Here is a 56385-nt window from a genome sequence, read left to right on the forward strand (position 1 = left end):
GCGCATGCGCTGCTGGTGTTTACCTGCCCCCTCACGAACCGGCGGCGGCGACCTCGCTGATCACGGCATCCGTAGCCAGGTCGGGTGGTTCGGGGCGACGCCGGTCGGTCCGGCGCCGCCCCGAACCGAGGCGGAACTGTTTTCCCGTCTAGCGGCTGGCGAGGAACTCGTTGATGGCGATGGTGACTTCCTGGCCGGTGGTGTGGCTGCGCACGATGGACATCACGCGGTCGTGCAGGTCGGTGGTGCCGGTCTGGTCGTAGGTGTCGGAGATGACCAGGTCGAGCCAGGGTCGTTTGATCGGTTCCGGTTTGCCTGGGACGGGTTTGGCGAAGAAGTCGGCGAGGGCGTCGGCGATGCGGCGTTTCGCGGTGGCGAGCTGCTGCGGCAGGTCGCCCTGCCGGTCGGTGGGCACCTTTGCCAGGGTCGCGGTGGCGTCGGTGAGATCGGTGACGGCGGCGTCGAGTTGTGCGGGGGTGGTCAGTTCGGTTGCGGCGATGCGGTTGAGCAGGTCGCGGGTCTGGACGAGGTGTTTCACGACGGTCAGTCGCTGGTTCAGCGCGGTGACCTGGGTGGCTTCGGTGACCTTGGCGATGGCCGTCTCGGCGGTCGTGATCGTGTCCGTCGACGGGTTGGCCTCGGCGGCGGCGACCGCGTCCTGCGCCGCCTTCAGCAACTGCGCCTGCTGGTCGGCGAGTTGCACGCTCATCGCGCCGACGATGAGGGGCAGGTTGTTCGCGCCCACGATCCGCATGTCGGCGTTGCCGTTCTGCCGGTTCCGGAACATCACCTGACGCAGGTCGAGGGTCACGGTCTGCCAGGTGTTGACCATGGCGGCGGTGATGCTCACGCGGGTGGAGCTCTGGTACGCCGACCCGGTGGTCGCGGAGTCGTACTGGAGGACGAACGAGCCGGTGACCGGGGAGCGGTACTCGATGGTCGCGGTGGCGTCGTACGGGCCGCCGGTGAGGTAGCGGTCGTCGACGGCGAGGTAGAGGTTGTTGCCGGAGTTGAACGTGTTCCGGTCGATCTGCAGGGCGCGCCGACCGTAGACGACGATCTCGTGTGCGGGGCCGCTCTCGTACGGGATCCAGGTCAGCCCGTCGGGCTCACCGGAGAAGTCCATCGAGACCCGGGTCGCCGGTGGGGCGGGTGGGACCACGTCGAGGCGTACCGCCGAGACGGCGAGCGGAAGGTTGGCCAGCGCGTTCAGCCGCAGGTCCGCGCCGCCGTTCTGCCGGTTGGTGAACCGGACGTCGGGAAGGTCGATCGTCGTCGTCTGCCACTGGTTCACCTGGCCGGCGCCGATCGTCACCGCCGTCGAACGCTGGTAGGCCGAGCCGCTCTGCTGCGAGTCGTACTGGATGGCGAACGAGCCCGGGACCGGGGAGCGGTAGCTGATCGTGGCCTTCACCTGGTACGGCCCGCCGAAGATCGCCGCGTCGTCGACGAACATGTACAACTGGTTGGCGCCGCCGAAGGGATTCCTCTGCAGCTCCAGTGCCCGGCGGCCGTCGACCTCGGTGGTCAGGAACGGGCCGTCCTCGTAGTTCCGGTAGGTCAGGCCGTCGGCCTTGTCCGTCGCGGCGTCGAATGAGACCGTGTACCTGTTCGGGATCGGGTTTCCGCCCGGGTCCGGGTTCGGGTCGACCCAGTCCGACCGCTCGGCCAGGTACGCCCGGCCCTGCGCGTCCTTCTTGAGCAGGAAGTAGTAGTCGACGGCGCCCGGCAGGGACAGGTACTCCGCCTTCAGCGAGTCCGGGGTCACGGTCAGCCGCATCGCCCCGAAATGCGCGGCATCCCGGAACTTGCTGCCCGGCGCGACGCTGAACAGCGGCGTCAGGCCGGCGCCGCCGTTGCCGGAGATGGCGATGTGGTAGCCGTCGGCCGTCTCGATGTGCTCCGCGTGGTGATCGTGGCCGGCGAGGATCAGGTCCACGCCCGGCGTCATCAGCCAGGCGCGGTCCAGGTTGTTGCCGGCCTTGCCGGAGGAGTAGATCGGCTGATGGCCGCCGACCACCTTCCAGGCGGCCGAGCTGTTCGTGAGCGTGTTGCGGTACGTGTCGTAGATCGGCGGCTTCGCGCTGCCCGTCGCCGTCTGGCAGTTGGCGTCGGGGTTGACGAAGTCGAGCAGCCCGTTGCCGAAGCCAGCGACGAAGGCGGCGGGCACCTTGAAGTAGTCCAGGCTCGGCTGGACGCTCTCCGGCGAGCAACCGTTGCCGTAGTCGTGGTTCCCCATGATCGGGAACATTCGGCCGGCGTCGATGTCCGCCTTGTACGGCGCCTGGGCCTTGACCACCTCCTCGGGCAGGCCCTGCTGGTAGGTGTTGTCGCCGGTGGTGAGGATGGCCGCCGGGTTCCAGGAGTGGACCATGTCCGCGACCTGGTACTCCTCCGCGCAGGTGCGGTCAACGCCGCAGCCGCCGTAGTCCCCGATCACGGCGAGCACCAGGCGGTCCTGGGGCGGCTGTTGGGTGTCGACCGGCGGGGTGATCCGTTGCAGCTCGCCAGCGGTCGCGCCCGCCGTGCTGGCGAGCCCCGCCGACAGGGTCAACGCAGCGACCGAGGCCAGTGTGACGGCGAGTTTTCGTTTGGCTAGCACGTCCAGCTCCTTGCGGGTGTCGCGATCAACGACGCCGGACGCTAGGCGGTTGCGGTGATAGCCCGATGAACCCGAGACCAACCGGACCGGGCCGGCCCCTGACCAGGCGGTCGGAGGGCCAGCGAGGGCGGCGCAGCCCCGTGTGCCAGCCGGACGCGCTGCCCCGCACGGGCCGGGGGGTCCGCGGCGGGGCGTTGACCCGAGTACGGATGCTCATCCGCCCGGCCGCCGGTACCGGCAGGATCGGGCCGTGACCACAACGATGCGTACTCTGCTCGGCGGGCTGCTGCTGGCGGCGGCGACGGTCGGCGCCTGGTGGGCCTGGTTGGGCTGGGGGACCGGCTACACGGTCGACCCGGAGACCGGCGCCACCAGCGGCCCCTACGCGGTGTGGCAGGTGGCCGGCTGCGTGCTGACCCTGGCCCTGATCGCCGCGGTCGGCGGCTGGTGGCGCGGCCCGTGGCTGGTGGCCCCGGTGATGACGGTGGCCTTCACGGCCGCCTGGGCGCGGCACGCCGCGTCGACCGACGCCACCGGGCTCTGGGCGGTCGGGGCGGCGCTGGTCGCCATCGGCACCGCGATCGGGTCCACCCTGGTGAGCGCCGGTGCCGGGTGGCTGCGGCGCCGCCGGCGGCCGGCCCGGTGAGAAGTGACCCGGGCCCCTGACCCGGGGGCCCGCCGGCAACGCGGCGGGCCCCCGGTCACGGGACGGGTCAGGCGAGCGCCTTCAGGTAGTCGGGGTTGGCCTTCAGCCACTCCTCGACGGCCTTCTTCTCGTCACCCTTGTGGGTGTTGAACATCAGGTCCTCCAGGGACCCGAGCTGCTGGTTGTCCATGGTGAACTTCGCCAGCATCTTCGTGACCTCGGGGAAGTCCTTGCCGAAGCCCTTGCGGCCGAAGGTGTTGATCTGCTCGGCCTGGCCCAGGGTGCCCTTCGGGTCGGCCAGGTCCTTCAGCTCGTACTTCGCGTAGGCCCAGTGGGGGTGCCAGAGGGTGACCACGATCGGCTTCTGGTCGGCGATCGCGGCGTCGAGCGCGGCCAGCATGGCCGGGGTGGAGGAGGTCTTCAGCTTCATGGCGTCGGCCAGGCCGTAGCCCGGCAGCACCTTCTCCTGGGTGGCCTTGGTGAGGCCGGCGCCCGGCTCGATACCGATCAGCTGCCCGCCGAAGGTGCCGGCCTTGCCGGCCAGATCCTCGAGCGAGTCGACGCCGTCGACGTACTTCGGCACCGCGATGCTGAGGCTGGCGTCGTCGTACCAGACGCCGATCTTCTCCAGCTTGTCGCCGTACTTCTCGAGGTAGGAGGCGTGGGTCTGGGGCAGCCAGCCGTCCAGGAACAGGTCGATGTCGCCGCCGGCGAGCCCGCCGTAGACCAGCCCGGCCTCCAGGTTCTTGAGCTGGACCCGGTAGCCCTTCTCCTCCAGGATGTGCTGCCACAGGTGGGAGGCGGCGATCGCCTCGTCCCAGGCCATGTAGCCGATGGTGATCTTCTTGCCGTTGCCGGACCCGCCGTCCGACTTCGCGCTGCAGGCGGCACCGCCCAGCGCCAGGGTGGCGGTCACGGCGAGCGCCAGCACGCGCCTCAGGGTCGTGAACACGGATTGTCCTTCCTTCTCTGAACAGCCGGCGGACCCGCGTACGCGGGCCCAGGGGTGCCGGCGGAGGGCGACGGTCAGGCGGCCCGCCGCGCCAGGCGCTGCGCCCGCGCGGAGGGGAACCGGTCGCCCACGGAGTCGGTGAGCCGGTCGAGCACCACGGCGAGGACCACGACGGCGATGCCGCCCTCGAAGCCGCTGCCCACCTCGACCTGGGAGAGCGCGAACATGATCACGTCGCCGAGGCCGCCGGCGCCGACCATGCCGGCGATGACCACCATGGACAGGGCCAGCATGATGACCTGGTTGACCCCGGTCATGATCGTCGGCAGGGCCAGCGGCAGCTTGGTCCGCAGCAGCACCATCCACGGTGGCGCGCCGAACGACTCGGCGGCCTGGACGATCTCCTTGTCGACCTGCCGCAGGCCGAGCTCGGTCAGGCGTACGCCGGGCGGCATGCTGAACACCAGCGTGGCCAGCACGCCGGGCACGGTGCCGATGCCGAAGAAGAAGATCGCCGGGATCAGGTAGACGAACGCCGGCATGGTCTGCATGAGGTCCAGCACCGGCCGGGCCACGGTGGACGCCCGCCGGTTCTCCGCGATGAAGATGCCCAGCGGGATCGCCAGCAGCAGGGCGAGCACGCTCGCCACGAGCACCTGGGCGAGGGTGCTCATGGTCTCCTCCCAGTACGGCATCCCGGCCACCACGCCGAGGCCGACCGCCGTCCCGAGGCCGAACTTCCAGCCGCGCAGCCACCAGCCGAGCCCGGCCAGGACCAGCACGACCGCCACCGGCGGTACGCCGGTGAGCAGCTCGTCGAGCGGGCGGACCAGGGCGTCGACCACGGCCGCGACCGCGTCGAAGACCGGGCCGAGGGCGCCGGTGGCCCAGTCGACGGCGGATTCGGTCCAGGCGCCCAGCGGCACCCGGGGCAGCTCGACGTCGAGCGGGGACCAGGTGTGACTCATGTCGGCTCTCCCTTCGTGCCCACCAGCTCGACCTCGGCCGGGTCGGGTGCCGGCTCGTCCACCGCGGCCACCTCGTCCGGGGTGGCGCTGGCCAGGGCGCTGAGCAGGGTGATCCGGGGGATCACCCCGGCCAGCCGGCCCCGGTCGTCGAGGACGGCCACCGGATGCTGGCTCTCCGCGCAGTCGGCGAACAGGTCGGCCACCGCGGTGTCCTCGGTGACCGTGCGGACCCGCTCGGTCGAGACGTATCCGTCGAGGCTCGGCCGGCCCTCGCGCAGCGCCCGCAGCACATCGTCCTCGGTGACCGTGCCGAGGAACTTCTTCATCGGCCCGGTCACGTAGACCGCCGAGGTCTGGCTCTCCCGCAGCGCCTTCGCGGCCACCCGGGGGCCGGCGTTGACGTCCAGGACGTGGTGCGGCTTCTCCATCACCGACGCGGCGGTCAGGATCCGGGTCCGGTCGACGTCGGCGACGAACTGCGCCACATACCCGTTGGCCGGGTCGGTGAGGATCTCCTCGGCGGTGCCGATCTGGACGATCCGGCCGTCCCGCATCACCGCGATCCGGTCGCCGAGCCGCATGGCCTCGTTCAGGTCGTGGGTGATGAAGATGATGGTCTTGCCCAGTTCGGCCTGGAGTTCCAGCAGCTGGTCCTGGATCTCCCGGCGGATGAGCGGGTCCAGCGCCGAGAACGCCTCGTCCATCAGCAGGATGTCGGTGCCGGCCGCGAGCGCGCGGGCCAGCCCGACCCGCTGCCGCATACCGCCGGAGAGGTCGTGCGGGAGCTTGTCCGCCCACTCCTCCAGGCCCACCATGCGCAGCGCGTCCAGGGCGCGCTCGCGCCGCTCGGCCTTGGGCAGGCCGGCGACCTCCAAGGCGTAGCCCGCGTTCTCCAGCACCGTCCGGTGCGGCATCAGCGCGAAGTGCTGGAAGACCATGCTGATCTTCTCGCGCCGCAGCTTGCGCAGCGCGGCGGGCTTGAGCGTGGTCAGTTCGACCCCGTCGACCTGCACACTGCCCCGGGTGGGCCGGAGCAGACCGTTGAGCATCCGGATGAGGGTGGACTTGCCGGAGCCGGAGAGGCCCATCACCACGAAGATCTCGCCGGGGCGTACCTCGAAGTTCGCGTCGATCACGGCGGCCGTGGCCGGCAGGCCCGCCAGCGCCTCGGCGCGCGGGGCGCCGGTCGCGAGGCGCCTCATCGCCTCGTCAGCTCGATTGCCGAATATTTTGTAGAGCGACTTCACTGCGAGTGCGGGCACGATCCCCTCTCCGATGGAACCGGTGGCGGATCACGCCATCGGTGGCCATCTTCGCGTCTCGTCCGTCGATATCAACATCGGTCACATTCCGGGGGCCGCAGGGGCCGGCCCGGAAACTTACCGACGTCATCGGCGAGAATCCAGTCGTAACCGGGGGGACTGTGGAATTAACCACAAAAACTGCACGCTTTTCGGCGTCGAATTCGGTCGCCGGTACGTACGGCGGACGTGCCGCACCGGGGTGTGCGCCGGGTGGTTGGACCCGCTCTGGGCTCTTTGTTCCGTCCGGTGCGGGTGCCGGTGCCGAGCGGTCCGCTGCCGCCGTTCGTCCCCGAATATGACGACGGCGATAGAGAACAGTCATGAGCTCGTGATTTTCCGTCACGCGATTGTCATATTCGGACGGCGATCCCGACCCGTCGGGCGGCGCGGTTCCGCAATCGAGTCGGTTGCCTTCCGGAAATCGCCGAATATGGATCGCCCGCGTCCGAAGAAGCCGAATCCAGCGCGCTCGTGGGCGCGGCACCGCATGCTCGCCGGATGCCAGGCGTGTCCTCCCACGACCAGCCGGCCGATCGGATCGCCTGGTCTCGCCGGCCGACCGCCGCGACGATCCGACCGTGCCGAGGCACGGCTCCGCCAGGGTTGCCGCCGCGGCGGCAAGCTGATCGAGGACAGACCGGCCGACGGATTGCCGACAGGACGTCCGACCCCCGCCCGGCGCATTGTTGGTGCAGTGGAGGCTTTGGATGGCGGGCCACATCCCATCCCTCCGGCCCCGGCGGCGACTCCGTGTCGTCGCCGGACGCCGCCAGCGCCGAGCGCGGCCGTGACGCCGCCGGCGGGCCCGGCCACCGCCCGGTCCACCGCGCGCCGCCCGGCCGAGGCCCGGCCCGGTGCCGTCCTGACCGGACGGTGCCAGCCGTCAGGACACCGACGTCACCACTTCCGACCGGCCTCGCCGGGATCGTCGTCGTGAACCGCGGCGCCCCGCCTGACCGGCCGGGCGTACCGGCGGACGCCGGGCGCAGAGCAAGGAAGGAGGGGGCGGAGATGGCCGCTCCCACCGTGACCGCCAGCCTCAACCGCTCGACCTACTCCCCAGGCGACCAGATGACCCTCACGGTCACCTACGCCGACCCCGACACCCGGCCCGTCACGGTCACCATCGTGGTGACCGACTCCCAGGGCAACAGCAGCGCCCCGGTCAAGGCCACGGCGGTCATCGACCCGCTCACCGTGAACGTGACCGACGATTCCGGCCGGACCTGGACGAAAGTCTCCGACACCGGGTCGGTGGCCGTGTACCGGGCGGTGGCGTGATGCCGCAGGTCACGGTCACCGTGCGGGACAACGGCGGGCACACCGCCACCGCCACCGCCAGCTACACCGTCGCCCCGCCGGTGCTGGGCGGCTACTACCTCGCCGGGAACGCCGACCCGACGGCCGACCTGGCCGGCGGCAACTTCCGCTCCCTCACCCAGTACCGCAGCTTCGCCGACGGCTACACCTTCCCCGGATACAACCAGTCGTGGCTGACCACCCTCGGCCGCAAGGGGATCGCGGTCAACATGGTGCTCGAACTGAAGTACTACGGCGCAACCAGCATCGGACCGCAGACCTTCACCGTGGACGGGGCCAGCTACACCGTCCCGGCCCCGGCGATGACCATCCAGCAGCGCCCGGGGACCACCTGGCCGAAGGCGTACGGGTACGGGCAGGTGCTCGCCGGCCTCTGCGACGGGCTCTTCGCGAGGGCGCTGTCGCAGTACCGGACCCTGGGCTTCCCGGTCAACATCCAACTCGCCTCCGAGCTGGACACCGACCACGAGTTCGGCACCACCGAGTCGGGGGTGGCGTACGACTGGGCCAACTCGGATGCCCGGGCCGTGCAGGCGATGACCTACATCGTGAACTGGTTCAAGGCCCGCCCGCTGCCCGCCGGCACCACCTTCTCGGTCGGCTCGGGCGGCTTCGACCGGGCCGCCTACCGGCGTACCCACCCGGAGTCGCTGATGGCGAAGCTGGACTTCCTGCATTGGAACGTCTACGCCACCGACCCGAGCGACACCGCCCTGGGCCGGTTCCGGCGCACGAAGGACTGGGCGGTGACCGACCTCGGCCCGGTGGCGCTCTCCCGTCCGGTGCTCATCGCGGAGTGGGGGGTACGGGTTGCCGAGTTCCCCAATCAGGCCGCCTGGATCGCCACGGTGCCGGCGGCCATCGCCCAGCTCAACGCCGAGCGGAGCCCGCGGATCGTGCGCACCAACTACTTCAACTCAGGCTGGGGCACCCTCACCCCGAAGGACGCCGGGCTGGCCGCGCTGCGGGCGGCATACGCCACCCGGCCGTACGTCTGACGAGCCGGCCCAGCGTTTCGGCCTACGCGCCGAAACTCGGCTGACGCGTCGGCCCCGCGCGGGCCGGCGGACCCCTCTGCACGCCGGCCTCTGGGCCGGGGGACCCCTCCACCCCCCGGCCCCAGGTCGATACGCCAGCGGGGCCTGTCCGACGTGGACCGATCGCTGTCCAACGTGCTCGCCAAGCTCCAGGTGGCCGACCGCGGCCAGGCCATCGTCCGGGCCCGGGAGGCCGGCCTCGGTCAGCCCTGACCGGCGCGGAACTCGTCGGCGACGATCCGCAGCGCCCGGGTCAGCTCCGCCGCCGACGGCGCCGCCTCCGGGTCGACCAGGTACTGGGCGGCCAGGCCGCCGAGCAGCGCCTGGTGGAAGGCGCCGAGCGCGAGCGCGGTCGGCTCGTCGGCGGCCGGGTCGACCCGGTGGAAGACCTCGGCGAGGCCGATCCGGGCCTGGTGGTTGGCGGTGGCGAACGCCGCCCGCAGTTCCGGTAGGCGGTCCATCTGCGCGATCAGCTCGAACTGGATGGCCCAGAGCGGGCGCAGCCGGGCGAAGGACTCGATGATCCGCTCCCAGGTCGCCTCGAATCGCTGCTCGGGCGTGGCCGTCGCGTCGGCGTCCTCGGCGAGGGCGCGGCCCAACTCCTCACCCCATTCCGCCATCGCCTCGATCAGGGCCTCGTTGAGCAGGGCCTTCGTGGTGCGGAAGTGGTAGCCGATGGCGGCCAGGCTGGTGCCGGCCGCGGTGGCGACGTCCCGGGCCGTGGTGCCCGTGTATCCCTTCTCGATCAGGCAGCGCTTGGCGCCGGCGAGCAGGTCCTCCCGATTTCCCATGCCGACAGGGTAGCGGATTTCTTGAACAAGCGTCTTGCACAACTGTCTAACACGCTTGTACAGTCATCGCCATGACCGATGTGTTGATCTCCGGCGCCGGTGTCGCCGGCCCCGCTCTGGCCTGGTGGCTGCGCCGTCACGGCTTCCGTCCAACCGTCGTCGAGCGCGCCCCGGCGCTCCGCGCCGGGGGCTACAAGGTGGACATCCGGGGCGCGGCCCTGGCGGTCGTCGACCGGATGGGCCTGGGGGACGAGGTGCGGCGGCACGACACCGGCATGCGGCTGGCCCGCTTCGTGGACTCGTCGGGCCGACAGCTCGCCACCATGGACGCCGCGCTCTTCGGCGGCCGGGAGGGGGACGACGTCGAGGTCATGCGCGGCGACCTGGCCCGCATCCTGGTCGACGCCACCCGCGACGTGGACTACCTCTTCGACGACTCGATCGTCGCGCTGGACCAGCGGGCCGACGGGGTGGAGGTCGCCTTCGAGCGGGCGCCGAGCCGCCGCTTCGACCTGGTGATCGGCGCCGACGGGCTGCACTCGACGGTGCGGCGGCTGGCCTTCGGCCCCGGCTCGGCATACCTGCGCCCGCTCGGGCACCACATCGCGATCTTCACGGTGCCGGCCGAGTACGGCGAGGAGCGGGTCGAGCTGATGCACCCCGCCCCGGGACGCACGGTCGGCGTCTACCGGACCGCCGGCGCGCCGGACGCGCGGGCCCTCTTCCTCTTCCCCTCGCCGGCCGAGGAGCCCGACCGCCGGGACGTCGCCGGGCAGCAGGCGGCACTGGCCCGGGCGTACGCCGGGGCCGGCTGGCGGGTGCCGGAGTTGCTCGCCGCGATGCCGGACGCGCCGGACTTCTACTTCGACGCGATGAGCCAGGTGCGGATGGACGGCTGGTCGACCGGGCGGGTCGGGCTGCTCGGCGACGCCGCCTACGGTGCCTCGCCGGCCTCCGGACAGGGCACCAGCCTGAGCCTGGTCGGGGCGTACGTGCTGGCCGCGTCGCTGGCCGAGGCGGCCGGCGACCCGGCCGCCGGGTTCGCCGCGTACGAGCGGCGGATGCGCCCGTTCGTGGCGGCGAACCAGCAGCTCGCCGAGCGCAACCTGAAGGGCATGGTGCTCGGCTCGGCCGCGCAGATCCGGTTCCAGACGCTGATGCTGCGGCTCATGCCGCACCTGCCGGGCCGGGAGGGGATGATCCGCCGGGTCACCGAGCCGATCCGCAAGGCGGCCACCGCGATCACCCTGCCGGACGTCCCGGCCACCGCGCGCTGAATCAGGCGGCCGTGGGGGTGGCGCTCCGCCGCCCCCACGGCGTCCGCGTCAGGAGTCCAGCCGCTCGGCGTACGCGTCGCGCAACCGTGCCCAGCCGAAGTCCAGCGCCTCGCCACCGCGGATCGGGCCGACCGGGTCGCCGTCGAGCAGGTGGCCGGCCACGTCCAGGCAGAGGTGCCAGCCGGCGGCCATGATCGGGGCCTGGTCGGCCTTCTCGATCCGGTGCCGCAGGGTCAACCGGGTGCCCGGGCCCGCCGGGGCCAGCTCCCAGCGCAGCAGGTCGTCGCCCCAGGTGTACTCCAGCAGCGACGGGCGCTCGGCGCGGACCACGGTGGCCGGCGCCTCGAAGGTCCGATCGCCGTCGACCATGCTGAGCGTGGCCCCGCCGGGCGTGCCGAGGTCACGGCTGGCGAGGAAGGGCGCCCACTGGGCCAGCTGGTCCGGCTCGGTCAGCGCGGCCCACACCTTCTCCGGCGGGTGCCGCAGGTCCCGGACGAACACCAGGTCCCACCGGTCACCGGCCGGTACGCGGGCGACCTCGGCGAGCGGGCCGGGCCGGAAGTTGTCGCGCTCCATGGTCACTCCTGACTGTCGAGGTGCCGCTCCAGGGCGTCGAGGTGGTCCGCCCACATCCGCCGGTACGGCCCGAGCCAGTCGTCCACCGCGCGCAGCGGGCCCGGGTCGATCCGGTAGATCCGCTGCTGGGCCGCGGTGCGGCAGGTGACGAAGCCGGCCTCGCGGAGCACCTTGAGGTGCTTGGAGACGGCCGGCTGACTCATCCCCAGCGCGTCCACCAGGTCACCGACGCTGCTCTCGGTGCGGCGCAGCCGGTCGAGGATGCGGCGTCGGGTGGGTTCGGCCAGGACGGCGAAGGCGTCGACGGACACCGTCCCAATATGCCTCATCGGTTATATGCCTGTCAAGGAATGCAGGGAGCTCGACCGCCCGGGCAGGTCCCCTCCTTCCCCCTCGGCCGGGCCCGGCGGCTCAATATGCTCGGGCCATGGAACTGCGGATCTTCACCGAACCCCAGCAGGGCGCCAGCTACGACCAGCTGCTCGCCGTGGCCCGCTGCGCCGAGGAGACGGGCTTCGGCGCGTTCTTCCGCTCCGACCACTACCTGAAGATGGGCTCGGTGACCGGCGAGCCGGGCCCGACCGACGCCTGGACCACCCTCGCCGGCCTGGCCCGGGACACCACCCGGATCCGGCTCGGCACGCTGATGACCGCGGCCACCTTCCGGCTCCCCGGCCCGCTCGCCATCACCGTGGCGCAGGTCGACCAGATGAGCGGTGGCCGAGTCGAGCTGGGCATCGGCACCGGCTGGTACGCCGACGAGCACACCGCGTACGGCATCCCGTTCCCGCCGGTCGGGGAGCGCTTCGACCGGCTGGAGGAGCAGCTCGCCGTCATCACCGGGCTCTGGGAGACCCCGGCCGGTCGGACCTTCGACCACCCCGGCAAGTACTACCCGGTGAGCGACTCGCCGGCGCTGCCCAAGCCGGTGCAGCAGCCCCGGCCGCCCATCCTGCTCGGCGGGAAGGGGCCGAAGCGCACGCCCCGCCTCGCCGCCCGGTACGCCGACGAGTTCAACCTGCCGTTCGCCTCGCTCACGGACTCGGCGGCCCAGTTCCAGCGGGTGCGGGACGCCTGCGCCGAGGTCGACCGGGACCCGTCCACCATGGTCTGGTCCAACGCCCTGGTGCTCTGCTGCGGGCGGGACGAGGCGGAGGTGGCCCGCCGGGCCGCGGCGATCGGCCGGGAGCCCGCCGAGCTGCGCGAGAACGGCCTCGCCGGCACGCCCGCCGAGATCGTCGACAAGCTCGGCCGGTACGCCGGGATCGGCAGCCAGCGGGTCTACCTCCAGGTGCTCGACCTGACCGACCTGGACCACCTGGAGCTGGTCGCCGCCGAGGTCATGCCGCAGCTCTGACGATCGACCACGCCCGCCCGGCGGCCGTTCGAGGCGCCGGGCCGGGCCCCGGCGGCTCCGGCTCGGGCTCCGGGATCGGCGCCGGCACCGGATGCCCGGTCGGTGCGGCGCCGACCGGGCCGGGGCCCACGCCGGTCGGGTCGAGCTCCTCCGCGGCCGGGCGCACCACGGGGCGGCGGGTGGGGGCGGGGTCGCGGTGGCTGGTCATCGGCACCGGGTTCCCCGTCCGGGCCGAATCAACCGTGCCTTGACAGGTGGGCGGAAAATGCACCCGGACGACGGCGTCGGATCGGGGGTACGACATGGAACTGCACCGCAGCCGGGGGACACTGCCGCTGGCCATCGTCTGCGTGTTCGGCGGGGTGATGGTGCTCGTCGCCGGTGAGGGCTGGCTGCTGCGGATGCTGGCGGCACTCGGGGTCGTCGTGGTCGGCGGCGCGGCGCTGGTCGGCGCGGTGCGGCCGTTCCGCTTCGTCATCGGGCCGGACGGGCTGGACGTGCGCCGCCCGGGCCTGCGCGGGACGTACCGCTGGGAGTACTTCGACGCGCTCGCCCTCGACGACCGGGGGAGGCTGGTCGCGGTGCCCGCCGTCGGCCTGGGCCTGCGGACCACCGCGCGGCACCCGCGCGACGGCCGGCCCGCCGTCGAGCTCCTCCACCTCACCCAGGTACGCGAGAGCCCGGACGAGATCGCGGCGGCGCTGACCCGATACTCCGGTGGCCGGTTCACCGACGCCCGCACCCCGGTGGCCACCCAGCTCCCCGGGACGGAGATCGCGTTCACCGTCGCCCTGCGCGGCTACGGAACGGCGCCGGTCGACGAGCTGGTGGGCCGCGCCCAGGACGCGCTGGCCCGGGGCGGCCCGGCCGAGCGGCGGGCCGTCCGCGCGGAGATCGAGCAGGCCCGGGCCGCCGGCATCCCGGTCGGGCTGCGCGGGTACGACATGGGCCAGGTCGACGCCGCGCTCGGCGCGCTCCACGCCGCCCTCGCCGAGGAACCCACCACCGACCGGGAGACCACCGCGTGACCGACGCCGGCCGCAACTGGGCGGGCAACGTGCGGTACGCCGCCCGGGCCCGCCACCGGCCGTCCAGCCTGGACGAACTGCGCCGGCTGGTGGCCGGCGCCGACCGGGTGCGGGCGGTGGGCACCGGGCACACGTTCAACCGGCTCGGTGACACCACGGGCGAGCTGGTCTCGCTGGCCGGGCTGCCGCCCACCGTCGTGCTGGACCGCGACCGCGGCACGGTCACCGTCCCCGCCGGCCTGCGCTACGGCGACCTCGCCACCCGCCTGCACGCCGAGGGGTACGCGCTGGCCAACCTCGCCTCGCTGCCGCACATCTCGGTGGCCGGCGCGGTCGCCACCGCCACCCACGGCTCGGGTGCCGCCCACGGCAACCTCGCCACCGCCGTGGCCGCCCTGGAACTGGTCACCGCCGACGGCGACCTGCTCACCGTGGACCGCGCGGACCCGAGGTTCGCCGGGATGGTGGTCAACCTCGGCGCACTGGGCGTGGTCACCCGGCTCACCCTGGACGTGGTGCCCGCCTTCCAGATCCGCCAGTACGTCCGGCTCGGCCTGCCCCGCGCGGCGCTCGACGCCGCCTGCGACGTGGCCTACAGCGTGAGCGTGTTCACCGGCTGGCGCTCGTCCCGCCTGGACCAGGTGTGGCTCAAACAGCGGGCCGACGCGCCACCACCCCCGGCGGACTGGCTGGACACCGTCGCCGCCGACGCGCCCTGCCACCCGGTGCCCGGCATGCCGGCGGAGCACTGCACCGCCCAGTTCGGCGCGCCCGGACCGTGGCACGAGCGGCTGCCGCACTTCCGGCTCGGCTTCACCCCGAGCAGCGGTGACGAACTCCAGTCGGAGTGGCACCTGCCCCGCACCTCGGCCGCCGCGGCGCTCGCCGCGCTCGACCCGGCCGCCGAGCGGATCGCCGCCGTGCTCCAGGTCTGCGAGCTGCGTACGGTCGCCGCGGACGGGTTGTGGCTCAGCCCGAACCACGACCGGGACAGCCTGGCGATCCACTTCACCTGGATCGGTGACGCGGCGCGGGTGGCCCCGGTGCTCGCCGAGGTGGAGGAGCGGCTGGCGCCCTTCGCCCCGCGCCCGCACTGGGGCAAGCTCTTCGTCCGGAACCCGGCCGCCACGTACCCCAGGTACGACGACTTCCGTGCCCTGCTGGCCGACCTCGACCCGGCCGGGAAGTTCCGCACCGACGAACTCGACCGCTACTTCCCCCACGGTCCCCGGTGACGGCGAGCCTCCCGCCCGCGCTACCGCCAGTCCGCCGGCTGGCCGGCCGGCTGACGGCCCACGGCCGGCTGACGGCCCACGGCCGGCCACAGCACGGCCAGCGCATACGCGCACAGCACCGCGAAGCCGGCCCAGCCGGGGAGCGGGTAGTACCCGGCGGACGGCGCGTAGTGGACGAGCACCTGGGGATACTCCACCACCGTCTGCCGGACGGCGAAGCCCGCGGCCGGGGTGAGCCGCAGCAGCCATTGCGACACGGCGTCGGGTAGCAGCGGGACCGCGGTCACCGCGTAGGGCAGGGCGACGAGGGCCAGCGCGGCGAGGACGGCTGCCCAGCGGCGCCGCAGCAGGACGCCGAGTCCGTAGGCGAGCATGCCGCAGAGCGCGAGCGCTGCCGCGACCCCGACGACGACCCGCGCCCCGGTCAGCAGGGAGACCGGCTGCACGGGGATGCCGTTGCCGCGCAGGATCGCGGCGCCGGCCGGCAGGACCACGCCGACGGCGACGAGCCCGGTGACGAGGCTCGCGGCGCCGACGACAACCGCTCCGGCGACTACGACCCGGCCGGTTGACGGCGGCGAGCCCGGCCGGGCACCGAATCGGGCGGCGACGACGAGCACGATGATCAGCGCGATTACCAGACCGGGTAGCGTGCTCTCGGCGGTGCGGGCGCCCTCGCCGCTGTCCGGGCCGATGTCGCCGGTCCCGCTCACCGTGAACACACCGTCCTTCTCGACCGCGCCGGACGCGTTGTGGTACTTCTCCCAGTCGGTGTGGTTCATCTCGCCGACCGCCTCGCTGCGCCACCCGCCGCCGGCCGCACCCGCCAGGCTGACCTGGTCGAAGACCCCGGTGGCCTGCGTGAAGCGGACCTCCTCGACGGCGCCGCCCAGGCCGACCCGGCGTAGCGTGAGGTCGCCCGGGGAGGTGGCGAAGATCCCGACCTGCACGGTGTCCGGAAGGCCGCTCAGCGTCGCCGTCCCGACGGTGTGCCACTGCTGGCCGTCGGCCGACTCGGCGCCCGTGATGGTGTCGCCGGACCGGGTCAGGCGTAGCCACCGCGGGGACTGCGGCGAAACGCTGCCGGTGCTTCCGGCGATGTCGTGCCGGTAGTCGTACTGCATCCGTACGCCGTGGCTGCCGGTCATCATGAGCGCCGCGTAGGCGGAGCCCTGCCGGAGGCCGTCCTTGACGAGGATCCCGGCCTTCGCCCACGGCACCAGGCCGGAGACGATCTGGTCGTGGTCGGGCGGCGGATAGGTGATCGTGCCGGTCATCGAGGTCATCCGCACGGTGATGGCCCCGTCGCGACCGAGGTCGCGGTGGAGGAACCAGAACCGGTCGCTGACGACGGAACCATCCGCGGCGGTCGGCGTGGTGGGGCACGGCCCAGCACAGGACGAGTGGTTGCCCAGGGCGGCGAGCAGGCCGAGGGCGATCACGGCGAGGGCAGCGGCCGCCAGGGCGATCAGCCGGCCGGGGCGACGGAAGGATCTCCACTCCCGGTGGAGGAGTTCTCTGCGCAACATGCCGTGGTTGTACGGGTGCGGGCCTAACCCGGCCCGAACCACGTCCGTCATACCGCTGTTAGGCGCGGCCGGGCATGCTGGGGCCATGGTCAGGCTGCGCAGCGGGACAGTGGGACTGCGATTCACGCTCTTGTACGGCGTCGTGTTCCTGATGTCCGGTGTCGGGCTGCTGGTCCTGGCCTACCTGTTCTCCGGCGGCAAGGTGACCAACGTCGCGCCCGTACCCGGCCAGCATCCGCCCGCCGACGGCAGCCTGACCGAGGCCCGGCAGCGCATCCACGACCTGCAAGCCCAGTTGGCCGAGGTGAACGCGCAGCACTCCCGGCAGATGCTCGTCGGCTCGCTGCTGGCGCTGGTCGTGCTGGCTGCGGTCTCCCTGCTGGCCGGCCGGGCGTTGGCCCGGCGGGTGTTGCGCCCGCTGCGGCTGATCACCGCGGCGACCCGGCACATCTCGGCCGACAATCTCGACCAGCGGCTGGCCGTCAGCGGCCCGACGGACGAGGTGAAGGACCTGGCCGACACCATCGACGGGCTGCTGGAACGGCTGGAGACGTCGTTCGCCGCGCAACGCGGGTTCGCCGCCAATGCCTCACACGAGCTGCGTACGCCGTTGGCGACGATCCGGGCGTCGCTGGACGTCGCGGTCGCCAAGCCCGACGCGCCGGGGCAGACCGTTGCGCTGGCGGACCGGCTGCGTACGCAGGTGGATCGGATGGATCGGCTGCTCGACGGCCTGCTGGTGCTGGCCCGGGCGCAGCACGGCACACTGGGCGACTCGGCTCACGTCGACGTGGCCGAACTGGTCGCGCAGGCGCTGGCCGACCGCACCACCGAGATCAGTGCGAAACGGCTGAGCGTGACCGGGGACCTGCCGCGCGGCGTGGGCACCACCCGGGGAGATGCCGCGCTGCTGTCCCGGTTGGTGGAGAACGTCGTGGACAACGCCGTGGCGCACAACGAGGCGGGTGGCTGGGTCCGCGTGGCGACCTCGCGGGAGGGCGTAGCGGTCCGGCTGGTCGTGCAGACCGGCGGGGGCGTGCTCGACCAGCGGGACGTGGACCGGCTGGCGCAGCCGTTCCAGCGGCTCGGCGCCGACCGCACCGGGTCCGAGCACGGGGCCGGGCTCGGGCTGTCCATCGTGGCGGCGATCGCAGCGGCCCACGGCGGACGGCTCGACCTGCGTGCTCGGCCGCACGGCGGCCTGCGGGTCTCGATCGCGCTGCCGTTCGTCGCGCTTCCCGTCAAGGCGACGGCATGAGAATCCTGGTCGTCGAGGACGCGCGGTCGCTGGCCGAGGTGGTCGCCGAGGGCCTGCGCGATCAGGGGATGGCGGTCGACCTCGCGTACGACGGGTTGTCCGCCGCCTCCAAGGTCGACCTCACGGCCTACCACGTGGTGGTCCTGGACCGCGATCTGCCCGGCCTGCCCGGCGACGTGCTGTGCCAGATGATCACCGAGCGGCCGGACCGGCCGATGGTGCTGATGCTGACCGCAGCCGGAACCCCCGGCGACCGGGTCAGCGGTCTCGCGCTCGGCGCGGACGACTATCTCGCCAAGCCATTCCACTTTCCGGAGCTGATCCTGCGCATCCAGGCACTCGCCCGCCGCAAGCCGGACGCGCGTCCGCGGACCCTGCGCGCCGCCGGGATCGAGCTCGACCCGGTGCGCCGGACCGCCGCCCGCAACGGCCGGCAACTGGATCTCTCGGTGAAGGAGTTCGCCCTGCTGCACGCGCTGATGTCGGCGAGCCCTGGCTTCCTCAGCGCCGAGCAACTGCTGGAGCAGGTCTGGGACGAGCACGCCGACCCGTTCACCAACACGGTGACGGTGACAATCGGGCGGCTGCGCCGCAAGCTGGGCGAACCGGCGGTCATCACGACGACCCCTGGCGTGGGCTATCGGCTCGCCTGAGGTCGCGGCCAGCTGGCCCGGGCTGACCGCCCGACGGCCTCCAGCGCCGGTTTTCAGCCAGCGCGCCCACCGGTCATCTGCTCGCGCATGCTGCCGCGCTGCACGGCCCGGCTGATGTCGCTGGGCGAGACGATGCCGACCAGCCGCTGGTCGGACACCACCAGCGCCCGGCCGTCGGCGCACTGGTTGAGCCGGGGAAGCAGGTCGGTGAGCTGCTCGTCCGGGGAGGCGAGCACCAGTTCCCCGGCCCGGCAGGACACCTCGCCCAGGGTGGTCGACTCGCGGCGGTCCGGCGGGATGCCCCGGACCCGGTCGAGGGTCACCAGGCCGACCGGGTGGCCGTCCTCGGTCAGCGGCAGCGCCGAGTGCCGGTACGCGAAGAGGTAGTGGTCCACGAAGTCCGCGACGGTCATCTCCCCGGAGGCGGTCTGCGGTTGCGGGGTCATCACGTCGGCGACGCGTACCCCGCGCAGGGCGCTGCCCATCCGGGCCTGGCGCTCCTCTGCTCCGGCGGCCCCGATCAGGAACCAGCCGATCAGCGCCAGCCAGAGCCCGCCCACCCCGGCGCCCCGGAAGAACTGCCAGATACCGACGGCGATCAGCACGATGCCGAGCCCCCAGCCGGCCCGGGCGGCCACCACCGACGCCTTCGTCCGGTCGCCGGTGGCCCGCCACACCACCGCACGCAACAGCCGTCCGCCGTCCAGTGGCGCGGCCGGCAGCACGTTGAAGATCGCCAGCAGCACGTTGATGCCGGCCAGCCAGGACAGCGCGCCGACCAGCAGGCCGCGCCCGGTGGCGAGCGAGACGAGGAACGCGATCACCCCGAAGAAGATGCCGAGCAGCAGGCTGACCAGCGGCCCGACCCCGGCGATCCGCAGCTCGGCACCGGGATCCCGGGCCTCGCCCTTCAGCTTGGACACCCCGCCGAAGAGCCAGAGCGTGATGTCCTCGACCTCGATCCCGTTGCGCTTGGCGATCACCGAGTGGGACACCTCGTGCGCGAGCAGGCCGAGGAAGAAGACCACCGCCGCGGCCAGCCCCGCCACCCAGTACGCGAAGGCCGAATGGCCGGGGTAGGAGCGCGGGAACAGACTGGCCGCCAGCGCCCAGGCGATCAGCACGAAGATGACCAGGACGCTCCAGTTGACCCCGATCGGTACACCCGCGACCCGGCCAAGCCGGAAGCTCGCCCTCATGGCTCGCACATACCCCCGACGAGGGCACCTATGCCAGCAGCCACCGCGCCAGATCTCGCCCGCGACCGGCGGCGACCGTGCGCCCACGGCCGGCGGCGGCGTGCTGCTCAGTGCGGGGGGGCCTCGCTGACCACGGTCGGCGAGAACTGGTTGGCCGCCTCGACCGCCCATTCCAGCGCGTAGTCGGCCTCCTCCTCCCAGCCCGGCTCGCCGCCGACGAAGTGCGACCGGTGGGGGTTGCAGCGGAACCCGGTGAGCGCGGTCGAGCTCCGGTAGAGGTTGACGTTGGCGACGACCACCGAGGGCGGCACCACGTGGTCGGCGCCCCCGGCCGTCAACAGCAGCGGGGCGCGTTCGTCCCGCTTCTTGTCCACCTCGGTGGCCGCGTCCGGGTCCAGGTTGGCGAACGCCGCCTCGAACAGGACGCGGCCGGCGCCGGGTACGGCGTACCGCTCCCAGGCCGCGTCGGACTGCTGTGGGCTCAGCGTGTTGCCGAAGGCGAACCGGAAGTCCTCCTTGGTGAACGGCACCGCGCGGTTTCGGTTCGCCGGGCTGCGCAGGATCGAGAACGCTGAGCGCAGCGTGTTGAGCGGCAGCCGGAGCACGCCCTTGACCGGGGCGGGATGGAGGGCGACCCCGGCGGCGCCGAGCTTCCGGTCGAGCAACAGTTGCGTGATCAGGCCGCCGAACGAGTGCCCCATGATGATCGGCGGCCGGGGCTGCTCCCGGACGATCCGGGCGTAGTGCTCGGTGATGTCGGCGATCCGCTGCCCAGCGATCGGCGTCGGGTCCGCCCGCAGCTCCTCGACCTCGGCCTCCATGCCGGGCCAGGCCGGCGTGAGCACCCGGAAGCCCTGCGCCCGGTACCGGTCGGCCCAGTGCTCCCAGCTGCGTGAAGTCATCCAGAGCCCGTGGATCAGCACGATCGTGTCGACCCGTCCCGTCGGTGCCGCCATGGTGACCTCCCCGTGTCGCGGTTGCCCGGCCCGGCGGTTACCCGGCCCGGCGGCGGTCAGTCACCGGCCCGGACGTGCCCGGCGACGCCCCGGATCAGCAGGCGCGGAGCTGGGCCTGTTGGTGGTCACCTTCGTCGGCGCGTTCCTGCTGCGCGCCGGGCCTGCGAGGGCGGCGCGCACTGACCGGTGTCCACCGCCCTGACAAATGTCACGGATGGAAGATGACGGACGCTCCGGGGACGGCCCAGCCGTTCCCCGGAGCATCGGTGTCATGACCGACATCCCACCGGCCGTCGAGCTGGCCGGACTCACCAAGACCTTCGGCCCGGTGACCGCCGTCGACGGGCTCAGTCTCCGCGTCGAGCCGGGCGAGGTGGTGGCCTTCCTCGGCCCCAACGGCGCCGGCAAGACCACCACCGTGGACATGCTGCTCGGGCTGGCCCGCCCGGACGCCGGCACCGTCCGGGTCTTCGGCGGCACGCCGTCCGACGCCATCCGGCTCGGCCGGGTCGCCGCCGTGATGCAGACCGGCGGCCTGCTCAAGGACCTCACCGTCGCCGAGACGGTACGGCTGACCGCGCACTTCCACGCGCAGCCCCGTCCGGTGGCGGAGGTGCTGGAGCGGGCCGGCATCGCCGACATCGCCGACCGCCCGGTGGGCAAGTGCTCCGGCGGCCAGCAGCAGCGGCTGCGGTTCGCCCTGGCGCTGCTGCCGGATCCCGACCTGATGGTGCTGGACGAGCCGACCACCGGGATGGACGTCGAGGGGCGGCGGGACTTCTGGCAGGCCATCCGGGCCGACGCCCGGAACGGGCGGACCATCATCTTCGCCACCCACTACCTCGACGAGGCCGACGCGTACGCGGACCGGATCGTGCTGGTCAGGCAGGGCCGGGTGGTGGCCGACGGCACCACCGCCGAGATCAAGAACCTGGCCGCCGGCCGGATTGTCCGGGCCACCCTCCCCGGCGCCGACCAGGCCGCGCTCGCCGCGCTGCCCGGCGTCCAAGCGGTCGAGGTACGCGGTGACGCGGTGCTGGTGCGGACCGACGACTCGGACACCGTCGCCCGGCACCTGCTCACCCGTACCGCCGCGCGGGACCTCGAGATCACCTCCCGCAACCTTGAGGACGCGTTCCTCGCGCTCACCACCGACACCGGCGCCGCCGAAACCCTGACCGCCGATTCCGCGCAGCCCATCGGAGCCTGAGATGACCGTCGCCGCCTCGTCCACCACCACCACACCGGCCCGGCCCGCCGACCGCCGTCCGCCTGCCCTGGGCGGGTTCTCCACCGCCGTGCTCGGCATCGAGATCCGCCGCGTGCTGCGCAACCGCCGTACGCTGATGTTCACGCTGGTCATGCCGGCGGTCTTCTTCCTGCTGTTCGGGCTGCCCCAGCGCGGCGAGGAGCTGCCCAACGGCCGCCCGGTCACCGGCTGGATCATGATCAGTCTCGCCGTGTACGCGGCCATGGTCGCCACCACCAGCGCGGGAGCGGCGGTCGCCACCGAGCGGGCGCTGGGCTGGAGCCGGCAGCTCCGGCTCACCCCGCTGCGCCCGGCCGCGTACGTGGCGATCAAGGTGGCCACCGCGATGGTGCTCGGCCTGGCCGGCGTGCTGGTCGAGTTCGCGGTCGGCGCCGTCGCCGGCGTCCGCCTGCCGGTCGACATCTGGCTGCTCTCCGGGCTGGCCGCCTGGGCGGGTTCGCTGGTCTTCGCCGCCTTCGGGCTCTTCGTCGGCTACCTCGCCCCGGCCGAGAACGTCATGCAGTTCATGGGCCCGGTCCTGGCCATCCTGGCCATGTTCGGCGGGCTCTTCGTCCCGCTCGAGATGCTGCCGCACGCTTTCCAGGAGATCGCCAAGTTCACCCCGGTGTACGGCGTCGGCCAGCTCGCCCGGGCCCCGCTGACCGGGGACGGCCTGGACTGGGCGTCGGTCGCCAACCTGGTCGCCTGGACGGCGGTGTTCGGCCTCGGCGCGGCCCGGCTGTTCCGCCGCGACACCAGCCGCGTCTGACCCGTCCCCGGGGCGGAGGTTTAGCGTGTTCGTCGTGAACCTGCCGTCGGAGCGCAGCCAGCCGAGGACCCACTGGCGGGTCACCGGCTGGCTGCTCGCCGCCGTCTGGCTCTTCTTCCTCAATATCCCGCTGCTCACCGCCCTGCACCAGCCCGAGTTCTGGCGTCGGGTGCTGGGCGCGTCCACCCTGGTCGCCTTCGGCGTGAGCTACGTGTGCGTCTTCCAGTGGGCGCGGAACCGTCGGCGGGTGCACCTGGGCGTCCCGCGCGGCCGGGCCTGGGCGGCCCTGGCGCTGCTGCTCGGGCTCGGGCTGGCCGGCATCCCCGGCACCTCGGGAGACTGGCTCACCACACTCGTCTTCGTCGCGGCAGCGGCGGTGTTCCTGCTGTCGACGCGCGAGGCGGTCGTGGTGGTCCTCCTCGCCGCGGTGACCCCGCCGGTCACGGCCGCCCTGGTGCCCGGCTGGGAGGCCGAGAGCACCGTGGTGTTCGCCGTCCTGCTCGCCTCGTTCGCCATGTTCGGGGTGAGCCGGCTGGCCCAGCGCAACGCCGAACTCCAGGCCGCCCAGCAGGAGATCCGCCGGCTCGCGGTGGCCGAGGAGCGGGCTCGCACCGCCCGCGACCTGCATGACATCCTCGGCCACTCGCTGACAGTGGTGACGGTCAAGGCGGAGCTGGCCGGGCGGCTGCTGGAGCTGGATCCGGCCCGGGCCGCCGCCGAGATCGCCGACGTGGAGCGGCTGGCCCGGCAGGCCCTCGCGGACGTGCGGGGCACCGTCGGGGCGTACCGCGAGGTGCGCCTGACGACGGAGCTGGCCGGCGCCCGCTCGGCGCTCGCCGCCGCGGGCATCGTCGCGGAGCTGCCGGAGACGGTGCCGGCGCTGCCGGCGGAGCGGGACGAACTGTTCGGCTGGACGGTACGCGAGGGGGTGACGAACGTGGTCCGGCACAGCGGCGCGCGGCGGTGCGAGGTCCGGGTGGACGGCTCAGCCGTGGAGGTCCGCGACGACGGCCGGGGGCCGGTCGGTGAGCCCGGCGCGGCCGGGCACGGGCTGGTCGGGCTGCGCGAGCGGGCACGGCGGCTGGACGCCACGGTCACCGTTGGCCGTCGCCCCGGCGGACGCGGCTTCCTGCTGCGCGTCGCCCTGCCGGCGGGGTCCTGATGGACGGCGGGTTCGCGACGGACGACCGGGTTGCGACGGGTGGCGGCCGGGCCCGGGTGCGGAGGACGCGCGAATGACCGAGCCGATCAGGCTGCTGCTCGCCGACGACCAGGCGCTGGTCCGGGGCGCGCTGGCCGCGCTGCTGTCGCTGGAGCCGGACCTGACGGTCGTCGCCGAGGTGGGCCGGGGCGACGAGGTGGTCCCCGAGGCTCGGCGTACCCGACCCGACGTGGCCCTGCTCGACGTGGAGATGCCCGGCCTGGACGGGATCGTCGCCACCACCGCGCTGCGGGCGGCGGTGCCCGGCTGCCGGGTGCTGGTGGTGACCACCTTCGGCCGGCCCGGCTACCTGCGCCGGGCGATGGAGGCGGGCGCGAACGGCTTCGTGGTCAAGGACACCCCGGCCCGGCAGCTCGCCGACGCGGTGCGCCGGGTGCACGCCGGCCTGCGGGTGGTCGACCCGACCCTGGCCGCGGAGACCCTCGCCACCGGGCCGAGCCCGCTTACCGAGCGGGAGACCGAGGTGCTGCGGACCGCCCGGGGCGGCGGCACGGTGGCGGAGCTGGCGGCGACGCTGCACCTGTCCGAGGGGACGGTCCGCAACCACCTCTCCGCGGCGATCGGCAAGACCGGCGCCCGCAACCGGGCCGACGCGGTACGGGTCGCCGAGGAGAACGGCTGGCTGCTCGGCGAGTGAGCCGGCTCAGGCGGCCGGTGGCGGGGTGGCGAGCTGGTCGACCACCACGACGCTGGTGCCGGCGGGCAGTTCGGCGAGGAGCTGACGCTGGCCGCTGCGGGTCAACCGGATGCAGCCGTTGGTGACGTCCTTGCCGAGCGTCGCGTCGGTGTACCAGCTGTGCAGTCCGATGTGGGCGCCGCGCAGCCCGGTCGGCACCGCGTCGGGGTCGTCGGGGATCGCGCCGAGGGCGAAGATGTCGACCCCGCCGTAGACCGACTGGGGCGGGGGCGTGCGGCCCAGGATGAAGGTGCGGCCGAGCGGGGTGGACTGGCCGCGCTTGCCGAGGCTGACCGCCCAGGAGCGGACCACCCGGCCGTTCCGGTACCAGGTGAGCCGGTGCGTGCCGCGTTCCACGACGAGCTGGTCGGGCAGCGCGACGGTGGTCCAGCCGCCGGCCGGCAGCCAGGCGAGCCGGCGGTTCGCCGAGGGGAGCAGCACGGCGGTCCAGCCGGCCCGGCGCTCGACGATCGGTGTGGTCAGCGGGACGCCGCTGATGGTGGGGGCGAGGAAGGCCAGCGGCCGGCCACCGGGCGCGTCGTACGCGGCGACCCGCCGGCTCGGCGTCAGCCCCTCGTTCAGCGGCCGGAGGTCGCCCGTGCCGGGGTCGGCCGGGAACCCGCCGGGCGCCGGCTCGTAAGTGACCACCGGCAGATCGGCCGGAGCGGGCGCCGCCGGCGGCACGGACTCCGCCGCCGTCCGGGTCGGGGCGGGCGGCTCCGCCGGAGTGACGACCGGCGCGACGCCACCCGGCGCGCCGGCCGGCGTGGGGGCCGGGCCGCCGGTGAGCGCGTACCCGACCAGCAGCGCGGTCACCAGCAGCAGCGGTACGCCGAGCGCGGCGAGCAGCCAGCCGAGGGTCCAGCGCGAGGTGAGTCGACGAAGCAGCATGAACCCGACTTTAATGGACAGAAGTCCCCCGCTCCGCGCATGGCGGTGCGGGGGACTCCGGTCAGGGCAGCTTCGCCCCGACGTGGATGGCGACCGCGTCGTGGGCGGGGACGTTGGCGGCGAACCAGCCGTTGCCGTCCACCGTGATCACCGGCCCGCTGCACGAGCCGTTGCTGAAGTCGCCGTGGATGACATCGCAGTAGCGGCCGGCGGGCAGGCCCGCGTAGTACGAGCGACCGGTGATCGCGAAATCCTCGTCGTTGAGGGTGAGATAGCCCTTGCCGGCCCGGCTGAACGCGATGTGCTGCCAGCCGTTGTCGTACCAGTTGGCGACGCCGGCGCCCTGGGTGGCGTTGTTGAAGGCGACCATGTTGGCGATGACCCGCCAGCGGTGCTCGCACTCCCAGCCCGAGTAGCAGGTGGTGTTCAACGTCTTGTTGTTGGCGTCCGACGGCGGGCCCTGGTCCCGGTTGCTGTAGGTGTAGCTCGACATCACCGCCGGGGTGCCGTACGGCCAGGCCAGCATGAAGGCGTTGGCCAGGGCGTACTCGCCCCGGTCCCGGTAGGTCAGCACGCCGCCGTCGCGCTGGGTGTCGTGGTTGTCGGTGAAGACCACCGCCTGGCTGCCGGGCAGGTAGCCCCACGACTCGCCGAAGTTCCGCAGGTACGCCAGCCGCTCGCTGTTGAACATCCGGGCCAGGTCCTTGCCGTACCGGAACTCGTGCACGTCGCCGTTGCCGGTGTACTCGGTCGGCTGGATCGGCTCACCGGCGCCGTAGATGACCTCCTGCACGAGATACGCCGAGCGGGAGAGCTTGCTCTTGATCGCGGCGATGTCGGCGGCCGGCATGTGCTTGCTGGCGTCCAGCCGGAACCCGTCCACGCCGAGCGAGAGCAGGTCGTTCAGGTACGTGGCCAGCCGGGTGCGCACGTAGTCCGACTCGGTCTTGAGGTCGGCCAGGTTGACCAGCTCGCAGTTCTGCACCTCGTACCGGTCGTTGTAGTTGACGATGTCGTTGTTGCCGTTGCGGCCGCAGTAGTGGAAGTCCTGCGAGCCGTAGTTGCCCGGGTAGCTGTAGTGGCCGTACGTGGTGCCGGCCCAGCCGGTGCCGCCGTTGTCCTGGCCGGACATGTGGTTGACGACGGCGTCGACGAGCACCTTCACGCCGGCGTTGTGGCAGGTGTTCACCATCGCCTGGAACTCGGCGCGGGTGCCCTTGCGGGACTCGATCCGGTAGCTCACCGGCTGGTAGGCGACCCACCACTGGTTGCCGCGGACGTGTTCCTGCGGCGGGGAGACCTGGACGTAGCCGTAGCCCTTGGGGCCGAGCACGGTGGTGCACTCGTTGGCCACCGAGTTCCAGTTCCACTCGAAGAGCTGGACGATGACCTTCTTGCTGCCGGGGGTGGCCGCGGTGGCCGGGGGTGCGGCCGGGCCGGCCGGGACGAGCAGGCCGGCGGTCAGGCCGAGGGCGAGAGCCGCCGCGACGGTGCCAGATCGCGGCGCGGCGTCGGACGCGCCGGGCTGGAGCCGTTGCTGCCGGCATCGGCGTCGATGCATCGGGACTCCTGAGGGGTGCGGGGAAGGAGGCCGATGCCGTCACCTTGCAGGCTCGGCCTGAAATTTTCGGCAAGGTTACAAGCGTGTTGCAAGACCTGTCAACGTATGTACATACGTCGTTGCGAATCGCGCCACGCGCACGCGGTCGAGGAGCGGTCAAGGTCTGCCCGGAACTCGCGCTGCGCCTGGTGAGGGCCGAGTAACCGGCGCGGAGGCCACGGCGTACTCGGGTTGCGGCGGCGGAGGTCGGTGGGCCCGACCCCCGCCGGCACTCGTCAGCGGGTCAGCGGACCGGGGTGAGGCGGTCGGTGCCGAGCCGGTCGCGGAGCACCTCGGGCACCAGCACCGAGCCGTCGGGCTGCTGGAACTGCTCCAGGATGGCCGGGAAGAGCCGGCTGGTGGCCAGCGCCGAGCCGTTGAGCGTGTGGACGAACCGGGTCTGCTTGCCGCCCGGCTCCCGGTAGCGGATGGCCGCCCGGCGGGCCTGATAGTCACCGCCCCAGGAAACCGACGACACCTCCTTGTACTTGCCGGTGCTCGGCATCCAGACCTCGACGTCGAAGGTCTTCTTCATCGCGGCGCTGGCGTCGCCGGCCGCGAGCAGGCTGGTCTGGTGGTGCAGCCCGAGCTTCTCGACCAGGCTCTCCACGTGGGCGACCATCTCCGCCAGCGCGGTGTCCGCCTGCTCGGGCAGGGTGAACTGGAAGATCTCCACCTTGTTGAACTGGTGGCCACGGACCGTGCCGCGCTCGTCGGAGTGCGAGCCGGCGGCCTCCCGTCGGTAGCACGGGGTGTAGGCGAACGCCTTCAGCGGCAGCTTCGCGGTGTCCAGGATCTCGTCCTGGAACGCCCCGAGGATCGCCGTCTCCGCCGTGGGCAGCAGGAACTGGCCGCGCGGGGCGGACTGCTTGTCCAGGTGGTAGACGTCGTCGTAGAACTTGGGGAACTGGCCGGCGGCGAAGCCGGCGCTGTCCAGCAGCAGGTGCGGCGGGAGCAGGAACTCGTACCCGGCCTGGATGTCCTGGTCGATCAGCCAGTTGAGCAGTGCCCACTCCAGCCGGGCGCCCATGCCGGTGTACATCCAGAAGCCGGAGCCGCCGAGCTTCACGCCACGCTCGTGGTCGACCAGGCCCAGCGCCCGGGACAGCTCGACGTGGTCCCGGACCTGCTCGATCGCCGGCGGCTCGCCGAAGGTCTTGACGACCCGGTTGGCCTCCTTGCCGCCGGGGACGACGTCGTCGGCGGGCAGGTTGGGCAGCTCGCTCATCCGCTCGCGCAGCCGGGACTGTACCTCGTCCAGCTGGGACTCCAGCTCGGCGAGCTGCTTGCGCTCGGCCTCCGGCGCAACCGGCTCCGGCTCCTTGCCGGCCCGCTTCGCCTGCGCGTACGCCCGCGCCTCCGCCTTGCGGCGCTGCCGCTCGGCGTCGATCTCGCTGATCAGGGCTCGGCGTTCCTGGTCGAGCCGCTGGATCTCGTCCAGCGCCCGGTTGACCTCGGCGGGATCCAGACGCTTCGCCAGCGCGGTCGCCACCGCCTCGCGATCCTTCCGGATCAACTCCATGTCGAGCATGCTGCTCCGTACGCCTCCGTCCAGGCAGTCAGGTGGGACTCCCAGATGCTACCGTCGCGGCCCCGTGCGGCCGGCCCGGGCCGGGCGGCGCCGGTCGAGATCGACCCGCCGCGGCCGCTGCGGCGTCGGTGGCTGGCCGACGCCCGGTTGGTGGCGGTGAGTGATCCGGCGGCTGCCGATGGCTGCAGAGCAAGGGCGGGAGTGAGGGTGGTGCGGTGGCGGAGGCGGGATCACCCAGAGTGAGCGGCGTGCGGGTCGACGTTCGGGCGTGGTGCCGGGCGGATCAAGGGGGCGGTCAGAGCCGGATCGGCATGAGGATGGAGAACGCGTCCGCGTCGTCCGGGCGGCGGACGGCCAGCGGGGCGATCGGGCCGTCCAGCTCCAGCACGAGCTGACCGCGGTCCCCGGCGTCCAGGGCGTCGAGCAGGTACTCCCGGTTCACCCCGACCCGCACCGCGTCCGGGTCCACCGCCTCGTCCGGCCGGACCACGCGCAGCCCGCCCCGGTCGTCCAGACCGAGCACGGTCACCTCGACGGCCACCCCGGCGTACTCGCGGAGCAGCAGCGGGACGTCGTCGGCGGTGAGCGCGCCGCGCAGCGCGACCACGTCGACCGGGATCCGGTACGCGGGCGCGCCGCCGACCTGGCCGTGCAGCAGCCGGCGGTAGTCCGGGAAGTCGTACGGCAGCGCCACGGCGGCCATCGCGCGGCCGGCGACGGAGACCTCGACCCGGTCCGCGGCGACGGTGACTTGCGCCTCCGGGGTGATCCCGACGCCGGTGTCGAGCAGCGTGCGCAATTCGTCGACCGCGTCCGCCGGGAGCAGCGCCCGGACCTCCGGACCGTCGACCTTTCCGCCCGCCCGGGCCACGGCCAGCCGGTGCCGGTCGGTGGCGACCAGTCGTACCCCGTCCGCCTCCACCTCCAGCAGCACGGCGGACAGCGCCGGCAGGTCCGGATCGCTGCCGACGGCGAACCGGACGGCATCGACAGCGGCGGCCAGGTCGGCGCGGGGCAGCACGAGACGGGTGGTCATGGGGATCTCCTCGGGATCGATCAGGGTACGGATCCGGGAGAGCTCACGGCGGGCGTCGGCGAGGCCGTCCTCCAGCCGCCGCAGGTGCGCGTCCAACAGCCGGTGGACCAGCGCCGGCTCGTGCCGGTGCCGCAGCGCGTCGGCGATCCCGGCCAGCGGCATCCCCACCCGGCGCAGCCCGGCGACCAGCCGGGCCGGCGCGATCTGGTCGTCGCGGTACCAGCGGTAGCCGGTAGCCGGGTCGACCAGCGCCGGGACCAGCACGCCGGACCGGTCGTAGAACCGCAGCGCGCTCACCGTGAGGCCGCTGGCCCGGGCCAGCTCGCCGATGCTGCGCAGTTCGCTCTCCACGCCGCCGGATCCTGGGCCCTCAACCCGCTCGAGGGTCAAGTCTCACCGCTCCAGTACGCGGAAGGTGATGCCGGCGCGGGCCAGCCGGTCCAGCAGGGCGTCGCCCATCGCGGCCACCGTGGTCACCTGCCCGGCGGTGGGCGGCAGGTCGTCGAACGCCAGGCACAGGGCCGACTCGGCGAGCATCTTCGCGGTCTCGTCGTACCCCGGGTCGCCGCCGGCCACCTCGGTGTGCACCGTCCGGCCGCCGCCGGTGCCGACGAACCGGACCCGGAACCAGGACTTCGCCCGCTGCTCGGCGCTCGGCCCCTGCCCGGAGGAGAGCCGGCCGAGCAGCCAGCGCCGGGTCGGTGGCAGCTTCACCAGCCCCAGCAGGCCGGCCAGGCCCACCCCGGCGGCGAGGACGGTGGGCAGCCGCTTCACGGCCGCGAAGTGGCGGTAGCGGAAGTCCGGGCCGTACTCCGGGCGGGCGGCGGCCGACCGGCGGACGATCTGCGGGTCGATGGTGGGCAGCGGTACCGCCCACATGCCGACCTCGGCCGACCGGCCCACCTTCCCGGGTACGGCGCGGACCCGCCGCCCCGCCGGCCGGGGCTCGACAGCCTTGCGCGCCCGCGCCGCCCGGCTCGTCTCTCCGGTGCGGGACAGCGCGGTCAGCGCCGAGTGGTACGTCCCGGCGGAGAAGCGCCCGCCGGCCCGGACGAAGCCGTCCACGGCGACCGGCCCGTCCGTGGGGAGCTGTCTGACGGTGAACCAGGCGCCCAGGTCGTGCGGGGTCGAGTCGAAGCCGCAGGCGTGCACCAGGCGGGCGCCGGTGCGCACCGCCTCGGCGTGGTACCGGACGTACATCAGGTCGACGAACTCCGGCTCGCCGGTGATGTCGACGTAGTCGGTGCCGGCGGCGGCGCACGCCGCGACCAGCGGCTCCCCGTGGTGGATGTACGGGCCGACGGTGGTGGCGACGACCCGGCCACGCTCCGCGACGGCGCGTAGCGACGCCGGGTCGGTGGCGTCGGCGGTCAGCAGCGGCAGCTCGGCCAGGCCTGCGTCGATCGCGGCCAGCCGGTCCCGGACCGCGGCCAGCTTGCCCGGGTTGCGGCCGGCCAGCGCCCACCGCAGCCCCGCTGGGGCGTGCCGGGCCAGATACTCGGCGGTCAGCCCGCCGGTGAACCCGGTGGCGCCGAAGAGGACGAGGTCGTACGGCCGGTCGTCGCGCATCCGCCGAGTGTGCCATCCGCCGGCGTCCGGCTCACGGGGAGAAGACCGCCCGGACGCAGCCGTCGGCACGCTCCCGGAACAGCGCGTACCCGTCCGCGGCGCGCTCCAGCGGCAACCGATGGGTGGCCAGGTGCTCGGTCCGCAGCTCGTCGCGGGCCATCCGGTCCAGCAGCATCGGGATCCAGCGCTGCCCGTGCTGCCGGGCGCTGCGGACGGTCAGCCCCTTCTGCATCACCGCGCCGAGCGGGAACGTGTCGACGACCCCGGTCCAGGTGCCGAGCACCACCACCGTGCCGGCCTTGCGGCAGGCGTGCACCGCCTCGCGCAACGCCAGCGACCGCTCCGCGCCGCCACCGAGCCGGCCGGCGAGCAGCCCCGGCGGCTCGGCCGCCATGCCGACCGCCTCCACGCACACGTCCGGGCCCCGGCCGCCACTGCGTTCCCGCAGCTCGGCGAGGACGTCCACGAATCGGTAGTTGAGCGGTTCCGCGCCGACGTGCTGCTCCACCATCCGCAGCCGGTCGTCGTGGTCGTCCACCACAACGACCCGGTCCGCGCCGCGCAGCAGCGCCGCCCCGGCGGTGAGCTGGCCGACCGCTCCCGCGCCCCACACCGCCACCACGTCACCCGGCCGCACCTCGCCCAGCTCGGCGCCCAGCCAGCCGGTCGGCGCGGCGTCCGAGGCGAAGACCGCCCGGTCGTCGCTGACCTCCTCCGGCACGGCGAACGCCCCGACGTCGGCGTACGGCACCCGCACGTACTCGGCGTGGCTGCCGGCGAAGCCACCCAGCGGGCCGGGGTGGCCGTAGCAGCCGCCGGTGGGCTGGCCCCAGGCCGACTCGGCCGCCGACGCGCCGGTGGTGCCGTTGTCGCAGCAGGCGAAGAGCCCCTGCCGGCAGAACCAGCAGGCCCCGCAGGCGATCCCGGCGCACACCACCACCCGGTCGGCGACCCGGTGTCGGCGTACCTCCGGCCCGACCTCGACCACGTCGCCGAGGAACTCGTGCCCGAGCACGTCCCCGGCGGCCAGGTACGGGATCCGTCCGGCGAGCAGCGGCAGGTCTGCGCCGCAGGTCGCGCTTCGTCGTACCCGGACGATCATGTCGTGGGCGTTGCGCAGCTCCGGGTCGGGGACCTCGCGGACCGCCACCGCGTTGGCGCCCTCCCAGCAGAGGGCCCTCACGCGGGCACCCCGGGGCGGTCCCAGCGCGAGCGGTCCGCCCGCAGCACCTCGCCGGTCTCCGCGAGCTGCTTGGCCTCCCGCAGCGCCTGCCGGATGAACCGGCCGGGATCGTCGCCGACCAGGTGGGCGACCATTCCGCGCAGGCCCGGCGCGTTGCCGAGCAGCCGGGCGGCCAGCTCGGTGCCGCGCCCGCCGGGCGCCGGGCGGGCGTACAGCTCCACTACGCCGTAGAGCCGGCGCAGCGGCTCCGGCCACCGGCCGCGGGGCAGCACCTCCTCGGGCCGGCCGGCCACGGTCACCACCTGCCAGCGCCCGGGCCGCGGGTCGGTGCCGGCCGCGTGTGGCCAGCGCTCCCGCCGGCGTACGACCAGCGTGCGCGCGACCCTCGCCACCTTGCTCCCGCCACCGGCCAGCCGTCCCATCCGTGCCACGGGCCCCTCCCGTCGTCGCGGGTCGTCGGGCGGCCGGTCACGCGCGGCCGGCCGCCCGCGTGTCTCCAGGGTGCGGCCGGTGCGGGTGAAGCGGGTTCGCCCCGAAGGGGTGAACCGGTCCGGGCCGGGTAACCGCTGCCCGCACCGACCGGGGGAGCGGACGCGACGGGGGAGGGGCCGCATGCCGGAGGAGGCTGACCACGTCGAGGTCGCCGAGACGCCGGGGGACGTCACGGTGCCGGCGGGCCCGGCGCCGTCCGGGGGCGCAGACCCGGCTGCCCTCCCGCCGCTGCTGGCCTCCCGGCTCGCCCCGGCCGCCCTGCCCGAGCCGGTGCTGGTCCGGCCCCGGTTGCTGGCCCGGCTGGCGCAGGGGGTCGCGGCGCCGGTCACCCTGGTCTCCGGGCCGGCCGGCTGGGGCAAGACCACCCTGCTCGCCTCGTGGGCGCGGGCGGTTGGCGACGAGCCGCCGACGGCCTGGGTGACCGTGGAGGAGGGCGACACCGGGACGCGGCTCTGGTCGTACCTGGCGGCCGCGTTGCGGGCCGCCGCGGAGGGCGTCCCGGACGAGGGTCCACAGCCGCCGGTGCCGGACCGTCCGCCCCGCCCGGACCAGCTCGAACTGCTCGCCGCGGCGCTCGCCGCCCGGGAACGCCCGGTGCGGCTGGTCCTGGACGATCTGCACCGGATCACCGACCCCGGCGCGCTGACCGGGCTGGAGTTCCTGCTGCGGCACGCCGAGGGGCGGCTGCGGCTGGTGGTCGGCGCGCGGTTCGACCCGCCGCTGGCCCTGCACCGGTGGCGGTTGGCCGGGGAGCTGACCGAGGTCGGCCCGGACGAGCTGGCCTTCACCGCCGAGGAGGTGGCCGACCTGCTGGTCGCGCACGGGGTGTCGCTGCCCGCCGCCGCGGTGTCCCGGCTCCACGAGCGGACCGGTGGCTGGCCGGCCGGGCTGCGCTTCGCCGCGCTCGCGCTGCGCGCCCAGGCCGATCCGGCCCGAGCCGTCGAGCGGTTCACCGGTGACCAGCCGGACGTCGCCGGGTACCTGCGCGACGAGGTGCTCGCCCCGCTGCGTCCGGACGCCCGGGACGTGCTGCGGCGCACGGCGATCGCCACCGCCGTGTGCGCCGACCTGGCCGAGGCGGTGACCGGGCGCAGCGACGCCGGGCAGGTGCTCGCCGACCTGTCCCGGGCGGGCGGCTTCGTCCAGCACGACGGAGGTAGCCCGCCCTGGTACCGGTGCCATCCACTGCTGGCCGACCTGCTCCGCGACGAGCTGGGCCGGCTCCCCGCAGAGGAGCTGCGGGACCTGCACCTGCGCGCCGCCGGCTGGTACGGGGACCACGACCGGCCGGCCGAGGCGCTGCGGCACGCGCTGGCCGCAGGCGAGTGGAACCGGGCCACCGAGCTGCTGATCGCCCGGTGGCCGGAGCTGGCCCCGTACGACCGGGACCGGCCGGCCGCCCCGGCGCCGCCCGAGCCGCCCGCCGAGGCGGTACGCCGGGACCCGGAGCTGGCGCTGGCCTGCGCCGCCGAGCGGGCGTACGACGGTGACGTCGACGCGGCGGCCGGGTACCTGCGGCGTGCCGTGGACCAGGCGGGTGCACTGCCCGAACCGCGCCGGGACCGGTTCCGGCGGTTGGCCACCGCACTGGAGCTGACCCTGGCCCGGCTCGCCGGTGACCACGCCGAGGTACGCCGGGCCGCCGCCCGGCTGCTCGCCACCCGTACCGCCGTCGGCCCCGGGGACGACCCGCGGGCCGGGGCCGGCGAGGACGCCGACGCCGGCGCGGTGGCCGGCACCGCGCTCGGGCTGGTGGGGCTGGCCGAGGGGGAGTTGCCGGTTGCCGCCGAGCGGTTCACCGCGGCGCTGGACGCGGCTCGGCGGTCAGGACGGCCGCGTACGGAGCTGGTCTGCGCCAGCCGGTCCGCGCTGCTGACGGCGGCCCGGGGCGGGTTGCGGGCGGCCGAACGGACCGCGCGGGAGGCGCTGGCGATGCCGCCCTGCCAGGGCTGGTCGTGCCGGCTGGACTGCGGGCACGCGTACCTCGCGCTGGCCCTGGTGGCATGGCACCGCGACGAACCGGCGGAGGCGGCGGCGAACCTGACGCTCGCGGGACCGGCCACCACGGCGCCGGGCGCGGCCGCGCTGGCCGCGCTCTGCCGGGCCGAGCTGCTGGCCGCGGACGGCGAGCCGGCCGCCGCCCTGCGGATCCTCGCCGAGGCCCGGGAGGTGTCGCCCGGCCGGGAGTTGACCGCCGCGCTGACCGCTGCCGAGGCGCAGCTCCGCGCCGCCGTCGGCGACGTGGACAGCGCCCGCGCCCTGCTCACCGACGCGCTGCGGGCTGCCACCGAGGCGGGGTCCGCCGGCGCGCTGCCGTCGGAGCGGGCGGACGCCGGGTCCGGCGGGGAGGTGGCGGCGCTGGGGGTGGCACTGGCCCGGGTGGAGCTGCGGGCGGGGGACCGCCGGGCGGCCGGGCGGGCGCTGCCCGACTGGTCCGGGCCGCAGGCGGAGTCATGGCCGCTGCCGGTCCGGCTCGCCGCCGGTGTGCTCGACGCCGTCCTGGCCCACGACAGCGGCGACGACCGGCGGGCCGGGCGGGTCCTGGAGCAGGTGCTCGACCTGGCCGAGCCGGACGGCTACCGGCGGGTCTTCACGCGCGCCGAGCCGGGCGTACGCGACCTGCTCGCCGCCCACCTGGACTCGGGCACGGCGCACTGGGCGACGGTGAGCGACCTGGTACGCGGGGCCGACGAGCGGCGCTCCGTCGAACCGCCGGAGCGTCCGGGTGGGCCGGAGCGCGCGCTGGACGAGCCGCTCACCGAGCGTGAGCTGACCATCCTGCGCTACCTGCAGAGCATCCTGTCCAACGTGGAGATCGCCAGCGAGCTGTCGCTGTCGGTCAACACGGTGAAGACCCACGTCCGCAACATCTACCGCAAGCTCGACGCGACGCGCCGCCGCGAGGCCGTCCGCCGAGCCCGCGAACTCCGGTTGATCTGACGCGGCCCCCGTGCACGGAAAGAGTGCCCATCCGGCCGGGGATGGGCACTCGTGAATCCCGTCGCCCGGGTGTCAGGGGGTGGCGGCGGTGTCGACCGCGGCCAGCAGCTCGGCGACGTCGTAGCCGCCCTCGTGGCGGACGTCGTTGACGAAGAGCGTCGGGGTGCCGGTCACCCCGCTGCGGATGCCGCCGACGAAGTCCCGCCGGACCCGGTCGGCGTGGGCGTGCCCGCCCACCTCCGTGTCCACGTCGTCGGGCGGCAGCCCGAGCTGCTCGACGCCGAGCGACAGGTGCACCGGGTCGAGCTGGTCCTGGTGCTGGTAGAGCCAGTCGTGCATCTCCCAGAACCGCCCCCGCCGGCCGGCGGCCTCGGCCGCCTCCGCCGCGCTCTCGGCGTACGGATGGACGTTGGCGATGGGGAAGTGCCGGTAGACCAGCCGGACGGTGTCGCCGCGCTGGCGCAGCACCTCGGCCAGGTTCGCGTACGCGGCCCCGCAGAACCGGCACTGGTAGTCGCCGTACTCGACGATGGTGACCGCCGCGTCGGCCGGCCCCCGGGCGTGGTCCGTCTCGGTCACCGGGAGGCGCAACCGGGCGCTGGTGACCTGCAGTGGCGTCGTCATCGATCCACCTCCGGCCGCCGCAGGATCCGCCCCGCCGGGATCGCCGGCCGGGGGTACCCGGACGCGCCGCGCCCGGGCGTGATCAACCCGTTCGGATCAGTCATGGTTCCCAGCCTCGCCCGCGACGGGGTGAGCCGGGCTCACCCGGCCGGGGTCATTCGCGTCACGGCGACACGGCCACGTGGTTGTGCACCTCCCGGATGCCCGGGGCCGACCAGACGACCCGCTCGATCTCCTCGCGTTCGGGGATCGAACGGACCAGGCCCTCCAGGACCGCCTCGTCGCCGCCGTGGATCCGGACGCTGATCCCCTCCACCTCGGTGGCGCCGTTGCGGGCGAGCGCGTCCACGATCCGCTCGGCCAGGTTGCGCGCGTCGGTGCGGGTGCCGGGCCGGACGGTGATGCCGTTGCTCACCCCGCGTACGCCGGTGAGCCGGCCGACCGCCCGCTCGGCGGCCCGGCGCTGGTACTCCCACTCGACCTGGCCGTGCAGGGTGACCCAGCCGTCGGTGACCGTCACGTCCAGCGTCTCGACCGGCACGAACGCGTCCCACTCCAGGGCCCGGGTGGCGGCGGTGGCGATCTCCGGGTCGCTCTTCTCGGCGGAGGTGGCGATCCGCACGGCGAGGTCGTTGGCGACGGCGCGTACTCGGGACACCCGGTGCGCGGCCCGCTCGGCGGCCCACTTCTTGGCGTAGCTGTCCACCCAGCCGGTCAACGTCACCACCCCCTCGGTGACGGTCACCCCGATCTCGTTGGGGCGTACCCGGGGCTCCCAGGTCAGCTCGTCGAGGACGTCGGACTGGATGTCCTGGTCGGTCCGCATGATCGTCCCTGCGGCCATCGGTGCTCTCCCTCCCGCATCGGTTCGCGGCGCGGCGGTGCCCGGCACGGGTCCGGCGCCGGCTCCGATGGTGGCCGCTCCGCGGGTGACCTGCCGTCACCCGCACCGAATGAACCGAGAGGCTTGGGAGCGTATCCAGATACGGTGGCCGTCCCGTCCGCGGCGCGGCCATCGCCGCATCCGGGCCCACGCCGTGGGCGATCTTGGTGAGTAGGCTCGGCCTCCGGACCCGTGACGAGAGGGGTACGATGCACCCGATCAGGACCGCCTACCTGACCGCCGCCCGCTCGGCCGCGGCGCTGCTCGCCGATCCGGCCGTGGCGAAGCAGTGGGACGCCCCGAGCGCGCTGGCCGAGTTCCGGATCGGCGGACTCGCCGGCCACCTCGCCTTCCAGATCCTGGCCGTGCCCGCGGTGCTGGCGGAGCCGGTGCCGCCGGGCGAGCCGATCGGCCTGCTCGACCACTACGCCCGGGGCACCTGGATCGGCGCGTCGGTCGACGACGAGGTGAACGTGGGCATCCGCCGGTCCGGGGAACGGATCGCCGCGGACGGCCCCGAGGCGCTGCTGGCCACGGTCGGCGCCGCGGTCGACGAGCTGGCCGTCGCGCTGCCGGCCGAGCCGGACGGGCGGGTGGTGCACCTGGCCCGGGGGCCCTGGTCACTGGCGCTGGACGACTACCTCACCACCCGGCTGATGGAGCTGGCGGTGCACTCCGACGACCTCGCGTTCAGCCTGGGCGTGCCCACCCCGGAGCTGCCGGCCGACGTGCTGGACCCGGTGCTCGCCCTGCTCGCCCGCCTCGCCGTACGCCGGCACGGTCAGCCGGCCGTGCTGCGGGCACTCAGCCGGGCCGAACGGGCGCCGGCGAGCGTCACCGCGTTCTGACGCGCCGACGGCGGTGCCCCCAACTCGGGACACCGCCGTCGTGGCGTGCGGGTCAGCGGTCCAGGCCGGCCGCCGAGTCCGGCCGGTCCACGTCCACGAACTCGATCTCGCCGAGTTCCCGGGCTCGGCTGCCGGCCGCCCGGGCGAAGGTGCCGGCCGCCCAGCCGACCGCGGCGCCGGCCAGCGCGGCGCTGATCAGCAGCGCCCAGGGCAGCGCCGGCCGCCGGCCGGCGAGCGCGTCGAAGGCCAGGATGGCCCGCCGGCGGGCCTCCTCGGCGGCCGAGCCGACCAGGTCGCTGGCGTCGTCGGCGAGGCCGGAGCCGTTGCGGCGGGCGGACCGCGCGGCGCCCCGGACGCTGTCGCCGGCGGCGTCGACAGCGGAATGCAACTGCTGCCAGGCCTGGTCCGCGATCCGCTCGGGCTTGCTGCGACGGTCCAGCAGGGTGGATCCGAACATGGTTACCTCCTCGGGGTGCCGAAGGCCGGCGGCCACTTCGGACTCCGGCGACGATCGGGCGCGGGACGGTCCGCCCATCCCGGCCAGTGCCCGGAGCGGACTCGGCGCAAACCACCCCGGCGCGCCCCGTCGCGGCCGACTGGGGCAGGATGGGACAGACCACCCGAACGCGCCGAGGGCCGGGTGCGGGCCCGGCGAGCGGGGGGCGGCTACCCTGGGTCGGCGGATCGGCGACCCTCGTCGGTCGTTGAATAGTGAGAGCCTGTCGTAGCGGAAATAGGAAGTGGAAGCTCCGGATTGGGATGCCCAGGTGTGCCCAGTCCGCGAATTGCTCATCCCGAGGGGTGGCGACCGAGGCCGTCGGAGGAATACGCTCGGTCGCGGCCCGCGTACTGATGAGGCGCCCGTATGGGCGAGTGGAGGTGTTCGCGTGAGCCTGTCGATCGTGAAGTCTGTTCAGCCGGGTGGTGTCGTCCAGATCGCCCCGCGGGGCGAGATCGACGTCGACACCGCGTACGAGGTGCGGGAAGCGATCGCCGAGGTGCTTGCGAAGGGCCGGCCCGCCCGCATCGAGCTGAACATGCGCCTGGTCACCTTCATCGACTCGGTCGGCATCAGCGCCATGGTCGCCGGCTTCCAGACCGCCGAGGTGAGCGGTGTCAAGCTGGTGGTCACCGAGCCGAGCCGGTTCGTGCACCGGCAGCTCTGGGTCACCGGCCTGCTCGGCCTCTTCGGCGCTCCCGAGCCATACTTCGCCGACACCCCCACGCCCGAGGTGCTCCCCGGCGCCTGAGCCCTGCCCGGCGGACCGCTCGGACCGGGTCTTCCGACCGTTGCCAGCCGGCCCCCGGTACGGGACGATCGTGCCCACCGGCGACGGCTAGGGGAGTACGGCTTGCTCAGCAGCGACAGTTTCAGCTACACCGTGCAGGCTCGGTGCGCACGGGCGGAGGCGGTCGCCCTGCTCAGCGACCTGACCCGCCAGGGCGAGCTGCATCCGCTGATCGTCCGGGTCCGCCAGCTCCCGCCCCGGCCCGGCGCCCTGGCCAGCTATGCGATCACCGACCGGCTGGCGCTCGGGCCGCTGCACTTCCCGGTCACCTACCAGGCGGACGTGCTGGTCGCCAACGAGGACGAGGTGGTGACCGTGGCCCGGCAGCAACCGGCCACCACCGTGCGCAACCACACGCGGCTGCGGGACGAGCCCGGCGGTGTGGTGCGGATCGACGTCGAGATCACCCTCTCCGCCCCGGCGCCGCTGTTCGGGTACGCCTTCCGCCAGGCCCGGGCGGCCCATCTCGGCCTGGCCAGCCGGCTCGGCGCGACCCTCGAGGGGCACGCCGACTGAGCCGGTGCGGCGGCCGTACCGGCTAGGCCCGCCGCCCGGCGGTGTGCGGCAACTCCGGCTCGGCTGGCGGCCAAAATTCGGCCTCCGCGCCGCCAGGCGGCGCTCCGGGCCGAATGAAGGCCGGTCTGACCTCGCGCCGCTACGACGACTTCAGTTCGGCGCGTCTGACGCCGCGCTGCGAACTGAAGCCGTCGCTGGAGCCGGCGGCCGGCCGCCGGGTCGGCGGCGTGGCGCGGCGCAGCCGTCCCCACGGCTTGTAGGTGGACAGCACGGTCATGAGGATCAGCAGGCTGCTGGAGACCGCCGGCGGGATGACCAGGTCCAGCCGGTCCCGGGTGGCGAGCTCCGGCCCCAGCTCGGCGAGCCCGCGTACGGTCGGGGTGAGCAGCAGGAGGACCAGGCCGAGCATCCCGGTGGTGATCGCGAACTTCACCAGCACCCAGCGCCAGCGCAGCAGGCCCCACGGGGTGAGCAGCGCGCTGGCCAGACCGACCAGCCAGACCGCCACGCTCAGCGGCGCGAAGAGGTACGTGACCAGCAGCCCGGCGGTCGGATAGACCACCGCCGGGTCGGCGCCGCGCAGCCCGGCGATACCGAGGGTGAGCAGCACCAGGTCGGCGCCGAGCCAACCCAGCGAGGTGACCAGGTGCAGGGTGAGCAGTGCCTTGCGCGTGGTGGGCGAGAGTCGGCTCATGCCCTCGATGCTCGGCCGTCGCCGGCCCGGCGTCGTGGGCCGCGCGGCGACATCCGGCGTACGTCGGTGGGCGTACGGTGGCCCGCCGGGCGGCGGGCCACCGCGGGCTCAGTACACCGACAGGTGCACGTGGTTGGTGTGGTCGCTGGACGGGTCGCCGTTGCCCCCGCTGTATGCCTTCCACCCGCTGCTGGGCAGCCAGATCTGCTTGTACCAGATCACGTAGAGCACGGCGAGCGGGTCGGCGTTGCGGATGAAGTACGCGGCCAGGTTGTTGCCGTACGTCTTGTCGCCGCCGGTGGCCACCCCGCCGAAGCCGTCCTTCTGGGCGGCGAAGTCGCAGGCCCGGCCCTTGGGATGCTCACCCGAGCCGCTGGGCCGGTAGCAGGAGACGTACCGGGTGAACCCGGCCGCCTTGGCCTGCTGGAGCGCGTGCAGGGTGCGCGGAGTGATGCAGCCGTCGGCGGGCGTCGGGTCGTTGACGCTGCACGACTCCGCGGGCCAGGAACCGTCGGCGTTGCGCTTCGCGGGGGTGGCGTTGGCCCGGGACGTGCCCTGCACGCTGCCGCCGGCGGCGCCGGTGGTCCGGTTGTTCGCCACCTTTAGCGCGCGTTCCGCCTGCGCCTTGCGCTTGGCCATGACCGCGACCTGCTTGCGCTGTTCCCGGATCTCGCCGTTGAGCGCGTTCTGGGTGCGGGTGGCCTGGTCCCGGGTGTCGATCAGGTCGCGCAGCGCCCGGTCCTCGTGTGCGGCGACCTGCTGCAGGGTGAGCGCCCGGTCCATGAAGCCCTCCGGGTTGCTGCTGCCGAGCAGCGCCGCGGCGGTGCCGAGCCGCCCGGTCCGGTAGGCCAACCCGGCGAGCTCGCCGACCTTGGCGTCGCGTACGCCCAGCTCGCTGTTGATCGTCTTGAGCTGGGCGGTGAGCTGCTGCTGCCGGCTCACCGACCGGTTCAACGCGGTCCGCGCCTCCAGCCAGCCCTTGCTGGCCGCGTCGAGCTGCGCGCGCAGCGCCGGTGTGCCGCCCTCGTCGTCGCCGGGTGCGGCGGCGAGCAGGCCGGTCGGGGGAGCCGCCGAGGCGGGGGAGACCGGCGTGGCCGCGACGCCGAGGGCGAGCGCCGCGACGAGCAGGGCCGCCAACCGGGCGGCCGTCCTTCGTACAGGTGCCACTGGTGGCATTCACGTGTCCTTCCGTCAACCGCCGACCGGGTTAGCTGACGGGTTCGGGACGGAAGATCCCTACCGCTGACGCGGATGCACCCCAGGTACATGGTTCCCCGGCTCGCCGTACGGTGGCGATTAGGCGACGGCCACCACCGCGGACGCTGCTGGGCGTCGCCCGGCGGAAGCCGCGACCGAGCCTACCGGCGCTGTTCCGGCCCGTCGCCGTGGACGGCGAACGGGAATCGGGCATAAGCCGGCACTAGTGCACAATAGCCACTTGGATTTAAGGTTGTCCTCAATTACCACTCGACGGTTCCGCACGCGCCGGGTGACGCCCCGGGTTCGATCTGCAACGTGGCGTGATCGATCCGGAAGTCATCGTGCAGCGCGGCCCGCGCGGCGGCGAGCACCTCGCCCACCTCGGCGTCGGGGGTGGTGGTCAGGTGCGCCGAGGCCACGTCCATGCCGGAGGTGAGCGTCCAGACGTGCAGGTCGTGCACCTCGGCGACGCCGGGCACCGCGGCCAGCCGGTCGTGCACGGCGGTCACCTGCAGGTGTTCCGGGGCGGCCTGCACCAGGATGCGGACCGCGGCCCGGCCGAGCCGCCAGGTGCGCGGCAGGATGAACAGCCCGATCGCAACGGCCACCAGCGGGTCCGCCCACCACCACTCGGTGAACGTGATGACCAGGGCGGCGCCGATCACGCCGAGCGAGCCGAGCAGGTCGCCGAGCACCTCCAGGTAGGCCCCACGCAGGTTGATGCTCTCCTGCGCCCCGCTGCGCAGCAGCGCGAACGCGACCAGGTTGGCGAGCAGGCCGAGCACCGCCACGGCGAGCATCGGCCCGGCGAGGACCTCCGGTGGCTCGCCGAACCGGCGGACGGCCTCGACGAGCACGTACGCGGCGACCGCGCCGAGCAGCACCGCGTTGGCGAGGGCGGCCAACACCTCCAGCCGGTAGAGCCCGAAGGTGCGCTGCGGATCGGTCTCGGCGCGGCGGGTGGCGGTGATCGCGGCCAGCGCCATGCCGATGCCGAGGACGTCGGTGAACATGTGCCCGGCGTCGGAGAGCAGGGCCAGCGAGCCGGTCGCGAAGGCGGTCGCCGCCTCGACCACCATCAGGGCGCTGAGCAGCCCGAAGGCGGCCCAGAGCCGGCCCCGGTGGCGGTGCGCGGCGTTGGCCACCGTGCCGCTGTGGTCATGACCTGCGCCCACGCCCACACCTTTCCGTTCCGTACCCCGGCCCGACCCAATCTATGCTCACATCGCTATATGTGCGAGTGAATGGGCGTCGCCGGAGCCGCCGTCAGCCCACCGGGTCGAGGGTGGTGAGGCGCTGGGTGGCCCGGGAGAGCGCCACGTAGAGCGTGCGGACGCCGGACCCCGGATCGGCCCGGATCTCGCTCGGGGCCACCAGCACCACGCCGTCGTACTCCATGCCCTTGGCCTGGAGGCTGGTCACCACCTGCAGCCGGCCGCCGCCCAGCTCGCCCAGCCAGCCGGCGACCTCGTCCCGGCGCGGCACCGGCGTGATCACGCCGACCGTCCCCTCCACCTCGGCCAGCAGGGTGCGCGCCGCCGCCACGGTGGCCGGCGCCAGCTCGGCGGAAGGCACCGTCAGCTCGACCGGCTCGACGCCGGTGGAGCGGACCGCGGTGGGCAGCGGCAGGTCCGGGTAGAGCCGGCGGATCTCCGCCGCCGCCACCGCGAAGATCTCCGCCGAGTTGCGGTAGTTGGTGGTCAGCTCGTACCGGTACCGGCGGCGCCGCCCCAGCGCCTGGTCCCGGGCCCGGGTCAGTTCCTCAGGGTCGCCGGTCCAGGCGGTCTGCGCCGGGTCGCCCACCACGGTCCACGAGGCCAGCCGGCCCCGCCGGCCGATCATCCGCCACTGCATCGGGGAGACGTCCTGCGCCTCGTCGACCACCACGTGGGCGTAGTCGCGGTAGTCCTCCGGGCGCTCGCGGGCCGCGGCCCGGGCCGCCCGCTGCCGGTCGGCGAACGTGCTCAGCTCCCGGACGCCCCCGGCGAGCTGGAACGGGTCGCGCTTCGGCTTCGCCCGCTGCACCGGCTTGCCGAGCAGCGCGTCCAGCTCGTCCAGCAGGGCGATGTCGGCGATGGTCAGCCCGGCCCGGCCCAGCGTCCGGTACGCCTCGGTGAGCAGCCGGATCTCGGCCCCGGACAGGACACCGCCCGCGTACCGGCGCAGCCGCTCCGGGCGGGCGAGCCAGCCGAGCACGTGCCGGGGGTGCAGCCGGGGCCACCAGGCCTTCAGGAACTCGCGGAACTCCGGCCGGTCGATGATCTCGTCCTCGAACGCGGGCTGCTCCGGCAGCCGGCCGATCCGCAGCCGGCGGGCCTGCGCGTACAGGGCGGCGAGGACGCCGTCGAACCCGGCCCGGCGCACCTCGTTGCGGCGCGCGCCACGGGGCAGCGCCTTGTTGCGGATCGCGTCCAGCTGGTCCATGTTCAGGCGGAGCAACTCGCCCCGGTAGAGCAGGCGCAGCTCGGTGGGGGAGTCCGGCACCGCGTCCCGGACCGCGCGCTCCAGCACCCGGCGCATCCGCAGCGACCCCTTCACCGCGGCCACCTCGGGCGGATCGGTACGGGTCGCCGACATGCCGGGGAAGAGCGAGCCGAGCGAGTGCAGGGTGGCGGTCTCCTCGCCGAGCGAGGGCAGCACCGAGGCGATGTACTCGACGAACACGCTGGACGGGCCGACCACCAGGATCCCACCGCCGGCGTACCGGGCCCGGTCGGAGTAGAGCAGGTACGCGGCCCGGTGCAGCGCCACGGCCGTCTTCCCGGTGCCCGGGCCGCCGGAGACGATCGTGACGCCCGAGCCGGGGGAGCGGATCGCCTCGTCCTGCTCGCGCTGGATGGTGGCGACGATGTCCCGCATGCCCCGTCCGGTGGCCCGGGACAGGGTGGCCAGCAGCGCGCCGTCGCCGACCACCGCCAGGTCCGGCGGCGCCGACTCCGGGTCCAGCAGGTCGTCCTCGATCCGGGTGACCTGCTCCGCCGACGACTGGATGGTGCGCCGGCGGACCACGCCCATCGGCTCGGCCGGGGTGGCCTGGTAGAAGGCGGCGGCGGCCGGCGCCCGCCAGTCCACCACCAGCGTCTCGGCGTTCTGCCCGCGGATGCCCAGCCGTCCCACGTGCAGCACCTGCCCGGTACGCAGGTCCAGCCGGCCGAAGACCAGCCCCTCGTGCTCTGCGTCCAGCACGTACCGGCGCTGGGCGGCGTGGAAGACCATCGCGTCCCGTTCCACCAGCGCGCCGAAGTTGCCGACCCGGGCCAGCCGGTAGCCCTCCCGCTCGGCGTCGGCGGCCGACCGGCGCAGCTCCGCCAGCCGGGCGTACACCCGGTCGAGATGCCGCTGCTCCACGGCGATCTCCCGTTCCAGGGTGGTCTGGTCGCTCACGGCGGGGGCTCCTGTGGTCACGCGGCGGGTACGGCTGGCCGAATGAGGGTACGGGCCGCCCTCCCGGCCGTTGTCGCGGCCATGCCGGTGCCCGGCACCCGCGCGTGCCGGTTGCCCGTTATCTGGGCGTTCCCACCACGGGTCAGGCCGCTTCCCGGGCGAGGCCGGCACCGCTGGGCGCGACCGGCTCAGCGACCGGCTCGGCGACCGGCTCGGCGACCGGCTCGGCGGCCGGCTCGGCGGCCGGCCGGGCCAGCGCCCGGTCGAGCACCGCCGCGAGGGCGGCGTTCACCTCGTCAGGCCGTTCCATCATCAGCATGTGCCCGGCGCCCGGGCACACCGTCAGCTCGGTGCTGGGCAGCGCGGCGGCGATCGACTCGGCGCAGGGCGGCGGGGTGAGCCGGTCCCGGTCCCCGACCAGCGCGGCGGCCGGCACCCGGCCGAGCGCGGCCAGGGTGTCCAGCCGGTGCTGGGCACCGATCGAGGCGCGGAAGCCGCCGATCGAGCGGAGCGAGGCGTGCGCCACCGCCGAGGTGACCAGCCGGATGTCGGCCGGGTCGCAGCGGTCGCCGAACAGCATCCAGCGGATGCTCGGGCGCAATGCGCGGAGGAGGGCGTGCGGCGGACGCCACGCGCCGCAGCGGGCGAGCATCCCGGCGCCGGTGGTCTCGGCGAGCCGGATCAAGCGGGCGATGCGGGGCGAGAGCCCGTAGCCGGTGTGGGTGTGCCCCTCGGCGGTGGTCGACACGAAGACCAGCCCGGCGGTCCAGGCGGCGAAGTGCGCGGGATGGCGATGGGCGTACTCCATCACCGTCATCCCGCCGAGCGAGTGCCCGACCAGGACGACCTTCCCGTGCGGGACGACCTCGTCCAGCACCGCGGCCAGGTCGTCGCCGAGCTGGGCCAGGGTGGCCGTACGCAGCGCCATGCAGCTCGACCGGCCGTGCCCGCGGGCGTCGTAGGTGACCACCCGGACCCGGTCGCCGTACCGCGCCCGCAGCTCGGCCAACTGCCGGTGCCAGCTGCGCCCGTCCAGCGTCCAGCCGTGCAGCAGGACCGCGGTGACCTCGGCGTCGACCGGCCCGGTCGCCGTCACGTGCAGCCGTACGCCGTCGGACAGCCGTACCTCCAGGTGCTCCGGCATGTCCACCTCCCCCGGGCCGACCGATGTCCGCACACCGGCGTAACCCGGCGGTAACAACCGGCTACCCGCCATGACAGCACGCCAACCGTGTCGCGGAGAAGATTCCCGACCACCCCGCGCACGGTCGGATCAGCGACCAGGCTGAAAGGCATGCTGTCGCCCAGCCCGACACCGGCCGCCGGAGCCGCCCGGACGCCGCGTACCGCCCTGGCCGAGCTGTTGGCCGGCAACCGTCGGTTCGTCAGCGGCCAGCCGGTGCACGGCCACGACGTCACCGCGGCCGCGGCCGTCGCCTCCGGCGACCAGCAGCCGTACGCGGTGGTGCTGGGCTGCATCGACTCGCGGGTGCCGCTGGAGGCGATCTTCGACCAGACGTTCGGCTCGATCTGCGTGATCCGTACCGGGGCGCACGTGCTGGACCGCGCGGTGCTCGGCTCCATCGAGTACGTGGTGGGGCAGCTCGGCGTGCCCCTGGTGATGGTGCTCGGACACGAGCGGTGCGGGGCGGTCGGCTCGGCGGTGGAGGCGCTGCGCACCGGCGAGCGGCCGGGCGGCTCGCTGGCGTATGTGGTGGACCAGATCGCCCCGGCGGTCCAGGAGGTCGGCGCGGACGACCCGTCCGCCCACCCCGAGGCCGTCCGCCGGCACGTCCGGCGCACGGTGGCCGCGCTGCGCGCCGACGACCTGCTGGCCGGCCCGGTCGCGGCCGGGCGGGTCGCGGTGGTCGGCGCCCTCTACGACCTGGCCACCGGCGACGTCGCACTGCTGGCGGAGTAACGGCCTCGTCCGTGGGCGCCTCGGGCCGAGGTCGCATCAGCCACCAGGGTCCGGAAACGACGAACCGCCCGCCGGGTGACCCGGCGGGCGGTTCGTGGTGTCGCGGTGCGGGACTCAGCCCTCGAAGACACCGGCCTCGACGAGACGCTTCTCGGTCTTGTCCCAGCCGTGGTCCGGGTAGTCGGCCGCGAGATTGTTGATCTCGGCGCGGACCTTGGCGGCGTGGCCGGCGGCGGCCAGCGTCCGGATCTCCTCGATGAAGGCCTCGGAGTCGGTGCGCAGGCGCTCGGTCTTGCCGTTGGTCAGGTTGCGCACGTAGGCGTGCTTGCCGCCGTTGAGCGGGATGAGGTACTTGAACTCGCCCAGCACGCTGAGGGCGCCACCCTGGCCAGCCTGGCCGGCCCGGACTGAGGCGCGCGCGGTCTTAGAGGTGTTGCTCGCCACGGAGGTACTCCTTGGAGACGTACGGGAGGGACTGAAACGTCCGGGGGCTGTTGCGGGTGACGCCTTGGTGAGCGTCGGCCCGCGAAGATGTGCGGCGGCACAGAACCGCCCAGAGAACTGTACACGACCTCGATGCCTGGCTGGTCATCGCGCCGTCAGGAGGGTCAACGGGGTCAGCCGCCCGGGTATTTCCGCCAATCCGGCGCGGCGAATTTTCCGATTCGCTGGCGCACCATCCGTCACACCGGTCATCATGTGTTACGGACACCACTCGGGTGGACGAGGTCGTAGGGGAAGACGCACCTCGCTCTCCGGGAGGTCACCGTGCCAACGCGTGGCGTCGTATACGTCCACTCGACCCCGCTCGCCGTGTGCTCGCACGTCGAGTGGGCGATCGCGCGCGTCCTCGCCGCGCCGGTCAACCTGCAGTGGACGGCCCAGCCCGTCGATCCCGGCGCCCGGCGCGCCGAGTGCGGGTGGACCGGTAGCCCGGGGACGGGCGCCGAGCTGGCTGCTGCCCTCCGGCAGTGGCCCATGATCCGTTTCGAGGTGACCGAGGAACCGAGCCCGGGCGTCGACGGCGAGCGCTTCATGTACGTCCCGGGGCGGGGATTGTTCCGGGCCACCGTCGGCGCGGCCGGTGACATCCAGCTCGGCGAGGACCGGCTGCGCAGCATCATGGCGTCCGCCCGGGCCCCGGAGGCGCTCGCGCACGCCCTCGACAAGGCGCTCGGCACCGCCTGGGACGCCGAACTGGAGCCGTACCGGTACGCCGGCGACGGCGCCCCGGTGACCCTGCTCACCCGGGTCGGCTGACAAAGGTCAAGTTGCCCCGGTACGGGGGGAACTGGTGGGATGGGCGGATGTCGACCACCCCTCGACGTGCCCTCGTCGCGCTCGCCGCACTGACCGCGCTGCTCGTCTCCGGCTGCGCGAACCAGCCGAGGGGCCCGCGGACCGCCGCGGCGGAGAGCCCGCCCCCGTCGACCGCGGCGCCGACCCCGTCCGCCGACGACCCGGCGGCCCGGGCGGCGGCGCTGGTCCGCACGTTGGCCGACGAGGACCTGGTCGGCCAGGTGCTGATGCCGTACGCGTACGGCAGCTCCGCCACCAAGGTCTCGCCCGGGTCGGCCGCCGGCAACCAGGCCCTGGCCGGGGTCGACACCCCGGCGGCGATGGTGGCGAAGTACCGGCTGGGCGGGGTGATCCTGGTCGGCTTCAGCGCCGACGACCCCACCTCCGGCAACCAGGCCACCACCAACGTCGACAACCCGAAGCAGGTCCGGGAGCTGACCACCGGGCTGCGGGCGGCCGCCGGGCAGCTCCCCGCCGGCCCGGCCCCCTTCCTGATCGGCACCGACCAGGAGTACGGCGTGGTCACCCGGATCACCGACGGGGTGACCCTGCTGCCCAGCCCGATGGCGGCCGGTGCAGCCGGGAAGCCGGCGCTGACCGAGGCCGCCTGGCGGGCCGCCGGCGCCGAGCTGGCCGCCATGGGGATCAACATGGACTTCGCCCCGGTCGCCGACGTGCTGGCCACCCGGAGCACCGTGATCGGCTCCCGCTCCTTCGGCGCGGACCCGCAGAACGCCGCCGACCAGGTGGCCGGCGCGGTCCGGGGGCTGCAGGCCGTCGGCGTGGCCGCCACCGTGAAGCACTTCCCGGGCCACGGCCTGAGCGCCGACGACTCGCACCAGGATCTCCCGGTCATCACCCAGTCCCGCGCCGAACTGGACCGCACCGCGTTCCCGCCGTTCCGCGCCGGGATCGACGCTGGCGCACTGGCGGTGATGTCCGCTCACCTCGACGTGCAGGCGGTCGACCCGGGCACGCCCGCCACCTTCTCCCGCAAGCTCCTCACCGACGTGCTCCGCGGCCAGTTCCACTTCCAGGGCGTGGTGGTCACGGACGGGATGAACATGGCGCCGGCCAAGCGGTGGTCGCCGGGGGAGGCCGCGGTCCGGGCGCTCAACGCCGGCAACGACCTCATCCTGATGACCCCGAACGTCGGCCAGGCGTACGACGGGCTGCTGGCCGCGCTGCGCGACGGCTCGCTGCCCCGGGCCCGCCTGGTCGAGGCGGTCACCCGGGTGCTGACCATGAAGTTCAAACTGGCCGACCGGCCGGCCCCGGACCTGTCGACGCTGGCCGGCGCCGAGCACCGCAAGGCCGCCACCGACCTGGCCGCCGCGGCGGTCACCCTGCTGCGCGGCCGGTGCGGCGCCCCGGTGGCCGGCCCGGTCACCGTCACCTCCTCCGCCGGACGGGAGCGCAGCCGCGCCGCGCTGACCCAGGCGCTCACCGCCGCCGGGGTCCGGGTGCTGCCGCGCGGCGGCACCGTGGTGCACCTCGTCGGGTACGGCGACAGCGCCGACGACCTGCGCGCGGACGCGGCGGTGACGGTGGCGATGGACACCCCGTACGTGCTGGCCGACGCGAAGTCGCCGACGCTGCTGGCGACCTACTCGTCCAGCCGGGCGTCGCTGACCGCCCTGGCCGGGGTGCTCGCCGGCAAGGCCCGCCCCACCGGCCGGTCCCCGGTGCCGGTGACCGGGCTGCCCGCCACCGCCTGCGGCACCTGACCTGCGTCGACGGCCCTGAACCGGCCGTTCGCGACCAGTCCGACTGGTAGCGTCGGGCCGTCCGCCGCCGCCCGGAACGGAGGGGCCGTGACCGCACCTGAGCCGGCGCTCTCCGTGGTGGTGCCGATGTTCAACGAGGCGGCCGTCCTGCCGCTGCTCGCCGTGCGGCTGCGCGGCGTGCTGGACGGGCTCGGCGAGGCGTACGAGGTGGTGGCGGTCGACGACGGCAGCACCGACGGCACCGCGGCGGGGTTGGCGGCGCTGCGGGCCGGCTGGCCCGAACTGCGGGTGCTGCGGCTGCGCCGCAACAGCGGTCACCAGGCGGCCCTGGTCGCCGGGCTGCTCCGCGCCCGGGGCGGCTACGTGGTCAGCATTGACGCCGACCTCCAGGACCCGCCCGAGGCGATCGTCGAGATGCTCCGCCGGGCCCGCGCCGACCGCCTGGACGTGGTCTACGGCGTCCGGGCCGACCGGAGCCGGGACTCCCGGTTCAAGCGGTGGACCGCGGCCGGCTACTACCGCCTGGTCCGGCACCTGGTCGGCGCGCAGGTGCCCGCCCAGGCCGGGGACTTCCGGCTGCTCAGCCGGGCCGTGGTCGAGGCGCTGCGGGCGCTGCCGGAGCGCAGCCCGGTGCTCCGGCTGGTGGTGCCCTGGCTCGGCTTCGCCGGCGGCGAGGTCGCCTACGAGCGGCGGGAACGCGCCGCCGGGCGGACCAAGTACCCGCTGTCCCGGATGGCCGGGCTGGCCGCGGAGAGCATCACCAGCTTCTCCGCCGCCCCGCTGCGGGTGGCCACCTGGCTGGGGCTGGTCGGGGTCGCGCTCTGCGGCGTGCTGGTGGTGGTCGCGGTGCTGGCCTGGTTCGCCGGCGCGACGGTCACCGGCTGGCCCTCGCTCTACGTGGCGATCCTCTTCCTCGGCGCGGTGCAGCTGCTCTGCCTCGGGCTGCTCGGCGAGTACGTGGCCCGGATCTACACGGCGGTGCAGGGCCGGCCGGCGTACGCGGTGGCCAGCGACAGCGCCGACGGTGAGCCGGCCCGCCCGGACGCCGCCGAGCTGGCCGACAGCCTGCGGTGACCGCCCTCGCCAGCGGCGGTCTCGCTCCGTCGGCCGTGGCGCCGCGCCGCCGCCCGGCCGCCCTGCGCCACGCCCCGGCCGTGGCCGGGTACGCGTTCGTCGCCGCCGTGCTGCTGGTGGCCGGTACCCCCGTCGCCGCGCTCGCCCGCTGGACCGGGTACGCGTTGCTGGCCGTGCTGCTCCCCGGCACGCTGGTGTTCCGCGCGCTGCGTCGCCGGCCACACACCCTGATCGAGGACCTGGCCCTGGGCGCGGCCGTCGGGCTGGTGCTGGAGCTGGCCGCCTGGGCGGCGTTCACCGCCCTTGGCGTGCCCGGCTGGCTGCGGCTGTGGCCGCTCGCCGTGCTGCTGCCGTTCGCCGCCGTACCCCGGCTGCGCCAGCACTGGCGGGTGCGCTACGCCACCGTCGCGCCGGCCGGCTGGGCCTGGTCGCTGGCCGGGGTGGTCGCCGGCTTCACCCTCTACCTGTACTTCTCGTTCCTCGCCGTCAACCCGGTGCTGCCCCGCGACGAGGGCCAGGCCCAGTATCTCGACCTGGCATTTCAGCTCTCCCTCGCCGGGGCGGCCACCCACCAGGTCCCGCCGGACCTGCCGCAGGCCGCCGGGGAACCGCTGCACTACCACTGGTTCGGCTTCGCCCACCTGGCCGCCACCAGCCTGGTCAGCGGCGTCGACCTGCCGACGGTCTTCTTCCGGCTCGGCGTACCCGCGCTCTGTGCGCTCGCCGCCGTGCTGGTCGCCGTCGTCGGTTGGCGGCTCACCGGCCGCCCGTACGCCGGGGTGGTGGCCGCCGCGCTGATGTTCACCGTCGGGGAGTTCGGCTTCGAGAACGGCTGGCGGCAGCTCTTCGGCACCCAGGCCACCTTCGTGGTCTGGGGCAGCCCGTCGATGACGTACAGCTGGGTGCTGCTGCTGCCGCTGATCGCCGCGCTCGGCGAACTGGTCGGCCGGGCCCGCGGGGTGCGCGTACCGGCGCTGGGCCGGGGCGCCTGGGCGCTGGTGGTGCTCTTCCTGGCCGCGTCGACCGGCGCGAAGGCCAGCTCGCTGCCCGTGGTGCTGGCCGCACTCGCGGTCACCGCCGCGCTGGGGCTGCTGGCCCGCCGCCGGTTGCCCCGGGCCGTGCTGGTCGCCGCCGGGCTGACCCTGGCCGCGCAGCTCTTCGCCACCGCCGTGCTGTTCGGCTTCGAGAGCCACGGGGTGACCCTCGACCCGCTCTCCGGGCTGCGCCCGTACGTGCCGACCGCACGTCCGGCGGCGGTCACCGTGCTGGTGTGGGCGGCGGTGGCGGTGGCGTTCCTGCTCAACCTCCAGCTCCGGCTGGCCGGCCTGCTGGCCCTGCTGCGGCACCGCCGGTGGCGGCTGGAGCCGGTGCAGGTGTTCCTGCTCGGCGGCGCGCTCGCCGGGCCGGCGATCTATCTGGCCGTCGGCCACCCGGGCAGCAGCAACCAGTACTTCACCCGCACCGGGTTCGCCTTCGGGGTGCTGCTGTCCGCGTGGGGCTGGGTAGAGGTGGCCGACCGGGCCGCGCTCTCCGCCCGGGGCCGGCGGCTGCTCGGCGCCGGGGCGGCCGGGTTCGCGGTGCTGCTCACCGCGGTTCAGCTCGGCTCGGCGATCAGCACGCGCGCCAGCCCGGCGTACGCCCCGGTGCTGCCGCTGCTCTGGTGGGCCGGCGCGCTGGCCGTGGCGGCGCTGGTGGTGGCCCTGTACTGGCCGGCGCTGCGCGGACGCTGGCCGGGGCTGGCCGGCCGGGGCGGGCTGCTGCTGCTCACCGCCGTGCTGGTCGCCGGGGCGCCGGGCCTGGTGCTGGACGCCGCGGTGACCCGGACGTACCCGAACGGCGGGGCGTATCCGGTGGTGGCGATGCCCGCCTCGCGGGTCGAGGCGGCCCGCTGGGTCCACGCGCACAGCGACCCGGCCGACGTGCTCGCCACCAACGCGCACTGCCGGGCCGTGGTGGAGGGCTGGTGCGACGCCCGCTCGTTCTGGCTCAGCGGCTACGCGGAGCGCTCGGTGCTGGTGGAGGGGTGGGCGTTCGCGCCCCGGATGGTCGGCCGGCCGCAGGGCCCGTACGCGCCGTTCTGGGACGCGGCCCGGCAACGCGCCAACGACGCGGCCTTCACCGCGCCCACCGCCGCCGGCCTGGCCGCCCTGCGTGACCGGTACGGCGTCCGCTGGCTGGTGGTCGACCGGGAGGTCGCCCCGGAGGCACCCGACCTGCGGCGCCTCGCCGACCCGCGGTTCGCGAACTCCCGGGTGGCGGTCTACCGCCTGCGGTGACCGGACGGGCCCCTTGTCGAACAAGGGGCCCGTCCGGTCGGTTCAGCCCAGCGGGACCGCCTGGGCGAGCGCCGCGCCGTCCGCCTCGAACGCGGCCAGCAGCGACGTCGGCGTACCGGCGGCCACCGGTACCACCACGGTCACCGGCGAGCCGGCGGTCAGGGCCACGGTGCGGTCGCCGGTGGACCGGTCACCGTCCCAGCCGTACAGGTACGCGGTGCCGGCCCGGTCGGCCCGCAGGGTGACCGAGACGCCGTCGGCGACCGCGCGGGCGTCGGTGAGCCGCAGGGCGCCCACCGGCAGCCGCGGTACGGCCGCCGGCGCGATCCCGTCCGTCGCCGCCTGCGCGATGGTCTGCGGGCTGTGCACGCTGCGCGCGGCGGTGTCCGGGAACACCGGGGCGCTGGGCTGGCGGGCCGGCGGGGTGTACCCGGGCAGGGTGACCAGACCGTACCGGTACGGGTCGGCCCGTACGCCGGTGAAGGTGGACCAGCCCAGCCGCGACTGGGACGTCAGGTCCTGGGTGTCCGAGTCGTAGACCAGCACGTTGAAGCCCATCCGGGCCGGGTCGACGGCGTCCGGCAGCACGGCGAACGGGATGCTCGCCTCGATGGTGTAGCCGGCGTACGGCGCGCTGACCTTGCTGACCACGGTCATCCCCGGCGCGGTCGTCGCGCCCGGCCCCTGCCGGTTGTCGGCGTCCCGCTGCCAGCACGGTGGGTCGCCGTTTGCCGGGTCGTCGGTGACCGGGAAGATGCCGGCCTTGAACGCGGTGGAGGTGTCCGCCGAGTTCCCCTTCGGGTCGATGATGATCTCCACGCTGTCGGTGCGGCGCTGCCGCTTGCAGTCCTGCGGCACCACCTTGCGGCCCAGCACGTCGTCGGTGACCTGCACGAAGACCTTCAGGGCGTCCTCGGTCCAGGCGATCCGGCCGGTCGCCGAGGCGTCCCGCGCCGTGGTGGGCTCGCCCTCCCAGATCCGGGAGAGGTCCAGCTCCGGGCCGGGGTACTCGCCGGGGGCGGCCACCCCGTCCACCGCGTGCCCGGCCCCGGCGTGCGGCACCTCGCTGGTCGGGACGATCTCCAGGGCGCCGGTCTCGACCGTGCTGCCGGCGGCGCTGGTGGTGGTGATGGTGATCCCGTAGTCGCCGTCGGTGCCGCCCTCGTTGGCCGTGGGCAGGGTGGCGTCGGTGTTGGTGACGGTGAAGGTCACCGTGCCGGTCGCGCCGGGGGCCAGTTCGGGGTAGCTCCTGGTGGCCGCGTCGGCGCTGAAGCCCGCCGGCAGGCCGAGCGTGACCTGGCCGCGCTGGGCGACCTGCCCGTGGTTGCGCAGATCCACCCGGACCGACCGGCTCTGCCCCGAGCCGATGGTGAGCACCGGCTTGATCAGCGTGTCCAGCTGCGGGTAGCCGCTGTCGCCGGCCCAGTCCCGGAAGATCCCCACCTCGGGCAGCGGCTCCAGGGTGCCGCGCACGTCGGCGACCACCCGCACCGCGCGGTCGGTACGCCCGACGCCCTGCCCGGTGGTCAGGGTCGCGCCGAGCTGCCGCTGTTGGTTGGTGTCGGCGGCAGCCGGCACGGTGACGGTGAAGGTGGCGGTCTGCTCCTGGCCCGCCGGCACCGCGCCGCGCAGCGTGCCGGATCCGGTGGCGGTCCAGCCCTCGGGCAGCCGGAGGGCGACCCGGGGCTGGGTCAGCGCCCGGTCGCGGGGGGCCCGGACGTGCGCGGTCACCTCGACGGTCTGGCCCGGGGCGAGGTCGAACCGGTCCGTGGTCAGGTAGAGCTCGGTGCCCTGGGGCAGCCCGCCGGGCGCGGCCGGCAGCACCGAGCCGCGCAGGATCGCCTCGGCGGAGGTGTCTGCCGGGTCGTACGGGACCCGGCTGTCGACCAGGGTGTAGAAGTCACAGCGGATCTTGGCCGGATCGGTCGGGGCGGCGGCGGTACCGGCCCAGCCCTGGGTGACGTAGTCGCGGCGGGCGTCCACCTCGATCTCGGCCCAGGTCTTCCCGGTGCGGCTCGGGGTGCCCTCCCAGACGCCGAAGACCTGGTCGGTCGGCACCGTCGGGACGAAGCTCGACGCGCATGCCGGACCGGCGGACGAGCTGCCGGTGCCGCCGGTACGCAGGAACTTCGCCGCCCGGAACGGCTTCAGGCCCTCCTTGGTGAGCTGCTCGGGGAAGGCGTTCGGGTCGGCGGCGGCGTGGAACGCCTCCGCGGCGAACCGGGCGGCCTGCTGGTGGTTGCCGTGGTTGCCCGGGGTGGGTGACGGGTTCATCGTCAGCACGATCTCGGGCCGGGTCTGCCGGATCACCCGCACGATCTGCGCGAGGGTGTCGTCGTGCCCCCAGATCCGCTCCGAGAGCGGAGCCGAGGCGGTGTACCAGAAGTCGACCCGGTCCAGGTTGTACAGGTTCTCCACCCCGGCGCGGCCGATCGCGGTGCGCTCCTCGCGCTCGCGGATGATGCCGAGCGGTGGGCCCTCCTCGAGGCCGACCGCGTTGCCGCCGCCCTCGCCGCGGGTGATGGTCACGACGCCGGCCTTCGCGCCGTACCGCTCCTTCCACTGGCCCAGGGTCGCGAGGCTGCCCGCCTCGTCGTCGGGGTGGGCGCTGACGAAGAGCACGTCGAGGTCGACGGCGGGTGGGGCGGGCGCGGGCGCGGCGAGGGCCACGCCCGGGACCCCGGAGAGGGCCAGGGCGAGCGCCGTGGGTAGCAGGAACGTCTTGCGTCGCATGCGGATCCTTCCGACTGGGCCGAGGTCCGGGCAGCCGCCAGCGACGTCGGACGCGGGCCGGCGTCGACGTG

At 74.1% G+C, this 56385-nt stretch carries 49 protein-coding genes, 1 pseudogene and 1 riboswitch (1 of these 51 cut by a window edge); of the genes and pseudogenes, 23 read left to right on the forward strand and 27 right to left on the reverse strand.

The window, feature by feature from the left end; genetic code table 11:
- Positions 1-60, forward strand: the 3' portion of a protein-coding gene (locus ABZ783_RS06360; RefSeq protein WP_357434831.1) for a DUF2510 domain-containing protein. It extends 666 nt beyond the left edge of the window; only the last 60 of its 726 coding nucleotides appear in the window; the start codon falls outside the window, past its left edge; its stop codon occupies positions 58-60.
- Between the two features lie 88 nt (positions 61-148).
- Here ABZ783_RS06360 and ABZ783_RS06365 read toward each other — a convergent pair whose 3' ends face one another.
- Positions 149-2602: a metallophosphoesterase gene (locus ABZ783_RS06365; RefSeq protein ID WP_357434832.1), complete on the reverse strand. Its 2454-nt coding sequence runs from the start codon at positions 2600-2602 to the stop codon at positions 149-151.
- Between the two features lie 250 nt (positions 2603-2852).
- On the opposite strand from ABZ783_RS06365, the gene ABZ783_RS06370 reads away from it, so the two are divergent.
- Positions 2853-3248, forward strand: a complete 396-nt coding sequence (locus ABZ783_RS06370; protein ID WP_357434833.1) for a hypothetical protein — start codon at positions 2853-2855, stop codon at positions 3246-3248.
- A 67-nt stretch (positions 3249-3315) separates the two neighbouring features.
- Here the strand turns inward: ABZ783_RS06370 and ABZ783_RS06375 are convergent, their stop codons facing one another.
- The 3 genes from ABZ783_RS06375 to ABZ783_RS06385 form a co-directional block, all read right to left on the reverse strand.
- Positions 3316-4200, reverse strand: a complete 885-nt coding sequence (locus tag ABZ783_RS06375) for a glycine betaine ABC transporter substrate-binding protein (protein ID WP_357434834.1) — start codon at positions 4198-4200, stop codon at positions 3316-3318.
- A 74-nt stretch (positions 4201-4274) separates the two neighbouring features.
- Positions 4275-5168 carry an ABC transporter permease subunit gene (locus ABZ783_RS06380; RefSeq protein ID WP_357434835.1) on the reverse strand — a complete coding sequence of 298 codons (894 nt, stop codon included), beginning with the start codon at positions 5166-5168 and terminating at the stop codon, positions 4275-4277.
- Positions 5165-6433, reverse strand: a complete 1269-nt coding sequence (locus tag ABZ783_RS06385; protein WP_357435290.1) for a glycine betaine/L-proline ABC transporter ATP-binding protein — start codon at positions 6431-6433, stop codon at positions 5165-5167. The genes ABZ783_RS06380 and ABZ783_RS06385 overlap by 4 nt, the downstream gene beginning before the upstream one ends.
- Positions 6434-7483: 1050 nt before the next feature.
- Here ABZ783_RS06385 and ABZ783_RS06390 point away from each other — a divergent pair.
- Together ABZ783_RS06390 and ABZ783_RS06395 are read left to right on the forward strand one after the other, a co-directional pair.
- Complete coding sequence (locus tag ABZ783_RS06390) at positions 7484-7753, forward strand: hypothetical protein (RefSeq protein WP_357434836.1); 270 nt, start codon at positions 7484-7486, stop codon at positions 7751-7753.
- Complete coding sequence (locus ABZ783_RS06395) at positions 7753-8790, forward strand: hypothetical protein (protein ID WP_357434837.1); 1038 nt, start codon at positions 7753-7755, stop codon at positions 8788-8790. Before ABZ783_RS06390 ends, ABZ783_RS06395 begins: the two co-directional genes overlap by 1 nt.
- A gap of 242 nt (positions 8791-9032) precedes the next feature.
- On the opposite strand, the gene ABZ783_RS06400 is transcribed toward ABZ783_RS06395, so the two are convergent.
- Entirely contained in the window at positions 9033-9620 is a 588-nt protein-coding gene (locus ABZ783_RS06400) for a helix-turn-helix domain-containing protein (RefSeq protein ID WP_357434838.1), read from the reverse strand.
- Between the two features lie 71 nt (positions 9621-9691).
- On the opposite strand from ABZ783_RS06400, the gene ABZ783_RS06405 reads away from it, so the two are divergent.
- On the forward strand, positions 9692-10897 hold the full coding sequence (locus ABZ783_RS06405; protein ID WP_357434839.1) for an FAD-dependent monooxygenase: 1206 nt from the start codon (positions 9692-9694) through the stop codon (positions 10895-10897).
- 48 nt (positions 10898-10945) lie between these two features.
- Here ABZ783_RS06405 and ABZ783_RS06410 read toward each other — a convergent pair whose 3' ends face one another.
- Together ABZ783_RS06410 and ABZ783_RS06415 are read right to left on the reverse strand one after the other, a co-directional pair.
- Positions 10946-11473 carry an SRPBCC family protein gene (locus ABZ783_RS06410; protein WP_357434840.1) on the reverse strand — a complete coding sequence of 176 codons (528 nt, stop codon included), beginning with the start codon at positions 11471-11473 and terminating at the stop codon, positions 10946-10948.
- 2 nt (positions 11474-11475) lie between these two features.
- Positions 11476-11784, reverse strand: coding sequence for a metalloregulator ArsR/SmtB family transcription factor (locus ABZ783_RS06415; protein ID WP_357434841.1), 309 nt, complete (start codon positions 11782-11784; stop codon positions 11476-11478).
- 116 nt (positions 11785-11900) lie between these two features.
- Between ABZ783_RS06415 and ABZ783_RS06420 the strand changes: the two genes are divergently transcribed.
- From ABZ783_RS06420 to ABZ783_RS06430, 3 genes are all read left to right on the forward strand, one after another.
- A complete protein-coding gene (locus ABZ783_RS06420) occupies positions 11901-12830 on the forward strand; it encodes an LLM class F420-dependent oxidoreductase (protein ID WP_357434842.1) in 930 nt (309 codons plus the stop codon).
- 302 nt (positions 12831-13132) lie between these two features.
- A complete protein-coding gene (locus ABZ783_RS06425) occupies positions 13133-13858 on the forward strand; it encodes a hypothetical protein (RefSeq protein ID WP_357434843.1) in 726 nt (241 codons plus the stop codon).
- Positions 13855-15093, forward strand: a complete 1239-nt coding sequence (locus ABZ783_RS06430; protein ID WP_357434844.1) for an FAD-binding protein — start codon at positions 13855-13857, stop codon at positions 15091-15093. The genes ABZ783_RS06425 and ABZ783_RS06430 overlap by 4 nt, the downstream gene beginning before the upstream one ends.
- Positions 15094-15113: 20 nt before the next feature.
- On the opposite strand, the gene ABZ783_RS06435 is transcribed toward ABZ783_RS06430, so the two are convergent.
- Positions 15114-16622 carry a hypothetical protein gene (locus ABZ783_RS06435; RefSeq protein ID WP_357434845.1) on the reverse strand — a complete coding sequence of 503 codons (1509 nt, stop codon included), beginning with the start codon at positions 16620-16622 and terminating at the stop codon, positions 15114-15116.
- 85 nt (positions 16623-16707) lie between these two features.
- On the opposite strand from ABZ783_RS06435, the gene ABZ783_RS06440 reads away from it, so the two are divergent.
- Together ABZ783_RS06440 and ABZ783_RS06445 are read left to right on the forward strand one after the other, a co-directional pair.
- On the forward strand, positions 16708-17880 hold the full coding sequence (locus ABZ783_RS06440) for a HAMP domain-containing sensor histidine kinase (protein WP_357434846.1): 1173 nt from the start codon (positions 16708-16710) through the stop codon (positions 17878-17880).
- Positions 17877-18533, forward strand: coding sequence for a response regulator transcription factor (locus tag ABZ783_RS06445; protein ID WP_357434847.1), 657 nt, complete (start codon positions 17877-17879; stop codon positions 18531-18533). The genes ABZ783_RS06440 and ABZ783_RS06445 overlap by 4 nt, the downstream gene beginning before the upstream one ends.
- A 53-nt stretch (positions 18534-18586) precedes the next feature.
- Here the strand turns inward: ABZ783_RS06445 and ABZ783_RS06450 are convergent, their stop codons facing one another.
- Both ABZ783_RS06450 and ABZ783_RS06455 read right to left on the reverse strand, forming a co-directional pair.
- Positions 18587-19732, reverse strand: a complete 1146-nt coding sequence (locus tag ABZ783_RS06450; protein WP_357434848.1) for a site-2 protease family protein — start codon at positions 19730-19732, stop codon at positions 18587-18589.
- A 107-nt stretch (positions 19733-19839) separates the two neighbouring features.
- The gene (locus tag ABZ783_RS06455; RefSeq protein WP_357434849.1) at positions 19840-20688 is read right to left on the reverse strand and encodes an alpha/beta fold hydrolase; all 849 of its coding nucleotides are present in this window, start codon (positions 20686-20688) and stop codon (positions 19840-19842) included.
- Between the two features lie 271 nt (positions 20689-20959).
- On the opposite strand from ABZ783_RS06455, the gene ABZ783_RS06460 reads away from it, so the two are divergent.
- From ABZ783_RS06460 to ABZ783_RS06475, 4 genes are all read left to right on the forward strand, one after another.
- Positions 20960-21898, forward strand: a complete 939-nt coding sequence (locus tag ABZ783_RS06460; protein ID WP_357434850.1) for an ABC transporter ATP-binding protein — start codon at positions 20960-20962, stop codon at positions 21896-21898.
- Position 21899: 1 nt separating this feature from the next.
- Positions 21900-22706 carry an ABC transporter permease gene (locus ABZ783_RS06465; RefSeq protein WP_357434851.1) on the forward strand — a complete coding sequence of 269 codons (807 nt, stop codon included), beginning with the start codon at positions 21900-21902 and terminating at the stop codon, positions 22704-22706.
- A 34-nt stretch (positions 22707-22740) separates the two neighbouring features.
- Complete coding sequence (locus ABZ783_RS06470) at positions 22741-23868, forward strand: sensor histidine kinase (RefSeq protein WP_357434852.1); 1128 nt, start codon at positions 22741-22743, stop codon at positions 23866-23868.
- 73 nt (positions 23869-23941) lie between these two features.
- Positions 23942-24565: a response regulator transcription factor gene (locus ABZ783_RS06475; RefSeq protein ID WP_357434853.1), complete on the forward strand. Its 624-nt coding sequence runs from the start codon at positions 23942-23944 to the stop codon at positions 24563-24565.
- A gap of 6 nt (positions 24566-24571) precedes the next feature.
- Here the strand turns inward: ABZ783_RS06475 and ABZ783_RS06480 are convergent, their stop codons facing one another.
- The 7 genes from ABZ783_RS06480 to ABZ783_RS06510 form a co-directional block, all read right to left on the reverse strand.
- On the reverse strand, positions 24572-25495 hold the full coding sequence (locus tag ABZ783_RS06480) for a L,D-transpeptidase family protein (protein ID WP_357434854.1): 924 nt from the start codon (positions 25493-25495) through the stop codon (positions 24572-24574).
- 61 nt (positions 25496-25556) lie between these two features.
- Entirely contained in the window at positions 25557-27056 is a 1500-nt protein-coding gene (locus ABZ783_RS06485) for an alpha-amylase family protein (protein WP_357434855.1), read from the reverse strand.
- Between the two features lie 283 nt (positions 27057-27339).
- Entirely contained in the window at positions 27340-28626 is a 1287-nt protein-coding gene (gene serS, locus ABZ783_RS06490) for a serine--tRNA ligase (protein WP_357434856.1), read from the reverse strand.
- 295 nt (positions 28627-28921) lie between these two features.
- The gene (locus ABZ783_RS06495) at positions 28922-30001 is read right to left on the reverse strand and encodes a MerR family transcriptional regulator (protein WP_357435292.1); all 1080 of its coding nucleotides are present in this window, start codon (positions 29999-30001) and stop codon (positions 28922-28924) included.
- Positions 30002-30055: 54 nt separating this feature from the next.
- Positions 30056-31231, reverse strand: a complete 1176-nt coding sequence (locus tag ABZ783_RS06500; protein ID WP_357434857.1) for a saccharopine dehydrogenase NADP-binding domain-containing protein — start codon at positions 31229-31231, stop codon at positions 30056-30058.
- Between the two features lie 31 nt (positions 31232-31262).
- Positions 31263-32414, reverse strand: coding sequence for an alcohol dehydrogenase catalytic domain-containing protein (locus ABZ783_RS06505; protein ID WP_357434858.1), 1152 nt, complete (start codon positions 32412-32414; stop codon positions 31263-31265).
- Entirely contained in the window at positions 32411-32836 is a 426-nt protein-coding gene (locus ABZ783_RS06510) for a hypothetical protein (RefSeq protein WP_357435294.1), read from the reverse strand. The genes ABZ783_RS06505 and ABZ783_RS06510 overlap by 4 nt, the downstream gene beginning before the upstream one ends.
- Before the next feature lie 94 nt (positions 32837-32930).
- Here ABZ783_RS06510 and ABZ783_RS06515 point away from each other — a divergent pair, with 94 nt between their 5' ends.
- Positions 32931-35846: a LuxR C-terminal-related transcriptional regulator gene (locus ABZ783_RS06515; RefSeq protein WP_357435296.1), complete on the forward strand. Its 2916-nt coding sequence runs from the start codon at positions 32931-32933 to the stop codon at positions 35844-35846.
- Positions 35847-35918: 72 nt separating this feature from the next.
- Here ABZ783_RS06515 and ABZ783_RS06520 read toward each other — a convergent pair whose 3' ends face one another.
- Positions 35919-36470: a DsbA family protein gene (locus ABZ783_RS06520; protein WP_357434859.1), complete on the reverse strand. Its 552-nt coding sequence runs from the start codon at positions 36468-36470 to the stop codon at positions 35919-35921.
- Between the two features lie 163 nt (positions 36471-36633).
- Positions 36634-37314, reverse strand: coding sequence for a BON domain-containing protein (locus ABZ783_RS06525; protein ID WP_357434860.1), 681 nt, complete (start codon positions 37312-37314; stop codon positions 36634-36636).
- A 248-nt stretch (positions 37315-37562) separates the two neighbouring features.
- On the opposite strand from ABZ783_RS06525, the gene ABZ783_RS06530 reads away from it, so the two are divergent.
- Positions 37563-38201, forward strand: a complete 639-nt coding sequence (locus ABZ783_RS06530; protein ID WP_357434861.1) for a maleylpyruvate isomerase N-terminal domain-containing protein — start codon at positions 37563-37565, stop codon at positions 38199-38201.
- 52 nt (positions 38202-38253) lie between these two features.
- Here the strand turns inward: ABZ783_RS06530 and ABZ783_RS06535 are convergent, their stop codons facing one another.
- Positions 38254-38658, reverse strand: coding sequence for a hypothetical protein (locus tag ABZ783_RS06535; RefSeq protein WP_357434862.1), 405 nt, complete (start codon positions 38656-38658; stop codon positions 38254-38256).
- A 430-nt stretch (positions 38659-39088) separates the two neighbouring features.
- Between ABZ783_RS06535 and ABZ783_RS06540 the strand changes: the two genes are divergently transcribed.
- Both ABZ783_RS06540 and ABZ783_RS06545 read left to right on the forward strand, forming a co-directional pair.
- Positions 39089-39451, forward strand: a complete 363-nt coding sequence (locus tag ABZ783_RS06540; RefSeq protein WP_357434863.1) for an STAS domain-containing protein — start codon at positions 39089-39091, stop codon at positions 39449-39451.
- A 102-nt stretch (positions 39452-39553) separates the two neighbouring features.
- On the forward strand, positions 39554-40006 hold the full coding sequence (locus tag ABZ783_RS06545; RefSeq protein ID WP_073835630.1) for an SRPBCC family protein: 453 nt from the start codon (positions 39554-39556) through the stop codon (positions 40004-40006).
- Between the two features lie 139 nt (positions 40007-40145).
- Here ABZ783_RS06545 and ABZ783_RS06550 read toward each other — a convergent pair whose 3' ends face one another.
- From ABZ783_RS06550 to ABZ783_RS06570, 5 genes and pseudogenes are all read right to left on the reverse strand, one after another.
- Complete coding sequence (locus tag ABZ783_RS06550) at positions 40146-40700, reverse strand: hypothetical protein (protein ID WP_357434864.1); 555 nt, start codon at positions 40698-40700, stop codon at positions 40146-40148.
- Between the two features lie 108 nt (positions 40701-40808).
- Positions 40809-41876, reverse strand: coding sequence for a hypothetical protein (locus ABZ783_RS06555; protein ID WP_357434865.1), 1068 nt, complete (start codon positions 41874-41876; stop codon positions 40809-40811).
- A gap of 4 nt (positions 41877-41880) precedes the next feature.
- A riboswitch (cyclic di-AMP (ydaO/yuaA leader) is annotated at positions 41881-42013 on the reverse strand.
- 147 nt (positions 42014-42160) lie between these two features.
- A complete protein-coding gene (locus tag ABZ783_RS06560) occupies positions 42161-43075 on the reverse strand; it encodes a cation diffusion facilitator family transporter (RefSeq protein ID WP_357434866.1) in 915 nt (304 codons plus the stop codon).
- Positions 43076-43166: 91 nt separating this feature from the next.
- Positions 43167-45284: an AAA family ATPase gene (locus ABZ783_RS06565; protein WP_357434867.1), complete on the reverse strand. Its 2118-nt coding sequence runs from the start codon at positions 45282-45284 to the stop codon at positions 43167-43169.
- A gap of 253 nt (positions 45285-45537) precedes the next feature.
- A pseudogene (locus ABZ783_RS06570) lies at positions 45538-46428 on the reverse strand (alpha/beta hydrolase); the annotation flags it as partial.
- Positions 46429-46578: 150 nt separating this feature from the next.
- On the opposite strand from ABZ783_RS06570, the gene ABZ783_RS06575 reads away from it, so the two are divergent.
- Complete coding sequence (locus tag ABZ783_RS06575; RefSeq protein ID WP_357434868.1) at positions 46579-47205, forward strand: carbonic anhydrase; 627 nt, start codon at positions 46579-46581, stop codon at positions 47203-47205.
- Positions 47206-47319: 114 nt separating this feature from the next.
- Here ABZ783_RS06575 and ABZ783_RS06580 read toward each other — a convergent pair whose 3' ends face one another.
- Positions 47320-47649, reverse strand: a complete 330-nt coding sequence (locus ABZ783_RS06580; RefSeq protein WP_357434869.1) for a hypothetical protein — start codon at positions 47647-47649, stop codon at positions 47320-47322.
- A gap of 324 nt (positions 47650-47973) precedes the next feature.
- On the opposite strand from ABZ783_RS06580, the gene ABZ783_RS06585 reads away from it, so the two are divergent.
- The 4 genes from ABZ783_RS06585 (at position 47974) to ABZ783_RS06600 (ending at position 53581) form a co-directional block, all read left to right on the forward strand.
- Complete coding sequence (locus tag ABZ783_RS06585) at positions 47974-48465, forward strand: DUF3145 domain-containing protein (protein WP_357434870.1); 492 nt, start codon at positions 47974-47976, stop codon at positions 48463-48465.
- Positions 48466-48512: 47 nt separating this feature from the next.
- A complete protein-coding gene (locus ABZ783_RS06590) occupies positions 48513-50231 on the forward strand; it encodes a glycoside hydrolase family 3 protein (protein ID WP_357434871.1) in 1719 nt (572 codons plus the stop codon).
- 87 nt (positions 50232-50318) lie between these two features.
- Complete coding sequence (locus tag ABZ783_RS06595) at positions 50319-51305, forward strand: glycosyltransferase family 2 protein (RefSeq protein ID WP_357434872.1); 987 nt, start codon at positions 50319-50321, stop codon at positions 51303-51305.
- Positions 51302-53581: a hypothetical protein gene (locus ABZ783_RS06600; protein WP_357434873.1), complete on the forward strand. Its 2280-nt coding sequence runs from the start codon at positions 51302-51304 to the stop codon at positions 53579-53581. Before ABZ783_RS06595 ends, ABZ783_RS06600 begins: the two co-directional genes overlap by 4 nt.
- A gap of 42 nt (positions 53582-53623) precedes the next feature.
- On the opposite strand, the gene ABZ783_RS06605 is transcribed toward ABZ783_RS06600, so the two are convergent.
- Positions 53624-56314, reverse strand: a complete 2691-nt coding sequence (locus ABZ783_RS06605; RefSeq protein ID WP_357434874.1) for a sugar-binding protein — start codon at positions 56312-56314, stop codon at positions 53624-53626.
- Between the last annotated feature and the right edge of the window lie 71 nt (positions 56315-56385).

The organism is Micromonospora sp. NPDC047738 (assembly GCF_040642675.1).
Lineage (GTDB): Bacteria > Actinomycetota > Actinomycetes > Mycobacteriales > Micromonosporaceae > Micromonospora.

Excerpts from the sequence above, each read along its gene's own strand:
- ABZ783_RS06380 (WP_357434835.1), bottom strand. The coding sequence starts at position 5,168 with ATGAGTCACACCTGGTCCCCGCTCGACGTCGAGCTGCCCCGGGTGCCG.
- ABZ783_RS06390 (WP_357434836.1), top strand. The coding sequence starts at position 7,484 with ATGGCCGCTCCCACCGTGACCGCCAGCCTCAACCGCTCGACCTACTCC.
- ABZ783_RS06395 (WP_357434837.1), top strand. The coding sequence starts at position 7,753 with ATGCCGCAGGTCACGGTCACCGTGCGGGACAACGGCGGGCACACCGCC.
- ABZ783_RS06400 (WP_357434838.1), bottom strand. The coding sequence starts at position 9,620 with ATGGGAAATCGGGAGGACCTGCTCGCCGGCGCCAAGCGCTGCCTGATC.
- ABZ783_RS06405 (WP_357434839.1), top strand. The coding sequence starts at position 9,692 with ATGACCGATGTGTTGATCTCCGGCGCCGGTGTCGCCGGCCCCGCTCTG.
- ABZ783_RS06410 (WP_357434840.1), bottom strand. The coding sequence starts at position 11,473 with ATGGAGCGCGACAACTTCCGGCCCGGCCCGCTCGCCGAGGTCGCCCGC.
- ABZ783_RS06420 (WP_357434842.1), top strand. The coding sequence starts at position 11,901 with ATGGAACTGCGGATCTTCACCGAACCCCAGCAGGGCGCCAGCTACGAC.
- ABZ783_RS06425 (WP_357434843.1), top strand. The coding sequence starts at position 13,133 with ATGGAACTGCACCGCAGCCGGGGGACACTGCCGCTGGCCATCGTCTGC.
- ABZ783_RS06435 (WP_357434845.1), bottom strand. The coding sequence starts at position 16,622 with ATGTTGCGCAGAGAACTCCTCCACCGGGAGTGGAGATCCTTCCGTCGC.
- ABZ783_RS06440 (WP_357434846.1), top strand. The coding sequence starts at position 16,708 with ATGGTCAGGCTGCGCAGCGGGACAGTGGGACTGCGATTCACGCTCTTG.
- ABZ783_RS06445 (WP_357434847.1), top strand. The coding sequence starts at position 17,877 with ATGAGAATCCTGGTCGTCGAGGACGCGCGGTCGCTGGCCGAGGTGGTC.
- ABZ783_RS06450 (WP_357434848.1), bottom strand. The coding sequence starts at position 19,732 with ATGAGGGCGAGCTTCCGGCTTGGCCGGGTCGCGGGTGTACCGATCGGG.
- ABZ783_RS06455 (WP_357434849.1), bottom strand. The coding sequence starts at position 20,688 with ATGGCGGCACCGACGGGACGGGTCGACACGATCGTGCTGATCCACGGG.
- ABZ783_RS06460 (WP_357434850.1), top strand. The coding sequence starts at position 20,960 with ATGACCGACATCCCACCGGCCGTCGAGCTGGCCGGACTCACCAAGACC.
- ABZ783_RS06465 (WP_357434851.1), top strand. The coding sequence starts at position 21,900 with ATGACCGTCGCCGCCTCGTCCACCACCACCACACCGGCCCGGCCCGCC.
- ABZ783_RS06475 (WP_357434853.1), top strand. The coding sequence starts at position 23,942 with ATGACCGAGCCGATCAGGCTGCTGCTCGCCGACGACCAGGCGCTGGTC.
- ABZ783_RS06480 (WP_357434854.1), bottom strand. The coding sequence starts at position 25,495 with ATGCTGCTTCGTCGACTCACCTCGCGCTGGACCCTCGGCTGGCTGCTC.
- ABZ783_RS06485 (WP_357434855.1), bottom strand. The coding sequence starts at position 27,056 with ATGCATCGACGCCGATGCCGGCAGCAACGGCTCCAGCCCGGCGCGTCC.
- serS (WP_357434856.1), bottom strand. The coding sequence starts at position 28,626 with ATGCTCGACATGGAGTTGATCCGGAAGGATCGCGAGGCGGTGGCGACC.
- ABZ783_RS06500 (WP_357434857.1), bottom strand. The coding sequence starts at position 31,231 with ATGCGCGACGACCGGCCGTACGACCTCGTCCTCTTCGGCGCCACCGGG.
- ABZ783_RS06510 (WP_357435294.1), bottom strand. The coding sequence starts at position 32,836 with ATGGGACGGCTGGCCGGTGGCGGGAGCAAGGTGGCGAGGGTCGCGCGC.
- ABZ783_RS06520 (WP_357434859.1), bottom strand. The coding sequence starts at position 36,470 with ATGACGACGCCACTGCAGGTCACCAGCGCCCGGTTGCGCCTCCCGGTG.
- ABZ783_RS06525 (WP_357434860.1), bottom strand. The coding sequence starts at position 37,314 with ATGGCCGCAGGGACGATCATGCGGACCGACCAGGACATCCAGTCCGAC.
- ABZ783_RS06530 (WP_357434861.1), top strand. The coding sequence starts at position 37,563 with ATGCACCCGATCAGGACCGCCTACCTGACCGCCGCCCGCTCGGCCGCG.
- ABZ783_RS06535 (WP_357434862.1), bottom strand. The coding sequence starts at position 38,658 with ATGTTCGGATCCACCCTGCTGGACCGTCGCAGCAAGCCCGAGCGGATC.
- ABZ783_RS06550 (WP_357434864.1), bottom strand. The coding sequence starts at position 40,700 with ATGAGCCGACTCTCGCCCACCACGCGCAAGGCACTGCTCACCCTGCAC.
- ABZ783_RS06555 (WP_357434865.1), bottom strand. The coding sequence starts at position 41,876 with ATGCCACCAGTGGCACCTGTACGAAGGACGGCCGCCCGGTTGGCGGCC.
- ABZ783_RS06575 (WP_357434868.1), top strand. The coding sequence starts at position 46,579 with ATGCTGTCGCCCAGCCCGACACCGGCCGCCGGAGCCGCCCGGACGCCG.
- ABZ783_RS06590 (WP_357434871.1), top strand. The coding sequence starts at position 48,513 with ATGTCGACCACCCCTCGACGTGCCCTCGTCGCGCTCGCCGCACTGACC.
- ABZ783_RS06605 (WP_357434874.1), bottom strand. The coding sequence starts at position 56,314 with ATGCGACGCAAGACGTTCCTGCTACCCACGGCGCTCGCCCTGGCCCTC.